55 protein-coding genes (1 of these 55 running past the window's edge) are annotated in these 55174 nt (G+C 65.9%); 37 read left to right on the forward strand and 18 right to left on the reverse strand.

Going from position 1 to position 55174, the window contains the following annotated elements:
* The first annotated feature begins 110 nt into the window (after positions 1-110).
* Positions 111-443: a phasin family protein gene (locus tag GGR25_RS00560; protein WP_183396791.1), complete on the forward strand. Its 333-nt coding sequence runs from the start codon at positions 111-113 to the stop codon at positions 441-443.
* A 103-nt stretch (positions 444-546) separates the two neighbouring features.
* On the opposite strand, the gene GGR25_RS00565 is transcribed toward GGR25_RS00560, so the two are convergent.
* A complete protein-coding gene (locus GGR25_RS00565; RefSeq protein ID WP_183396792.1) occupies positions 547-1473 on the reverse strand; it encodes a carbohydrate kinase family protein in 927 nt (308 codons plus the stop codon).
* Positions 1474-1959: 486 nt separating this feature from the next.
* Here GGR25_RS00565 and GGR25_RS00570 point away from each other — a divergent pair, with 486 nt between their 5' ends.
* The 3 genes from GGR25_RS00570 (at position 1960) to glmS (ending at position 6047) form a co-directional block, all read left to right on the forward strand.
* Positions 1960-2697 (forward strand): cytochrome c biogenesis CcdA family protein, encoded by a 738-nt coding sequence (locus GGR25_RS00570; RefSeq protein WP_183396793.1) that lies wholly within the window; start codon positions 1960-1962, stop codon positions 2695-2697.
* A gap of 69 nt (positions 2698-2766) precedes the next feature.
* Positions 2767-4122 carry a bifunctional UDP-N-acetylglucosamine diphosphorylase/glucosamine-1-phosphate N-acetyltransferase GlmU gene (gene glmU / locus GGR25_RS00575; RefSeq protein ID WP_183396794.1) on the forward strand — a complete coding sequence of 452 codons (1356 nt, stop codon included), beginning with the start codon at positions 2767-2769 and terminating at the stop codon, positions 4120-4122.
* 104 nt (positions 4123-4226) lie between these two features.
* Positions 4227-6047 (forward strand): glutamine--fructose-6-phosphate transaminase (isomerizing), encoded by a 1821-nt coding sequence (gene glmS / locus GGR25_RS00580; RefSeq protein ID WP_183396795.1) that lies wholly within the window; start codon positions 4227-4229, stop codon positions 6045-6047.
* Between the two features lie 6 nt (positions 6048-6053).
* Here glmS and GGR25_RS00585 read toward each other — a convergent pair whose 3' ends face one another.
* Positions 6054-6416, reverse strand: a complete 363-nt coding sequence (locus tag GGR25_RS00585) for an HVO_A0114 family putative DNA-binding protein (RefSeq protein WP_183396796.1) — start codon at positions 6414-6416, stop codon at positions 6054-6056.
* Positions 6382-6696 carry a toxin-antitoxin system TumE family protein gene (locus tag GGR25_RS00590; RefSeq protein ID WP_183396797.1) on the reverse strand — a complete coding sequence of 105 codons (315 nt, stop codon included), beginning with the start codon at positions 6694-6696 and terminating at the stop codon, positions 6382-6384. Before GGR25_RS00590 ends, GGR25_RS00585 begins: the two co-directional genes overlap by 35 nt.
* A 139-nt stretch (positions 6697-6835) precedes the next feature.
* Here GGR25_RS00590 and GGR25_RS00595 point away from each other — a divergent pair, with 139 nt between their 5' ends.
* Positions 6836-7573 carry a DUF502 domain-containing protein gene (locus tag GGR25_RS00595; protein WP_183396798.1) on the forward strand — a complete coding sequence of 246 codons (738 nt, stop codon included), beginning with the start codon at positions 6836-6838 and terminating at the stop codon, positions 7571-7573.
* A gap of 225 nt (positions 7574-7798) precedes the next feature.
* On the opposite strand, the gene GGR25_RS00600 is transcribed toward GGR25_RS00595, so the two are convergent.
* Entirely contained in the window at positions 7799-8452 is a 654-nt protein-coding gene (locus GGR25_RS00600; RefSeq protein ID WP_183396799.1) for an alpha/beta hydrolase, read from the reverse strand.
* Between the two features lie 208 nt (positions 8453-8660).
* On the opposite strand from GGR25_RS00600, the gene GGR25_RS00605 reads away from it, so the two are divergent.
* From GGR25_RS00605 to sufA, 9 genes are all read left to right on the forward strand, one after another.
* The gene (locus GGR25_RS00605; protein WP_183396800.1) at positions 8661-9821 is read left to right on the forward strand and encodes a cysteine desulfurase family protein; all 1161 of its coding nucleotides are present in this window, start codon (positions 8661-8663) and stop codon (positions 9819-9821) included.
* Positions 9822-9865: 44 nt separating this feature from the next.
* Positions 9866-11344, forward strand: coding sequence for a Fe-S cluster assembly protein SufB (gene sufB, locus GGR25_RS00610; RefSeq protein ID WP_183396801.1), 1479 nt, complete (start codon positions 9866-9868; stop codon positions 11342-11344).
* A gap of 94 nt (positions 11345-11438) precedes the next feature.
* Positions 11439-12188: a Fe-S cluster assembly ATPase SufC gene (gene sufC / locus GGR25_RS00615; RefSeq protein WP_183396802.1), complete on the forward strand. Its 750-nt coding sequence runs from the start codon at positions 11439-11441 to the stop codon at positions 12186-12188.
* Between the two features lie 16 nt (positions 12189-12204).
* Positions 12205-13527 carry a Fe-S cluster assembly protein SufD gene (gene sufD, locus GGR25_RS00620; RefSeq protein WP_183396803.1) on the forward strand — a complete coding sequence of 441 codons (1323 nt, stop codon included), beginning with the start codon at positions 12205-12207 and terminating at the stop codon, positions 13525-13527.
* 2 nt (positions 13528-13529) lie between these two features.
* A complete protein-coding gene (locus GGR25_RS00625) occupies positions 13530-14168 on the forward strand; it encodes a hypothetical protein (protein ID WP_183396804.1) in 639 nt (212 codons plus the stop codon).
* A complete protein-coding gene (locus GGR25_RS00630; protein WP_183396805.1) occupies positions 14168-15409 on the forward strand; it encodes a cysteine desulfurase in 1242 nt (413 codons plus the stop codon). The genes GGR25_RS00625 and GGR25_RS00630 overlap by 1 nt, the downstream gene beginning before the upstream one ends.
* A 9-nt stretch (positions 15410-15418) precedes the next feature.
* Positions 15419-15841, forward strand: coding sequence for an SUF system Fe-S cluster assembly protein (locus GGR25_RS00635; RefSeq protein ID WP_183396806.1), 423 nt, complete (start codon positions 15419-15421; stop codon positions 15839-15841).
* Positions 15842-15848: 7 nt separating this feature from the next.
* Positions 15849-16277: a VOC family protein gene (locus tag GGR25_RS00640; protein ID WP_183396807.1), complete on the forward strand. Its 429-nt coding sequence runs from the start codon at positions 15849-15851 to the stop codon at positions 16275-16277.
* Positions 16278-16549: 272 nt separating this feature from the next.
* The gene (gene sufA, locus GGR25_RS00645; RefSeq protein ID WP_183396808.1) at positions 16550-16936 is read left to right on the forward strand and encodes a Fe-S cluster assembly scaffold SufA; all 387 of its coding nucleotides are present in this window, start codon (positions 16550-16552) and stop codon (positions 16934-16936) included.
* A gap of 30 nt (positions 16937-16966) precedes the next feature.
* Here the strand turns inward: sufA and GGR25_RS00650 are convergent, their stop codons facing one another.
* Positions 16967-17881, reverse strand: a complete 915-nt coding sequence (locus GGR25_RS00650) for an NAD(P)/FAD-dependent oxidoreductase (RefSeq protein ID WP_183396809.1) — start codon at positions 17879-17881, stop codon at positions 16967-16969.
* 162 nt (positions 17882-18043) lie between these two features.
* Here GGR25_RS00650 and GGR25_RS00655 point away from each other — a divergent pair, with 162 nt between their 5' ends.
* The 3 genes from GGR25_RS00655 to GGR25_RS00665 are packed head-to-tail and all read left to right on the forward strand — an operon-like array spanning position 18044 to position 19635.
* Positions 18044-18505, forward strand: coding sequence for an Rrf2 family transcriptional regulator (locus GGR25_RS00655; protein WP_183396810.1), 462 nt, complete (start codon positions 18044-18046; stop codon positions 18503-18505).
* Between the two features lie 60 nt (positions 18506-18565).
* Complete coding sequence (gene tenA, locus GGR25_RS00660) at positions 18566-19234, forward strand: thiaminase II (protein ID WP_183396811.1); 669 nt, start codon at positions 18566-18568, stop codon at positions 19232-19234.
* Between the two features lie 8 nt (positions 19235-19242).
* On the forward strand, positions 19243-19635 hold the full coding sequence (locus GGR25_RS00665; RefSeq protein ID WP_183396812.1) for a TfoX/Sxy family protein: 393 nt from the start codon (positions 19243-19245) through the stop codon (positions 19633-19635).
* A gap of 16 nt (positions 19636-19651) precedes the next feature.
* On the opposite strand, the gene GGR25_RS24870 is transcribed toward GGR25_RS00665, so the two are convergent.
* Together GGR25_RS24870 and GGR25_RS00670 are read right to left on the reverse strand one after the other, a co-directional pair.
* On the reverse strand, positions 19652-19786 hold the full coding sequence (locus GGR25_RS24870) for a hypothetical protein (RefSeq protein ID WP_281378525.1): 135 nt from the start codon (positions 19784-19786) through the stop codon (positions 19652-19654).
* A 75-nt stretch (positions 19787-19861) separates the two neighbouring features.
* Positions 19862-23323: an acyl-[ACP]--phospholipid O-acyltransferase gene (locus GGR25_RS00670; protein WP_183396813.1), complete on the reverse strand. Its 3462-nt coding sequence runs from the start codon at positions 23321-23323 to the stop codon at positions 19862-19864.
* A gap of 157 nt (positions 23324-23480) precedes the next feature.
* Here GGR25_RS00670 and GGR25_RS00675 point away from each other — a divergent pair, with 157 nt between their 5' ends.
* Together GGR25_RS00675 and GGR25_RS00680 are read left to right on the forward strand one after the other, a co-directional pair.
* Positions 23481-24089 (forward strand): TetR/AcrR family transcriptional regulator, encoded by a 609-nt coding sequence (locus GGR25_RS00675; RefSeq protein WP_183396814.1) that lies wholly within the window; start codon positions 23481-23483, stop codon positions 24087-24089.
* Positions 24090-24223: 134 nt separating this feature from the next.
* Entirely contained in the window at positions 24224-24823 is a 600-nt protein-coding gene (locus GGR25_RS00680) for a Crp/Fnr family transcriptional regulator (RefSeq protein ID WP_183396815.1), read from the forward strand.
* A 26-nt stretch (positions 24824-24849) separates the two neighbouring features.
* On the opposite strand, the gene GGR25_RS00685 is transcribed toward GGR25_RS00680, so the two are convergent.
* Together GGR25_RS00685 and pgi are read right to left on the reverse strand one after the other, a co-directional pair.
* A complete protein-coding gene (locus GGR25_RS00685) occupies positions 24850-25407 on the reverse strand; it encodes a GNAT family N-acetyltransferase (RefSeq protein WP_183396816.1) in 558 nt (185 codons plus the stop codon).
* Positions 25408-25519: 112 nt separating this feature from the next.
* Positions 25520-27175 carry a glucose-6-phosphate isomerase gene (gene pgi / locus GGR25_RS00690; protein WP_183396817.1) on the reverse strand — a complete coding sequence of 552 codons (1656 nt, stop codon included), beginning with the start codon at positions 27173-27175 and terminating at the stop codon, positions 25520-25522.
* A gap of 179 nt (positions 27176-27354) precedes the next feature.
* Here pgi and GGR25_RS00695 point away from each other — a divergent pair, with 179 nt between their 5' ends.
* Positions 27355-28641 (forward strand): ROK family protein, encoded by a 1287-nt coding sequence (locus GGR25_RS00695; protein ID WP_183396818.1) that lies wholly within the window; start codon positions 27355-27357, stop codon positions 28639-28641.
* A 10-nt stretch (positions 28642-28651) separates the two neighbouring features.
* On the opposite strand, the gene GGR25_RS00700 is transcribed toward GGR25_RS00695, so the two are convergent.
* Complete coding sequence (locus GGR25_RS00700) at positions 28652-29815, reverse strand: pyridoxal phosphate-dependent aminotransferase (RefSeq protein ID WP_183396819.1); 1164 nt, start codon at positions 29813-29815, stop codon at positions 28652-28654.
* 140 nt (positions 29816-29955) lie between these two features.
* On the opposite strand from GGR25_RS00700, the gene GGR25_RS00705 reads away from it, so the two are divergent.
* From GGR25_RS00705 to aat, 6 genes are all read left to right on the forward strand, one after another.
* The gene (locus GGR25_RS00705) at positions 29956-31341 is read left to right on the forward strand and encodes a M48 family metalloprotease (protein WP_246409125.1); all 1386 of its coding nucleotides are present in this window, start codon (positions 29956-29958) and stop codon (positions 31339-31341) included.
* A gap of 119 nt (positions 31342-31460) precedes the next feature.
* A complete protein-coding gene (locus tag GGR25_RS00710; RefSeq protein ID WP_183396820.1) occupies positions 31461-32234 on the forward strand; it encodes a DsbA family protein in 774 nt (257 codons plus the stop codon).
* Positions 32235-32365: 131 nt separating this feature from the next.
* Entirely contained in the window at positions 32366-32803 is a 438-nt protein-coding gene (aroQ, locus tag GGR25_RS00715; RefSeq protein ID WP_183396821.1) for a type II 3-dehydroquinate dehydratase, read from the forward strand.
* Between the two features lie 35 nt (positions 32804-32838).
* Entirely contained in the window at positions 32839-33300 is a 462-nt protein-coding gene (gene accB / locus GGR25_RS00720; RefSeq protein WP_183397603.1) for an acetyl-CoA carboxylase biotin carboxyl carrier protein, read from the forward strand.
* 14 nt (positions 33301-33314) lie between these two features.
* Positions 33315-34658, forward strand: a complete 1344-nt coding sequence (accC, locus tag GGR25_RS00725) for an acetyl-CoA carboxylase biotin carboxylase subunit (protein ID WP_183397604.1) — start codon at positions 33315-33317, stop codon at positions 34656-34658.
* Between the two features lie 112 nt (positions 34659-34770).
* A complete protein-coding gene (gene aat, locus GGR25_RS00730) occupies positions 34771-35448 on the forward strand; it encodes a leucyl/phenylalanyl-tRNA--protein transferase (protein WP_183396822.1) in 678 nt (225 codons plus the stop codon).
* Here aat and GGR25_RS00735 read toward each other — a convergent pair.
* The gene (locus tag GGR25_RS00735; RefSeq protein WP_380147654.1) at positions 35385-35807 is read right to left on the reverse strand and encodes a DUF2155 domain-containing protein; all 423 of its coding nucleotides are present in this window, start codon (positions 35805-35807) and stop codon (positions 35385-35387) included. The genes aat and GGR25_RS00735 overlap by 64 nt on opposite strands.
* 304 nt (positions 35808-36111) lie before the next feature.
* Between GGR25_RS00735 and GGR25_RS00740 the strand changes: the two genes are divergently transcribed.
* Positions 36112-37050: a DMT family transporter gene (locus GGR25_RS00740; RefSeq protein WP_183396823.1), complete on the forward strand. Its 939-nt coding sequence runs from the start codon at positions 36112-36114 to the stop codon at positions 37048-37050.
* Positions 37051-37131: 81 nt separating this feature from the next.
* Positions 37132-37932, forward strand: a complete 801-nt coding sequence (gene thiD / locus GGR25_RS00745) for a bifunctional hydroxymethylpyrimidine kinase/phosphomethylpyrimidine kinase (RefSeq protein WP_183396824.1) — start codon at positions 37132-37134, stop codon at positions 37930-37932.
* Positions 37933-38001: 69 nt separating this feature from the next.
* Here the strand turns inward: thiD and GGR25_RS00750 are convergent, their stop codons facing one another.
* Positions 38002-38850, reverse strand: coding sequence for a fumarylacetoacetate hydrolase family protein (locus tag GGR25_RS00750; protein ID WP_183396825.1), 849 nt, complete (start codon positions 38848-38850; stop codon positions 38002-38004).
* A 190-nt stretch (positions 38851-39040) separates the two neighbouring features.
* Here GGR25_RS00750 and GGR25_RS00755 point away from each other — a divergent pair, with 190 nt between their 5' ends.
* The 5 genes from GGR25_RS00755 to GGR25_RS00775 all read left to right on the forward strand — a co-directional run bounded on the left by GGR25_RS00755 (position 39041) and on the right by GGR25_RS00775 (position 43914).
* Positions 39041-39634 (forward strand): LysE family translocator, encoded by a 594-nt coding sequence (locus GGR25_RS00755; protein WP_183396826.1) that lies wholly within the window; start codon positions 39041-39043, stop codon positions 39632-39634.
* 90 nt (positions 39635-39724) lie between these two features.
* Positions 39725-40531, forward strand: a complete 807-nt coding sequence (locus GGR25_RS00760; protein ID WP_183396827.1) for a UDP-2,3-diacylglucosamine diphosphatase — start codon at positions 39725-39727, stop codon at positions 40529-40531.
* Complete coding sequence (locus GGR25_RS00765) at positions 40528-41616, forward strand: glycosyltransferase family 4 protein (RefSeq protein ID WP_183396828.1); 1089 nt, start codon at positions 40528-40530, stop codon at positions 41614-41616. The genes GGR25_RS00760 and GGR25_RS00765 overlap by 4 nt, the downstream gene beginning before the upstream one ends.
* A 53-nt stretch (positions 41617-41669) precedes the next feature.
* Positions 41670-42611: a threonine ammonia-lyase gene (locus GGR25_RS00770; protein WP_246409127.1), complete on the forward strand. Its 942-nt coding sequence runs from the start codon at positions 41670-41672 to the stop codon at positions 42609-42611.
* A 115-nt stretch (positions 42612-42726) separates the two neighbouring features.
* Positions 42727-43914: an MFS transporter gene (locus GGR25_RS00775; RefSeq protein ID WP_183396830.1), complete on the forward strand. Its 1188-nt coding sequence runs from the start codon at positions 42727-42729 to the stop codon at positions 43912-43914.
* On the opposite strand, the gene dgcA is transcribed toward GGR25_RS00775, so the two are convergent.
* Together dgcA and dgcN are read right to left on the reverse strand one after the other, a co-directional pair.
* Positions 43883-44863, reverse strand: coding sequence for an N-acetyl-D-Glu racemase DgcA (dgcA, locus tag GGR25_RS00780; protein WP_183396831.1), 981 nt, complete (start codon positions 44861-44863; stop codon positions 43883-43885). The two genes, GGR25_RS00775 and dgcA, sit on opposite strands and share 32 nt — an antisense overlap.
* Before the next feature lie 2 nt (positions 44864-44865).
* Positions 44866-45882: an N-acetyltransferase DgcN gene (gene dgcN, locus GGR25_RS00785; RefSeq protein ID WP_183396832.1), complete on the reverse strand. Its 1017-nt coding sequence runs from the start codon at positions 45880-45882 to the stop codon at positions 44866-44868.
* Between the two features lie 149 nt (positions 45883-46031).
* Here dgcN and GGR25_RS00790 point away from each other — a divergent pair, with 149 nt between their 5' ends.
* From GGR25_RS00790 to GGR25_RS00805, 4 genes are read left to right on the forward strand one after another with little or no spacing between them, the layout of a single operon-like run.
* Positions 46032-47168: an MlaE family lipid ABC transporter permease subunit gene (locus GGR25_RS00790; RefSeq protein WP_246409129.1), complete on the forward strand. Its 1137-nt coding sequence runs from the start codon at positions 46032-46034 to the stop codon at positions 47166-47168.
* A 2-nt stretch (positions 47169-47170) separates the two neighbouring features.
* Complete coding sequence (locus tag GGR25_RS00795; RefSeq protein ID WP_183396833.1) at positions 47171-47959, forward strand: ABC transporter ATP-binding protein; 789 nt, start codon at positions 47171-47173, stop codon at positions 47957-47959.
* Between the two features lie 11 nt (positions 47960-47970).
* Complete coding sequence (locus tag GGR25_RS00800; protein WP_183396834.1) at positions 47971-49341, forward strand: MlaD family protein; 1371 nt, start codon at positions 47971-47973, stop codon at positions 49339-49341.
* A gap of 1 nt (position 49342) precedes the next feature.
* Positions 49343-49990 (forward strand): ABC-type transport auxiliary lipoprotein family protein, encoded by a 648-nt coding sequence (locus GGR25_RS00805; protein ID WP_183396835.1) that lies wholly within the window; start codon positions 49343-49345, stop codon positions 49988-49990.
* A 23-nt stretch (positions 49991-50013) separates the two neighbouring features.
* On the opposite strand, the gene GGR25_RS00810 is transcribed toward GGR25_RS00805, so the two are convergent.
* The 4 genes from GGR25_RS00810 to GGR25_RS00825 form a co-directional block, all read right to left on the reverse strand.
* On the reverse strand, positions 50014-51072 hold the full coding sequence (locus GGR25_RS00810) for a GGDEF domain-containing protein (protein WP_183396836.1): 1059 nt from the start codon (positions 51070-51072) through the stop codon (positions 50014-50016).
* Positions 51073-51353: 281 nt separating this feature from the next.
* Positions 51354-52847 carry a DEAD/DEAH box helicase gene (locus GGR25_RS00815; RefSeq protein ID WP_183396837.1) on the reverse strand — a complete coding sequence of 498 codons (1494 nt, stop codon included), beginning with the start codon at positions 52845-52847 and terminating at the stop codon, positions 51354-51356.
* Between the two features lie 150 nt (positions 52848-52997).
* On the reverse strand, positions 52998-53438 hold the full coding sequence (locus tag GGR25_RS00820) for a hypothetical protein (protein ID WP_183396838.1): 441 nt from the start codon (positions 53436-53438) through the stop codon (positions 52998-53000).
* A gap of 88 nt (positions 53439-53526) precedes the next feature.
* On the reverse strand, positions 53527-55174 hold the 3' portion of the coding sequence (locus GGR25_RS00825) for an alpha/beta hydrolase fold domain-containing protein (RefSeq protein WP_183396839.1). 233 nt of this gene lie beyond the right edge of the window; only the last 1648 of its 1881 coding nucleotides appear in the window; its start codon lies beyond the right edge, outside the window; its stop codon occupies positions 53527-53529.

Raw genomic sequence — 55174 nt, forward strand, 5'->3', positions numbered from 1 at the left:
TTCCGCCGATTGTGCAACGCAGCAATTTTTGTTGACTTTTATGCTGCGATGCCTAAATATCATTCACGAACGGACCCGCGATCGGGCAGTGTCCGTCTGCGGAGGTTGAGATGATCAACGGTTTCGAAAGCGTGCAGAAGGCGTCGAAGGACAATCTCGATCTGACCATGAAGAGCGTGGACGCGCTCGGCAAGGGCATGCAGGCGATGGCCGTCGAGGCAGCGGACTATTCGAAGAAGAGCTTCGAGTCGGGCACGGCCGCGCTCGAGAAGCTGATGGCCGCGAAGAGCATCGAGGCGGCGGTCGAGGTGCAGAGCGCCTATGTGAAGTCCGCTTACGAGGGCTATGTCGGCGAGATGACGAAGCTCGGCGCGATGATGACCGAGTTCGCCAAGGACGCCTACAAGCCGTTCGAAGGCATGTTCGGCAAGTTCCCGAAGTAACATTTTTCGGCGAGGCAGCGCCTGGCGCTGCCCCCCGAAGATCGCAAAGCCCGGCAAAGCCGGGCTTTTTTGTTGCCTACGCGCCGTGTTCCGGGGCCGCAGCTCAGAGGGCGAGCTCGCGGCGCCAGGGCGGGTCGGCGCCCGGACGCGAGCAGGTGATCGCGGCGACGCGGTTGGCGAAATCCAGCGCGTCCTTCAGCGCATCATGGCCGATCGTGCGCAGCGCGCTGCTCTTGAGCAGGCCCTTTTCGGCAAGGCGCGCCAGCAGGCCGCCGGTGAAGCTGTCGCCTGCGCCGACCGTATCGGCGATCTTGACCGGCACGACCGGGCTGAACACGGAGCCGCTGCGCGAATAGGCCGTAACGCCGGCGCCGCCGCGCGTGACCACGACCAGCCCGGCGCCGCCGGCGAGCCAGCCGGCCGCGATCTCTTCCGTCGCTTCGCCGGGATGCAGCCAGTCGAGATCCGCGCCGGAGATCTTCACGATGTCGGCCGAATGGGCAAAGCGCTTGACGCGCGCCTCGAAGGCCGGCCGGTCGGTGATCAGCGTCGGGCGGACATTGGGATCGTAGCAGATGACCCGCTTGCCGCGGTTCTGCATCATCACGGCCTCGAGCCGGCTGGCGAAAGGCTCGGTCGCCAGCGTGAACGAGCCGAAATGCAGCGCCTGCACCTCGTCGCCGATCGGCGCGTGCTGCGCCGGATCATGCAGGCGTCCGGCCGTGTTCTCGTCGAAGAAGGCGTATTGCGGCTCGTCATGCGCGAGGCTGACGAAGGCGAGCGTCGTCGGACGCGCCGAGCGCCCGGCATATTTGAGGCTGACGCCGCTGCGTTCGAGCTCGGCTGCCAGCATCTCGCCGAAGAAGTCGGTCGAGATGCCGCCGAGGAAGCCCGACGGCGCGCCGAGGCGCCCGGTCGTCAGCGCGACATTATAGGGCGAGCCGCCCACCTTGGGGTGGTAGCTGTCGCGACCCTCGACATCCTTGACCGGCAGGAAATCGATCAATGCCTCGCCGCAGCTCACGATCATGGAGAAGGTCCTTTCGACGCACCTTCAAGCCATCTATCGGAACGCCATGCCGCCGCCAAGGGGCAATGGTTGCGGGTTGCGGAGGGATCGCTGGGTCGGCATTCTCACCGCGCCGATGTGACTTCCTGTGAGTGGAGTTCTGAACCTCAGGTCCTGAACCCGCCGCGGATCCAATCCGCCGTCATCCCGGCGGACGCCGGGATCCATTCAGCCTGAGGCGGCTCATTGTCTGGCGTCTCGGCTGCATGGATCCCGGGTCAAGCCCGGGATGACGCCGGAGTATGGGGCCGGTCCTTGAACTGACGCCAGCAGAGGCGTTCTCTAGGAGAGGCGAAGAGAAGCCTCCGGGCCGCTCGAACGCGCTCCGACCTTTCCCGCCTGCCACCTCGCGTCGCACTCGCAGATCCGTTACTCCCTTCGGCGCGCCTTTCGCCTATAAAGGCGCGGCCGGCGCCCTGCCGGCTGCAAGGGACCGATCCGGCAGCAATGACATCCGACGTGACGCTCTGGGGCGCGCTGATCGCGGGCCTGCTCTCCTTCGTTTCGCCCTGCGTCCTGCCGCTGGTTCCGCCCTATCTTTGCTATGTCACGGGCTTGACGCTCGAAGAGGTGACGGACGGCCTCGCCGAGCGGCGGGTGCGCCGGATCGTGATCAGCTCCTCGGCCGCCTTCGTGCTCGGCTTCACCACGGTGTTCGTGCTGCTCGGCGCGACGGCCTCGGTCTTCGGCCGGCTCGTGGCGCGCTATCAGGACATCTTCGCGATCGTCGCCGGCCTCGTGATCATCGTCATGGGGCTGCATTTCCTCGGGTTGTTCCGCTTCGGCTTCCTGCAGCGCGAGGCGCGCATCCGCGTCGACAACCAGCCGGCCGGCCTCCTCGGCGCCTATGTGCTCGGCCTCGCCTTCGCCTTTGGCTGGACGCCCTGTATCGGCCCGGTACTGGCCGCGATCCTCGCGGTCGCCGGTTCGACCGAGACGGTGGGCCGCGGCGCCGGCTTGCTCGCGATCTATTCGCTCGGCCTCGGCATCCCGTTCATGATCGCCGCCGCCTTCGCCGAGACCTTCATCACCCATATGCGCCGCTTCCGCCGCCATATGCCGAAGGTCGAGAAGGTGATGGGCGGCTTCCTGGTCCTGACCGGCGTTCTGTTCCTCACCGGCCAGATGACGCGGATCTCCTTCTTCCTGCTCGAGATGTTCCCGGCGCTGCAGCAGATCGGCTGAGCCGTCTTGACCGGGCTGCCTCCGATCGCGCAATCCTTCAGCCCGATCGAAGGCCGGAGGGATGGCGCCATGGCAAATCGAAGCTCGCTCGCGGTCGTGCTCGCCGCCGGGGAGGGGACGCGCATGCGCTCTTCCCTGCCCAAGGTCATGCATCCCGTCGCCGGCCTGCCGATGATCGGCCATGTGCTCGCCTCGGCGCGCGCCGCCGGGATCGAGCGCTTCGCGGCCGTGGTCGGGCCGGGCGCCGACGCGGTGGCGAGCTTCGTCGCCAAGCGGGCGCCGGGCACAGCGCTGTTCGAGCAGACCGAGCGGCGCGGGACCGCCCATGCGGTGCTCGCCGCGCGCGCCGCGCTCGACGAGGGCGCCGACGATGTCCTCGTGCTCTATGGCGACACGCCGCTGGTCCGCGCCGAAACGTTGGCCCGGCTGCGCGCGGAACTCGCCAAGGGCGCGGCCATCGTCGTGCTCGGCTTCCGTCCGGCCGATCCGACCGGCTATGGCCGCCTGATCGAGCGGGACGGCCGTCTTGTCGCGATCCGCGAGGAGAAGGATGCGAGCACGGACGAGAAGGCGATCGGCTTCTGCAATGCCGGGCTGATGGCGTTCGCGGGCGCGGGCCTGGTCGACCTTCTCACGGCGATCGGCAACGACAATGCCAAGGGCGAATTCTACCTGACCGACGCCGTGGAGATCGCCAACGCGCGCGGCCTGCCGGTCATCGCCATCGAGGCGGATGCGGAGGAGGTGGCGGGGGTCAATACGCGCATCGAGCTCGCCGCCGTCGAGGCGGTCTGGCAGAAGCGCGCGCGCCGGGCGGCGATGCTCGCCGGCGTCAGCCTGATTGCGCCGGAAACGGTGTTCTTCTCGCATGACACGGCGTTGGAGGCCGATGTGACGATCGAGCCGAATGTCGTGTTCGGGCCCGGCGTCACCGTGGAGCGCGGCGCGGTGATCCACGCTTTTTCGCATCTTGAAGGCGCGCGCGTCGCCTCGGGCGCCAATGTCGGCCCGTTCGCGCGGCTCCGGCCGGGAACGGCGCTTGCCGAAGGAGCGAAGGTCGGCAATTTCGTCGAGGTGAAGAACGCCGCGATCGGCGCCGGCGCCAAGGTCAGCCATCTGACTTATATCGGCGACGCCAAGGTCGGCGCGGACGCCAATATCGGCGCTGGCACGATCACCTGCAATTATGACGGCTTCGACAAGGCGCTGACCGTCATCGGCGCCGGCGCCTTCATCGGCTCGAACAGCGCGCTCGTCGCCCCCGTCACGATCGGCGACGGGGCCTTCGTCGGCTCGGGCAGCGTCATCACCGACGATGTCGCCCCGGACGCCCTCGCGCTCGGCCGCGCCCGCCAGGTGGAAAAGCCCGGCTGGGCCACGAACTTCCGCGCCCTGAAGGCGACGATGAAACGGACGCGGGTTTGATGCGGCGCGTAACCAATCGAAACGCGACGTGATTTCCGCGTCTTGCGGCGGGGCGTTAAGCATCGTCGCGTAGAATCGGGGTGCGGAACGGGGAACGGATCGGCATGTGCGGCATCATCGGCATTCTCGGCCTGACACCGGTGGCGCCGCTGCTCGTCGATGCGCTGAAGCGGCTCGAATATCGCGGTTACGATTCGGCGGGCATCGCGACGCTGGAGCGGGGCTCGCTCGAGCGGCTGCGCGCCGAGGGCAAGCTGCGCAATCTGGAAGCAAAGCTCGCCGCCGCGCCGCGTCTCGGCATTTCAGGCATCGGGCATACGCGCTGGGCGACGCATGGCGCGCCGTCGGAGCGCAATGCGCATCCGCACGCGACCGAGCGCCTCGCCGTCGTCCATAACGGCATCATCGAGAATTTCCGCGAGCTACGCACCGAGCTGGAAGCGGCCGGCCGGCGCTTTTCGTCCGACACCGACACCGAGGTCGTGGCGCATCTCGTCACGGTCCTGATGGAGGCCGGCGCCACGCCGCACGAGGCGGTCGCCGCGACGCTGCCGCGCCTCACGGGAGCCTTCGCGCTCGCCTTCCTGTTCGAGGGCGAAGACGATCTCATCATCGGCGCGCGCCGCGGCAGCCCGCTCGCGGTCGGTTATGGCGCGGGCGAGATGTTCCTCGGGTCGGACGCGATCGCGCTCGGGCCGTTCACGGACGAGATCGCCTATCTCGACGATGGCGACCATGTCGTGCTGACGCGGTCCGGCGCCCAGGTGTTCGACGAGGCCGGCAAGGCCGTCGAGCGCACCGTGACGCGCTCGCAGGGCACGACCTATGTCGTCGACAAGGGCAATCACCGCCATTTCATGGTGAAGGAGATCCACGAGCAGCCGGAAGTGGTCGGCCATGCGCTGGCGCATTATCTGGATCTCGCCAGGGGCGAGGCGCGCCTTCCCGAAGGCCTCGATTTCGCGAAAGCGGACCGCCTCGCGATCACCGCCTGCGGCACGGCCTATTATGCCGGCTTCGTCGCGAAATACTGGTTCGAGCGGCTGGCGCGGCTCCCGGTCGACATCGATATCGCCTCCGAGTTCCGCTATCGCGAGCAGCCGCTGTCGAAGGACGGGATCACCATGGTGATCTCGCAATCCGGCGAGACGGCCGACACGCTCGCCTCGCTGCGCTATGCCCGCTCCGAGGGCCAGAGAATCGCCGCCGTGGTCAATGTGCGGGAATCGACGATCGCTCGCGAGGCGGATGTCGTGCTGCCGCTGCTCGCCGGGCCGGAGATCGGCGTCGCCTCGACCAAGGCCTTCACAGCGCAGCTCGCCGTTCTGGCCGCGACGGCGATCGGCGCCGGCAAGGCGCGGGGCGTGCTGTCGGGGACCGAGGAAGCGAGTCTCGTCCGGGCCTTCTCCGAGGTTCCTCGCCTGATGCACGAGGCGCTGAAGCTCGAGCCGCAGATCGAGGCGCTGGCGCGCGAGCTCTCCAAGGTGCGGCACTGCCTGTATCTCGGCCGCGGCACCTCCTATCCGATCGCGCTCGAAGGCGCGCTGAAGCTCAAGGAGATTTCCTATATCCACGCCGAGGGTTATGCGGCGGGCGAACTGAAACACGGGCCGATCGCGCTCATCGACGAGGAGATGCCCGTCGTCGTCATCGCGCCGCATGACCGCCTGTTCGAGAAGACCGTCTCCAACATGCAGGAAGTCGCGGCGCGCGGCGGGCGCATCATCCTGATCACCGATCCGGCCGGCCGCGACGCCGCCGCGATCGATACGGTCGAGACGATCGTGCTGCCCGCCATGCCGGCCGCCGTCACGCCGCTCGTCTACGCGATCCCCGTCCAGCTGCTCGCCTACCACACGGCCGTGATCATGGGCACGGATGTCGACCAGCCGCGCAACCTCGCCAAGTCCGTGACGGTGGAGTAGGGCGGTTCAGGCCGCGCTTTCGAGATCGAATTCGGCCGAAATCCGCGTCCAGGGCACGAAGATCCGCCCATCGGCGTCGCGCTCGATCAGGGCGGCGCCGAGCAAGGCCGTCACGTCGGCATGCACGGCGCGGTAGTCGCGGCCCAGCGCCTGCGACAGCGCCCGGATCGAACTCGGTCCTCTTTGCCGAAGGGTGCGCAGGACAGCCCAGCGATTGGACGTCAGCGTGCTGAGCAGGCCCTCGACGCTCTCGAACGCAAACACAGGCCCGTGCTCGCTCCGCTCGCCCCGATCGAGCGCCCGTGCCATGTCGAGCGTGTCGGCCGCGAACCGGTCAAGGCTCTCGATCGTCAGCTTCATCTCGCTCATGTCCAAGCTCCCGTCTCACATCGCGCCAGAAATCGGCGAGAAGTGTCTCGAAGTCGCGGAAGGCATAGGGCTCCTCGACATTGCGATAGTGCCGATGGTCGCCTTTGCCGGCCTCGTTGTCATAGCCCACGATCCGCTCGCCGGGCCTGCCATAGAAGAGCGAATATTTGAGCCCGTGGGGACGCTCCGCCGTCGCCAGCGGCAGGCGCCAGATCTTGATCTCCACGATCGCGCCGCCATCGAGGAACAGCTTGCGATGCTCGATGCGGACCGCTCTCATATGGCGATCCTGACATATGTCGGCAAGAGCATCAATCCTGCCTCCTATTCGGGCGATTCGTTTCCGGTCAAGCGCTGGTCATCCTTCCTCGACGCGTCATAATGCGGTGCGATCATCGCTGGATGACGAGGGAGGCGGCATGAGTCTCGACGGCCCCGAGTTTCCTCCGGTATTCGAGTCGCGGCGCGGTCGCTTCGCGAAGAGGTTGCGCAACTATTTCCTGACCGGCCTCGTGATCGCGGCGCCGATCTCGATCACGATTTATTTGACCTGGGCGCTGATCAAGTGGATCGACGGCTGGGTGAAGCCGGTGATCCCGCGCGAATATACGCCCGATTCCTATCTGCCCTTCTCAGTGCCCGGCTTTGGCGTTCTGGTCGCGGTCATCGGGCTGACGCTGCTCGGCTTCCTGACGGCGAATTTCGTCGGCCGCAGCATTGTCGGCCTCTCGGAGCAGCTGGTCGGCCGCACGCCGCTGGTGCGCAATCTCTACAGCGCGCTGAAGCAGCTGTTCGAGACGGTGCTCTCCAGCAAGGGCAAGTCGTTCCACAAGACCGCGCTCATGGAATTCCCGCGCAAGGGCGTGTGGTGCATCGTCTTCGTCGCGACGGAGACCAAGGGCGAGATCCGCCAGCGCCTCGGCGAGGATGGCGAGGAATGGGTCACGGTGTTCCTGCCGCCGAGCCCCGCGCCGACGGCCGGCTTCATGATGTTCGTGAAGCGCAGCGAGCTGATCGAGCTCGACATGTCGATCGAGGACGGCGCCAAGCTCGTCATCTCGGCCGGCCTCGTCGCGCCGGAGTATCCGCCGGTTCCGAAGATCAAGGGCACGGGGCACGAGGCCGCCGTGCCGGACGAGCATCCTCAGGCCGGGTAGCCGAAACGGACCGGCGTTCTGGCTCGTTGGCCGCGAACGAATCCGCAGCCACTGTCATTGCCGGGCTCGACCCGGCAATCCAGCCTTCCTTCGGGACGGGCGGCAACGCTGGATCGCCGGGTCAAGCCCGGCGATGACAACGGAGGGCGTGTCGGAGGGCGCGACGCTTCTGGCGCGGCTGAAGAGATACCCGCCTCCGCCGGCTGACGCCTTCCCGATTGAGCCTTACGCCGCCTCGATCATGGCGAGGCGCTTGTCGACATAGGCACCGCAATTCTCGATCAGCGGCTCGACCTGGCCTTCGAAGAAATGGTTGGCGCCGGGCATGATCTGCTGCTCGACGATGATGCCCTTCTGCGTCTTCAGCTTGTCGACCAGCGTCTGGACATCCTTCGGCGGCGCGACCTTGTCCTGGTCGCCATGGATGATCAGGCCGGAGGAGGGGCAGGGCGCGAGGAACGAGAAGTCGTAGAGGTTCGCCTGCGGCGCGATCGAGATGAAGCCCTCGATCTCCGGGCGGCGCATCAGAAGCTGCATGCCGATCCAGGCGCCGAAGGAGAAGCCCGCGACCCAGCAGGCGCGCGCGTCGGGATGAACGGTCTGCGCCCAGTCGAGCGCCGAGGCGGCATCGGACAATTCGCCCTCGCCATGGTCGAACTCGCCCTGACTGCGGCCGACGCCGCGGAAATTGAAGCGCAGCACGGCGAAGCCGCGCTTCGCGAACATGTAGAAGAGCTGGTAGGTGATCGCGTTATTCATCGTTCCGCCAAATTGCGGATGCGGATGAAGGATGATCGCGATCGGTCCGTTCTTCGCTTTGGCAGGCTGGAAGCGGCCCTCGATGCGGCCCGCGGGACCGGTGAAAATGATTTCGGGCATGAACGGCTACCAACCTCTCGACAGCTGCCGAAACCCGCCTTATGGCCAGCCAGAGCCGAACTTGACTCTGAACCTCAGGGTTTCTAGAACAGTTTAGAATAGTTCGAAATCGACGGATGCTTCCGCCGGGAAGCCGGCCTTTTAGCATGAGGCGGGGTGCCGATTTCAAGCATAATGCGATGGCGGCGCCTCGCGATGGAGTTCGTGATTGGCGAGCGAGCGGATCTATCTCGACTATAATGCGGGCGCGCCGCTCCGGATGGAGGCGCGCGACGCATTGATCGAGGCGCTCTCCGCCCGTGGCAATGCGTCTTCCGTGCATGCCGAGGGACGCGCGCAGCGGGCCCGGATCGAGCGGGCGCGGCGGCAGGTGGGCGCCCTTGTCGGCGCGAGCGCCGAGAATGTCGTCTTCACCAGCGGCGGGACCGAGGCCAACGCCACCGTGCTTTCGCCGCGGATGCGTCTCGGGGCCACCGAGATCGCGATCGACCGGCTGCTGGTCGGCGCGAGCGAGCATCCCTCCGTGCTGGCGGGCGGGCGGTTTGCCGAGGACCAGATCATCCGCATTCCGGTCGATGGCGACGGCGTCATTGATCTGGAGGCGCTAGGCGCCGAACTTTCGGCAATTGCCAAGGCCGGCGAGCGGGCGCTCGTCTCGCTCATGCTGGCCAATAACGAGACTGGCACAATCCAGCCCGTCGCGGCGGTCGCGGCGCTCGCGCGCTCCTTCGGCGCGCTGGTGCATACCGATGCGATCCAGGCGGCGGGCCGCATTCCGATCGATATCGGCGCGCTCGGCGTCGATCTGCTCACGCTCTCGGCGCACAAGATTGGCGGGCCGCAGGGCGCCGGCGCGATCGTGTTCGGCGGCGATCTCGTGCGTCCGCTGCCGCTCGTCACGGGCGGCGGCCAGGAGAAGCGTCACCGCGCGGGAACCGAGAATGTCGCGGCCATCGTGGCCTTCGGGGCTGCGGCGGAAGCGGCGGTCGCGGATCTCGCCCGGGCCGAGGAATGGCGCGGCTGGCGCGATCGCATTGCGGCTTCGGCTGCGCCGGCGATCGTGGTGGGCGCAGGCGCCGAGCGGCTGCCGCAGACGCTGTGCCTCGCGGCCGAGGGCTTCTCGGCCGAGACGCTGGTGATCGCGCTCGACCTCGAAGGCGTGGCGATTTCGGCCGGTTCCGCCTGTTCGTCGGGCAAGGTCGGCGTCTCGCATGTCATGAAGGCCATGAATCTGGCGGATTCGGTCGCGAAATCGGCGGTGCGTGTCTCATTCGGCTGGGAAACGGGCGAAAAAGACATACTTAAGTTTACCGAAGCGTGGAGACGTGTCATGGAGCGGCGCGCGCCGGCCGTGACACGGGCTGCGTGATGCTCAACCCGCGGTCCTTGAAACCGCTGTGGATGGAGTAGGAAATGGCTGCGGTTCAGGAGACGGTCGATCAGGTTCGCCGGATCGACGTCGACCAGTATAAATATGGCTTCGTGACGGATATCGAGTCCGACCGGGCGCCCAAGGGGCTCTCGGAGGACATTGTCCGTTACATCTCGGCTCGCAAGAACGAGCCCGAATGGATGCTGGAGTGGCGGCTCGACGCCTATCGTCGCTGGCTGACCATGAACGAGCCCACCTGGGCCCGCGTCCATTACCCGAAGATCGATTTCGACGATCTCTATTATTATTCGGCGCCGAAGAGCACCAAGGGACCGAAGTCGCTCGACGAGGTCGATCCGGAGTTGCTGGCGACCTATGAGAAGCTCGGCATTCCGCTGCGCGAGCGCGAGATCCTGGCCGGCGTCGAAGGCGCCTCGGATCGCCGCGTCGCCGTCGATGCCGTGTTCGACAGCGTCTCCGTGGTCACCACCTTCAAGGAAGAGCTGAAGAAGGCCGGCGTCATCTTCTGTTCGATGTCCGAGGCGGTGCGCGAATATCCCGAGCTCGTGCGGAAATATCTCGGCTCCGTCGTCCCGGTGACCGACAATTTCTACGCGACGCTGAATTCGGCCGTCTTCTCGGATGGGTCCTTCGTCTACGTGCCGGAGGGCGTCCGCTGCCCGATGGAGCTCTCGACCTATTTCCGCATCAACGAGAAGAACACGGGCCAGTTCGAGCGCACGCTGATCATCGCGGAGAAGGGCGCTTATGTGTCCTATCTCGAAGGCTGCACGGCGCCGATGCGCGACGAGAACCAGCTGCATGCAGCGGTCGTCGAGCTGGTCGCGCTGGAGGACGCCGAGATCAAGTACTCGACGGTCCAGAACTGGTATCCGGGCGACAAGGACGGCAAGGGCGGCATCTACAACTTCGTGACCAAGCGTGGCGATTGCCGCGGCGCGCGCTCGAAGATCTCGTGGACGCAGGTCGAGACCGGCTCGGCGATCACCTGGAAGTACCCGTCCTGCATCCTGCGCGGCGACGACAGTCAGGGCGAATTCTATTCGATCGCGGTCTCGAACGGCTATCAGCAGGTCGATAGCGGCACCAAGATGATCCATCTCGGCAAGCGTACGAAGAGCCGGATCATTTCGAAGGGCATCGCTGCCGGCCGCTCGGACAACACCTATCGCGGCCTCGTCTCGGCGCATCGCAAGGCCAGCGGCGCGCGGAACTTCACGAACTGCGACTCGCTGCTCATCGGCGATAAATGCGGCGCGCACACCGTGCCGTATATCGAATCGAAGAATGCGAGCGCGGTGTTCGAGCACGAGGCGACGACGTCCAAGATCGCCGACGACCAGCTCTTCTACTGCATGCAGCGCGGCCTCTCCTCGGAGGAAGCCGTGGCGCTGATCGTGAACGGCTTCGTCAAGGACGTCATCCAGCAATTGCCGATGGAGTTCGCCGTCGAGGCCCAGAAGCTGATCTCGATCAGCCTCGAGGGTTCGGTCGGCTAATTCGTCCAAGACGCACAGCGCACACTAGCGGCACCGGGACGACGGCGCGGGAAACGAGCGACGGACCGGCGCGCAAGATACGGAAAAGAAGAAGATGCTGAAGATCAAGAACCTCCATGCTTCGGTCGGTGATCGCCAGATCCTGCGCGGCGTCGACCTCGAAGTGCCGACCGGCGAGGTGCACGCGATCATGGGGCCGAACGGCTCCGGCAAGTCGACGCTGTCCTATGTCCTCGCCGGCCGCGACGGCTATGACATCACCGAAGGCGAGATCCTGTTCGACGGCGAGGAGATCCTCGACAAGCCGGCCGAGGAGCGCGCCGCGCTCGGCATCTTCCTCGCCTTCCAGTATCCGCTGGAGATCCCCGGCGTCGCGACCATGACCTTCCTCAAGGCCGCGCTCAATGCGCAGCGCAAGGCGCGCGGCGAGGCCGAGCTGACGACGCCCGATTTCATGCGCCGCGTGAAGGGCGCCGCCGAGAAGCTGAACGTCACGCAGGAAATGCTGCGCCGGCCGCTCAATGTCGGCTTCTCGGGCGGCGAGAAGAAGCGTAACGAGATCCTGCAGATGGCGTTGCTGGAGCCCAAGCTTGCCATCCTCGACGAGACGGATTCCGGCCTCGACATCGATGCGCTGCGCGTCGTCTCGGACGGCGTCAATGCGCTGCGCTCGCCCAAGCGCTCCATGCTGGTCATCACGCACTACCAGCGCCTGCTCGACCATATCGTGCCGGATGTCGTGCATGTCATGTCGGCCGGCCGCATCGTGCGCTCCGGCGGGCCGGAGCTGGCGCTCGAACTCGAGGCCAAGGGCTATGCCGACTATGTCGGCGCGGCGGCCTGAGGCGGGAGTGGCAGCCATGAACGCCGAGCCGCGCATCCTGCGCACCCAGGCCGAAGACACCTTCGCCGCGGAATATCAGGCCGCGCGCGCCCGCCTGCCGGGCGGGCCGGGCATGGCCGCCGCGCGCGACGCCGCCTTTGCAGCCTTCCAGGCGGCGGGCCTGCCGCATCGCCGCGTCGAGACCTGGCGCTATACGGACCTCCGCGCGCTCGTCCGCGCCGTGCCGCCGCTCGCCGGCGAGGCGCCGTCCGATGGAGCCGAATTCGCCGATCCGCTGCCCGGCCTCGACCGCGCGCGCCTCGTTATCGTCGATGGCGTCTACCGGCCGGAGCTGTCGGATCTTTCCGGCCTCGACGGCGTCGCGGTGCAGCCGATGGCCGCGCTGATGGAGGCCGACGATCCGCGCATCGGCACCGCGTTCGCCAGGATCGACGACCCGATGGTGTCGCTCAATGCGGCGCTGATGTCCGGCGGCGTCGCGATCGACGTGCCGGCGGGCGTCGCGATCGCGCGGGCGATCGAGATCGCGCATGTGACGACCTCCGCCGTCGGCGCCTATGTCCGCAACGCCGTGCGCGTCGGCGAGGGCGCCTCGGTGCGGATCATCGAGAGCCATGTCGGCCGCGCCGGCAGCGCGTACCAGGCCAATATCGTCACCGAGGCGAGCGTCGCCGACCGCGCCAAGGTCGTCTGGGCCAAGCTGCAGGCCGAGGGCGACGCCGCACTCCATATCGGCTCGCTCGCCGTCACGATCGGCCGCGAGGCGAATTTCGATCATCTCGTGCTGATGACCGGCGCCGCGATCGCGCGCGCACAGAGCTTCGTCACCTTCGCCGGCGAGCAGGCCCGCGCGGGCCTCTTCGGCGCGACCATGATCGGCGGCAAGCAGCATGCCGACATCCTGCTCAGCGTCGATCACGCCGTGCCGAACGGCTCCAGCCGCGAGCGCTTCAAGGCGGTGATGGACGGGCGTGCCGACGGCATCTTCCAGGGCCGCATCATCGTGCGCCCCGGCGCGCAGAAGACCGACGCCCGCATGATGACGCAGGGCCTGCTCCTCTCCGAGGAGGCGACCTTCGCCGCCAAGCCGGAACTCGAGATCTTCGCGGACGACGTGCAATGCGCCCATGGCGCGACGTCGGGCGAGGTCGACGAGGACCTGCTGTTCTATCTCATCTCGCGCGGCATCCCGAAGGCCGAGGCCGAAACGCTGCTCGTCACCGCCTTCCTCGCCGAAGCCATCGAAGGCTTGGGCGACGAGGCGATCGGCGAAGCGTTCGAGAAGGTGGCCGTGGATTGGCTCGCGCGGCGGGGTAATTCCGCGAATGGGACTGTTTGACGATGTCCATCCGGCGCGTTGTCATTTCGGGACTTAGGGGATTTTTGTCTCCTCGGCGCGCCGTCACCACGTCGACCCTAAGTCGCAATGACTTGGGTATTCTGTTTGCTTTCAGCGTCGCGTTGGTCGCTGTTGCGGCCGTCATTTCTCGCTGGAGTGTAGCTCGTATCGGCCCCGTCTACTCGTTCGAGTCATCGGGAGAACCATTAGCGACAATTGTCTATTTTATCATCTATGGACTGGCGTATGCCGTATTCGTTTTTGTCATGGCATCGTTTTTGTTGGCATTCCTGAAGATCGTGAAGATAAATCCTAATATATACGAATATATTGCGTCACTTTCATTTTCATCTTTAATATTCGCCATTCTTACATCGCTAAGCGTTTTAGGAATATTTGTATTATCGAGAATCGATGAAGGATTCGTCGATGGATACAAGAACTTTGCAATGAATATTTCTGGTGTTGCTCCACTTGGGTTTTTGACAAACTCTATCATTGATCTCAGTTTTTCTAAATTTTATATTGTTGGATTTCTCGTAATTGGCTCCCTGGCAGCGACGGCCTTCACGATGTATTGGGCTAACAAGGTAATCGAATTGATCATTTCTGGAGCGCGTCTCTTGATTGGAGGTGCTTGATGATCTCGATCGACGGATCAAGTGCCCCCTACGACGTCCACGCCATCCGCCGGGATTTTCCGATCCTGGCGCGGACCGTCTATGGCAAGCCGCTGGTCTATCTCGACAATGGCGCCTCGGCGCAGAAGCCGCGGGCGATGCTCGATGCGGTGATGAAGGCCTATACGGAGGAGTATGCCAACGTCCATCGCGGGCTGCATTTCCTCTCGAACGCTGCGACCGAGGCCTATGAGGATGCGCGCGAGGCCGTGCGCGCCTTTCTGAATGCCGGCTCGGTCGACGAGGTGATCTTCACCAAATCCTCGACCGAGGCGATCAACCTCGTCGCGTCCTCGCTCGGCCAGGACATCGGGGAAGGGGACGAGATCATCGTCTCGATCCTCGAGCATCATTCCAACATCGTGCCGTGGAATTTCCTGCGCGAGCGCAAGGGCGCGGTGATCAGATGGGCGCCGATCGCCGAGGACGGCACGTTCCTGCTCGATGAATTCGAGAAGCTGATCACGCCGCGCACCAAGATCGTCGCGATCACGCATATGTCCAACGTCACGGGCACGGTCGTGCCGGTCAAGGACGTGATCCGCATCGCGCATGCGCATGGCATCAAGGTTCTGGTCGATGGCAGCCAGGCGGCCGTGCATATGCCCGTCGATGTCCGTGACCTCGATGCCGATTTCTACGCGATCACCGGTCACAAGCTCTATGGCCCGACCGGCATCGGCGTGCTCTACGGCAAGAAGGCGCTCCTCTCGGCAATGCCGCCGTTTCTGGGCGGCGGCGAGATGATCCGCGACGTGACGGAGGATTTCGTCACCTATGCCGAGCCGCCGCACCGCTTCGAGGCCGGCACGCCGCCGATCGTCGAGGCGATCGGCCTCGGCGCGTCGCTGCGCTATGTGGAGGCGATCGGCCGCGAGAAGATCGCCGCGCATGAGGCGAGCCTGCTCGCTCATGCCACGGAGCGGCTTTCGGCGATCAACAGCCTCCGGATCTTCGGGACGACGAAGGACAAGGGGGCTATCATCGCCTTCGAGATGGAGGGCGCCCATGCGCATGACGTCTCGACCATCATCGATCGCGAAGGCGTTGCCGTGCGCGCCGGGACCCATTGCGCGCAGCCCCTGCTGACGCGCTTCGGCGTCACGTCGACCTGCCGCGCCTCCTTCGGTCTCTACAACACGCATGAAGAGGTCGACCGCCTCGCCGATGCGCTGATCAAAGCGCGCGCCTTCTTTGCCTGAGGAAAGACCATGTCCGACGACACGCTGATCGGGGACGACGCCGCCAAGCCCGCCGAAGACGCGGCCCATCCGGCGGATGGCGCGGAGCTGCCGCTGGCCGCCCCCTCGACGATTCCGCCGGAGGAACTCGAGCAGCTGACGGCCGACATCATCGCGGCTCTCAAGACGGTCTATGACCCGGAAATCCCGGCCGACATCTATGAGCTCGGCCTGATCTACAAGGTCGACATCGACGACGGCCGCAATGTCGCGATCGACATGACGCTGACGGCGCCGGGCTGTCCCGTTGCCGGCGAAATGCCGGGCTGGGTCGAGAACGCCGTCGGCGCCATCCCCGGCATCGGCCGCGTCGACGTCAACATGACCTTCGATCCGCCCTGGTCGCAGGACCGCATGTCGGACGAGGCGCGCGTCGCGCTCGACTGGTACTGAGGCTTCGATGGGGCGCTCGGTTCCGCCGATCACCGGCGTGCTCGAAACGGCGATCTATGTCGCGGATGTGCCGCGCGCGGCCGCCTTCTACGAGGACGTTCTCGGCCTGTCGCGCCTCCTCGGCGACGATCGCCTCGTGGCGCTCAATGCCGGGCCGGCGAGCGTGCTGCTGATCTTTCTCCAGGGCGGCACGCCGAACGACATCGTGCTTCCCGGCGGCAGGATCCCGGCGCATGACGGCTCCGGTCCCTATCATTTCGCGCTCCGCATTCCGGCCAGCGCGCTCGACGACTGGCGCAACCATCTGAAGCAGCGGCGCGTCGCGATCACCGCTGAAATGGCCTGGCCGCAAGGCGGGCACAGCCTCTACCTCAATGACCCGGACGGCCATGTCGTGGAACTGGCGACGCCGGGGATTTGGTCGAACGATTCCTAAGTAGGCGTCATGCCTTGCCGAAGGGCCGGGGATGCACGATCTTAGGGTGAAGATGCGTCGTTCGGCGCGTGCATAGGTCTGGTCCTTCACCTCTCCCACAGGGAGAGGTCGACACACGCAGTGTGGCGGGTGAGGGGTTGGGGAATTCTCCGGAGAGGGCCGTAACCCCTCACCCGGACCTGCGGTCCGACCTCTCCCTCTGGGAGAGGTGAAAGGGCCGCTTGGCCGAGGGACTAGCCGACGGCGCTTGCGCCGAACCAGGAGACACTGCCATGGGCGCTCGTCCGCGCTTTGCCGTCATGTCGCTCACCGAGGCCGCCGCCGAGCGGATCCGGGAGATCGTCGAGGATTCCGATCGGCCGGTGCTGGGCCTGCGCATCGGCGTCAAGAAGGGCGGCTGCGCCGGCATGGAATACACCATGAAGCCGGTCGAGGAGGCCGATCCCAAGGACGAGCGCATCGAGGCGAATGGCGCGGCGGTGTTCGTCGACCCCTCGGCCGTGCTGTTCCTGCTCGGTACCGTCATGGATTTCGAGACGACCAAGCTGCGCTCCGGCTTCGTGTTCAAGAACCCGAACGAGGTCTCGGCCTGCGGCTGCGGCGAATCCGTGATGCTGAAGCCGGCCGACATGGCCGCCGCGTCAAACGCGGCGGGGTAATCGCGCCCCCGCCGCTTGGGCGCATGCGCCTCAGCGCCGCGCGACTGCCTCCATGATCAGCGAGCGGTGCGCGCCAACGCCGGCCATGACGCCGGCGGCCGAGGCGAGGGTCGCATTGTGCATCGGGCTCGAAGCGTCGCCGGCCGCGAAGACGCCGGGAACGCTGGTCTCCTTCATCGGATCGACCTTGATCATCAGCCCCATCGGGCCGTCTTCGAACGCGCAGCCGAGCTGATCGGCGAGCGGGCTCGCCATATGGATCGTCGGCGCCGTGAACAGCGCATCGACGCGAACCACCCTTCCATCCGCGAGGCGCACCGCCTCGAGATTGGGCGCGTCCCCGACAAGCGCTGTGACGGGGCTGCGCTCGATCGCGACGCCGCGCGCCTCCAGAAGGGTTCGCTGCTCGGCGTCCGGCTCGAAGATGGACTGGGTGAACAGCGTCACGGCGCCCCAATCGACGACGAGGGCGGCTTGGTGCGCCGCATGCGGGCCATTCGCGAGAACGCCGAGGCTGCGACCCTCGCCGATCTCATAGCCGTGACAATAGGGGCAGTGTAGCACCGTGCGGCCCCAGCGCTCGGCAAGCCCGGGAATAGGTGGCAACTCGTCGCGCAGGCCCGTTGCCAGCACGAGCAGGCGCCCCTTCTCCTGTCCGCCGCCGCGCAGCGTGAGGAGAAAGCCGCCCTCCACGCGCTCCGCCTTGATCGCCTCGTCGTCGATGAACGTCACGGTCGAGTAGGCGGCCAGCTGGCGCCGCGCCTCGTCGCGGATCGCGGCGGGGGTGCGGCCGTCCTGGCCGAGAAAGCCATGGGACGCCACGGCGAAGCGGTTGCGCGGCAGGCCGGAGTCGATGACCAGGACCTTGCGCCGCGCGCGGGCCAGCTGCATCGCCGCGGACAGGCCGGCGAAGCTGCCGCCGACGATAATGACGTCATGTTGCATGAGGGCATTCTCCTTATCCGGCGCGCCGGGACGCAATGTCCCGCGTGCCATGTCATGTATCTTCATAAGTTCCATATTGCGGTGACGGTCGCTGATATGCAACTCGTATTGTTGCGAGATAGGGCGCGGTGCCCGTCTTGGGGCATTGGAAGGCAGGGCATCATGCGCAGCGACAGTCGGCTTTCCCGGATGCTGCATGTGCTGATCCACATGGCGGATCACGAAGGGCCGATGACCTCCGAAGGCATCGCTCTGATGCTCGGCACCAATCCGGTCGTCGTGCGGCGAACCATGGGCGGCCTGCGCGAAAGCGGCTATGTGCGCTCGGAGAAGGGGCATGGCGGGGGCTGGACGCTGGCGCGGCCGCTGGACCAGATCACGCTGCTCGACGTTTACCGCGCCGTCGGCGAGCCCTCGCTCTTCGCCATCGGTCCTTCCGACGACGATCCGCGCTGCCTGGTCGAGCAGGCGGTGAATGCGGCGCTGGACGAGGCGCTGCAGGCGGCGCGGTCGCTCCTGCTCGCGCGCTTCGGCGCGATCTCGATCGCCGATGTTGCCGACGACTTCCGCGAAAGGGCGGCGCGGCTGATCGGCGGGGTTGGTCCTGCCAGCCAAACGGGGTAGGAGCGGGGCTTCACCATCGACTCGCGCAGGAGGGCCGGCTCGGCGGGCCGGTTTGGAGCCATGACGTCACTGTTCGATCGCCTGAAGCGCGATGCCGCGCCGGAATGGGCCGCCTATGTCGAGCATCCCTTCGTGCGCGGCCTCGGCGACGGCTCGCTGCCGGCCGAGAGCTTCCGGCACTATCTGGTGCAGGACTATCTGTTCCTGATCGAATTCGCCCGCGCCTATGCGATCGGCGTCTACAAGGCGCCGAACCTGATGGAGATGCGGAAGGCCGCCGCCGGTGTCGAGGCCATCCTTGCCGAGACCAATCTCCATCTGACGCTCTGCGCCGGCTGGGGGCTCGACGCCGCCGCCATCGAAGCGGCACCGGCTGCCCGCGCGACGATCGCCTATACGCGCTTCGTGCAAGAGGCGGGCCTCCGCGGTGATCTGCTCGACCTCGTGGTCGGCCTCTCGCCCTGCGTGGTCGGCTATGCGGAGATCGGGACGGCGCTGGCTTCGCGCGCACCGCGCCTCGCCGATGACAACCATCCCTATGCGGCATGGATCCGCGAATATGCCGGCGAAGCCTATCAGGCGATCGCCGCGGAAAGCCTCGACCAGATCGAGCGGCTGGCGCGCGACTATCTGACCGAGGCGCGCTATCCTCGCCTTCTGGAGATCTTCCGTCAGGCCGTGCGGCTGGAAGCGGAGTTCTGGCAGATGGGACTGACGCTGGCGGATTGAGGCGGACGATGAGCGCGGACCGGGAATTCCTCGAGGAACTGTTCGAGCCGGTCGGCCGCGTCGGCTTCCGCCGCATGTTCGGCGGGCTCGGCATTTTTCGCGACGGGCTGATGTTCGGCCTCGTCGCCGGGGAGGTCCTGCACTTCAAGGCAGACGAGGCGGGCCGGTCGGCGTTCGAGGCGGAGGGCTGCGCGCCCTTCAGCTACGACACCAAGGATGGTCGGCGCACGCTGACCAGCTATTGGCGCGTGCCGGAGCGGCTGTTCGACGAGCCAGACGAATTCCGCGTCTGGGCGCTACGGGCGGTGGATGTCGCGATTCGTGCCGATGCCGGCAAATCCAGCCGCGCGGGCAAGAAAAAGCCCGCCGGAACCGCGTCCGGCGGGCTCATTCAGGATTGAACGAGGCCGTGGGGCCTCAGTTGTTGCAGATGACGGGGCCGCCAACAGTGGTGCTGGCCTGCTGGCAGGAGCCCGTCTGGCCCTGCTGATAGACCGACTGACAGCCGGCCAGCCCCAGCAGCGAGACCAACAAGACGACAGCGACGCGCATTTCCAACCCCCGGGGCCTGATAATCGATGTGCGGACTCTAGTCGGTCGACCGTGCAGTGTCGAGCCGCAACGCGCTCACACCGCCGCCGTCGTCGGTTGAGGTGAAGCGAAGGTGACGATCGCCGGATAGTCCGGCTTGCCGGAGCCGAGCAGCGGCAGGCGCTCGATCGCGACGATCCGCTTCGGCATGGCGAGCTCGGAGAAGCCGCGCTGGCGGGCGGCCTGCTGGAAATCGGCCAGCACCGCGCCGGGGCGCTCGCTCACCAGCACGATCTCCTCGCCGCGCCGTTCGCTCGGCACCGCCACCGCCGCAGAGGCATGGTTCGGCCACAGTGTCGCCGCGACATCCTCGATCGCGCCGAGCGAGACCATCTCGCCGCCGACCTTGGCGAAGCGTTTCGCGCGGCCGGCGATGGTCACGAAGCCGGATGGGTCGATCGTCACGATGTCGCCGGTGTCGTACCAACCCTCCGGCGGGGGCTCGAGCACCCCCGGCGCGGCGGCGCGGTAATAGCCGCGCATGACGTTCGGGCCGCGCACGACGAGACGTCCGCCTTCGGTGATTCCCTCGACCGGTTCGAGGCGATGGTCGATGCCCGGCAGCAATTTCCCGACCGAGCCCGGACGGTTCGCCATTGGCGTGTTGATGGCGAGAACGGGCGACGTCTCCGTCGCGCCATATCCCTCCAGGATACGAATACCGAACTTCTCCGCATAGATGCGCCGCGTCTCCGGCTTCAGACGTTCGGCACCGGCGAAGATGTAGCGGATCGAATAGAAGTCATAGGGATGCGCCATCCGGGCGTAGCCCGAGAGAAACGTGTCGGTGCCGAACAAGATCGTGGCGTTCACGTCATAGGCGATCTCCGGCACGATGCGGTAATGCAGCGGGGAGGGGTAGAGCATCTGCCGGACGCCGGACATCAGCGGCAACAGGCAGCCGGCCGTCAGTCCGAATGCATGGAACAGGGGGAGGGCGTTCAGCACGACATCTTCGCGCGAGAAGTCGATCACGCTGGAGATCTGCTGCCGGTTGGCCTGGATCGCGCGATGGCTGAGCGAGACGCCCTTGGGCAGGCCCTCGGAGCCGGAGGTGAACAGCACGGCCGCCTCGTCCTCGGCGTCCTGCCGGCGGGAAAAGAGCAGCCGGCTCATGAAGAGCGGCGCCAGTCCGCCGAGCATGGCGAGCAGCTTGCGCCCCGTCCCGATCTCGCCGCGAATGTCCTCAAGGAAGACGATTTCGCTGTTCTGCGAGAGGGTTGCAATGATTGGTTGAAGTCGTGCCTGATCGACGAAGCGACGCGATGTCAGCACGAGACGCACCTCGGCGGCCGCCTGCGCGGCCTGGATCGACGCTGCGCCGGCAGAGAAATTGAGCATGGCCGGGATGCGGCCGGTCACCTGAAGGGCGAAGAAGGTGACGACCGAGACATTGGCGTTCGGCAGCAGCAGCCCGATCCGCTCGCCCTTGCGGCTCCGCCGCGCAATCGACACCCCCAGCGCAAAGGCGCCGCGCAAAATGGCGGTATAGCCGATCGGCGTGCGCGTGATGTCTTCGAGAACCGGCAGCGATCCATGCATATGCCGCGCATGGACCAGCGAATCGAAGAGGGGTTCCACGGGCGGGCTGGTCTCGAACACCATGTCGGTCATGATGTCCTGCAGATGCGCTCCGGCCTCGGCCCGCCGCTTCCGGCCGACAAGGCCCGGCGTCAGCCCGATCGAGCGTTTCGGCAGCACCGCCAAGTGCATCTCCGGGAACAGACGGCGATGCACCTTGCCCTTGAGGCGCGAGAAGATCGAATACTGCGCGCCGGCCACCCGCACCGGGATGACGGGAACGTCGGCGAGCGCCGCGATCATGGCCGGGCCGTCATAGACCTTCATCAGCGCGCCGGTGACGGTGATGCGTCCTTCCGGGAAAATGACGAGGCGACGACCCTCTTTCACCAGCTTGACCATGCGCCGCACGGTGAAGGGGCTGGTCGGGTCCACCGGAACGAGGTCGAAGAACAGGAAAGCAGGCTTCACCCACCAGCGCTCGGCAATGAAGGTGTTGATCGCAAAGACCGGCCGGCCCGGCAGCAGGCAGCCGATCAGGATGGCGTCGATGAACGAGGTGTGGTTGACGACGACGACCGCGGCGTCATCGCCCTCGCCATAGTTCTCGATATCCTTCACACGGGCGCGAAACAGCAGGCGGAGAATGACGCCGCCGAGCGACTTGATCGCCTCGTCGGGGACGAACTTCAGGCAGACGAATGCCGCGCCGATATTGGCGATGCCGATCACGACGAGCAATTGCAGCGTCGTGACGCCGGCCGCCAGCAGCGCGGCGGCGAGCACCGTTCCCGCCACCATGGTGCCGGCATTCATGATGTTGTTGCCGGCGATCGCCGACGAGCGTTCCTGCGGCTCGGCCCGCGACTGGAGCATCGCGTAGAGCGGCACGGTGAAGATGCCGCCGCCGAACGCCACGCCGATCAGGTCGATCACGACCCGCCATCCCGCGACGCTGCCCAGGAAGTCCGTCAGGCCGATCGCGACGCCTTCGTTCGCGGCGCCAAGCAGGACCGAGGCATGCGAGAGGTCGAACAGGAAGGCGGCCATGATCAGCGCGCCAATCGGCGTATGGCGTGCGGAAATGTGGCCGGCCAGGACCTTGGACGCAGCAGCGGAGCCGAGCGCGATACCGACGACGAAGGCACCGACGAGCAGATTGGCGACGATCTCGTCGACCTTCAGCGTCGATTTGGCGAAATCCGGGAAGACCGACATCACGATGAGCCCGATCATCCAGAACCAGGAGATGCCGAGCACGGCGAGGAAGACGGATTTCCGGCGGCGCACGGCCGCGAAGGCAAGCTTGTTGGCGCCGATGAAATCGAAGCGGAAGGGCGGGGCGCCCGGCGCGGGCGGCGCGGAGGGGACCAGGAACGCGGCGCCGGCGCCGATCAGCGCAGCCGCGAACAGGCCGGCGACGGTCAGCCAGCTGCCGCCCAGGCTGACGGTCAGTCCGCCGAACAGAGTTCCGGCCAGGATCGCGACGAAGGTCGAGCCCTCGAACAGCGCATTGGCGGCGACGAGACGTTCACGCGCCACGAATTGCGGCAGGATCGAATATTTCGCCGGGCCGAAGATCGTCGACTGGACCGAATAGAGGAACATGCCGAGCAGGGCGAGCGGGGCGGAGTGGGTGAGGATCGCCGCCGAAGAGAGGAAGGCGAGCACGATCTCGAGCAGCCGCGTCCAGCGCACGACCAGCTTCTTGTCGACCGCGTCACAGAGACGGCCGGAAATGCCCGACAGCAGGAAGGAGGGCAGCATGAACACGGCGCCGCCGAGCGTGATCGCCACCTGAGGCGACAGGCCGAACAGGCCGGCACCGCCATAGGCGACCATGAAGCCGAAGGCGCTTTTCAGCGCATTGTCGGCAAAGGCGCCGAACCATTGCACGACGAAGAGCGGCAGGAAGCCGGGCGTTGCGAGAAGCGACGGAGCGTCATCGGGCTTTCCGGCTTGATCGATGGCATGCATGGCTGTTCCCCGTTCGACCAGCTGTCATTCGACTCTTATCTGAACGACGTTCAATTGGCTATATCCGTTTTGAACATCGTTCAATATATGTTATTGCACACGCAGACGTTGATGAGCGACGAGCGTGGCCAGACGAAACGATCATTCCGCGGCAGAGTTGAAGCAGCTTGCGCTGGCGGCTGCCCGGACCATCGCGTCGGAGGAGGGGCTGCGCGGCGTGACGGTCCGCCGCGTCGCGGAGCGCATCGGCTATGCGCCTGGCACGATCTACAATCTCTTCGCCAATCTCGACGATCTCATCGTTCAGGTGAATGGCGAGACCCTGCGGGGGCTCGGTGCCGCGCTGGCGCAGGTCGGAGGCGGCGATCCTTCGACGCGGGCGCGCCGGATGACGGATGCCTATTTCGACTACGTCGAGCTCGCGCCGCGGCTCTGGGCGATGCTGTTTGATCACCGTCTGCCGGACGGTGTCGGCTTGCCCGACTGGTACCGGCAGGAATTGGATCGGCTGATCGGCGATGCTGCAAGACGTCTTGGTCCGGCGCTCGGCGATCGTTCTCCCGCGGATGCCCGCCGAGCGGTGGTCGCAATATGGGCCTCGCTGCATGGTATCGCGACGCTCTCCGTATCGAAGAAGCTTGGCCTCGTGGCTGATGTGCCTGCCCGGGAACTCGGGCATTTCATCGTCGCCAGCATAGTATCCGGGGCCGCGACAGATGGACGTCTCAATTCATCTGATATTGTGCAATCATATAGTAAAATCTAACGTCGTATGAAGCGGGCGGCAGTGGTCCGGATTGGCGTTCCGGTGAGGAGGCATGGGTGCAGACTTCGGAGATTGTTTCTTGGCTTAGCCGGACCAGTTTCTTTAATGGATTGGACGCTGACGAACTGACACGCTTGGCGCAGATTTCGCGCGTATCCACGCTTCCGCCCGAGTCGCTCCTGTTTTCCCAGGGCGACGATTCCGACGGCCTCTATTGTGTGACCGCCGGCATCGTCCGCATCTTCCTGACGGCGGAGGACAGCCGGGAGCTGACCATCCAGCTGTTCGAGGAGGGCGAGGTGATCGGCGAGATCGCGCTGATCGACGGCCTGCCGCGAAGCGCCGGCGCAGCCACGCTGACCGAAACGAAGCTCATCTTCGTGCCGCGGCAGCCCTTCCTCAATCTGCTCGACATTTCCTCGCGCCTGCAGCGCCAGATCCTGCTCAGCCTTTGCGAACGGCTCCGGCAGACCAATGACCAGGTCAACCGCGCCGTCTTCCATGACCTCCGCCATCGCCTCCTGGTGCTGCTGCGGCAACTGGCGCTGATCCATGGTCGCATCGAGCGGGATGTCGCGGTCGTCGAACTCGATCTGACGCAGGGTTCCTTGGCGCAGATGCTCGGCGCGAGCCGCGAGGCCGTGAACAAGCAGATCCGGGCGCTCACCAAGGAAGGGCGGCTTTCGATCGAAGGCCACCACATCATCATCCACCGCTCAGCCAAGGAGCCGTAGGCCGCGTCCTGAGGCGGGCGCCGCCGCTAGGCCGTGAGGCGCTTGCGCATGACCAGCAGATCCATGCTGTAATCGTCGCCGAGGTCGAGCGGGAGGATGTCGCTCGCCGAATAGCCGGAGCTACGGAAGAGATCCGCCCCGTGCAGCGGCGCGAAGGCCGACAGGATTCCGACACGGCTCTTGCGGGCGCTCGTCTCGGTGATCGCGAGGAGGCTTCGCCCCACGCCGCGCCGGGCGAAGCGCGGATCGACATAGAAGCAAACGGCGCAAGGCAGTTCGCGTCCCTGCGCGGTCGGGATGCGGCTCCAGCCGCCCGAGCCGATCACCTCATTGCCCTTGGTCGCGACGAAGAAGGTGGGCAGCGAGCAGAGATGGAGCGTCTGCCGGAGATGGCGCTCCACGTAACGCTTGATCTTGCCGGCGCCGTAGATGTCACGGCCGGTGGCGCAGAGCGCGCCAACCTGCATCTCGGCGAGACGCGGAAAGTCGGCCTTGGTGGCGTTGCGGATCGCGATGCCGGACAGGCCGTAATAGGCCGCGACCGTGCGCGCATAGTGGTCGAAATCTGAGAACTCTATTTCCATGGGATCTAAAGAAATCCAGACGAATCAAAGAACATCCGGATTCTAATCCGACCGGGCCGTCCTGTTGAGTGAACTCGTTCACAGGGCGGCCCGTGGAAACGTGTCTTGCCCGCTATCCCCTGATGCGCGGGACCGCGCGGATGAGGCCAGCCGTCGAAGCGTCGCGGGTATCGGGCGACGTCTTGCCCTCAACCATGGGCAGAAGCTGGGTCGCGAGCTGCTTGCCGAGCTCGACGCCCCACTGGTCGAAGGAATCGATGCCCCAGATCGCGCCCTGCACGAAGACGGTGTGCTCATAGAGCGCGATGAGGCGTCCGAGCGTGAAGGGATCGAGCAGGCGGTAGAGGATCGTGTTGGTCGGCCGGTTGCCGGGGAAGGTCTTGTGCGGGGCGAGCCGCTCGACTTCGGCCGGGGCCTTGCCTTCGGCCGCGAGTTCGGCCCGCGCCTCGTCGGTCGTGCGGCCGCGCATTAGCGCCTCGGTCTGAGCGAAGCAGTTCGCCAGCAGCAGATGATGATGCACGTCGTCGGCCTCGTGCGGCGTCGCCGCGACGAGGAAATCCGCCGGGATCACGTCGGTGCCCTGATGCAGCAGCTGGTAGAAGGCATGCTGCCCGTTGGTGCCGGGTTCGCCCCAGACCAGCGGACCCGTCTGCTGGGTCACGGCGGAGCCGTCGAGCGTGACGCGCTTGCCGTTCGATTCCATGTCGAGCTGCTGGAGATAGGCGGCGAAGCGCAGGAGGCGCTGGTCATAGGGCAGCACGGCCTTGGCCGGGAAGCCGAGGACGTTGCGGTTCCAGATGCCGACGAGGCCGAGGATGACCGGCAGGTTGCGGTCGAGCGGCGTGTCGCGGAAATGCACGTCCATGGCGTGGCCGCCGGCTAGGAAGGAGCGGAAATCCTTGGCGCCGATCGCGATCATCACGGGCAGGCCGATGGCCGACCAGACGGAATAGCGCCCGCCGACCCAGTCCCAGAAGCCGAAGGCGCGCTTCACGTCGATGCCGAAGGCCGCGACCTTGTCGAGTGCCGTCGACATGGCGGCGAAATGCGCGCCGACTGCGGCCTCGCCGAGAGCATCGACGATCCAGCGGCGGGCTGTCGCCGCGTTCGTCATGGTCTCGATGGTCGTGAACGTCTTGGACGCCACGAGGAAGAGCGTCGTCGCCGGGTTGAGGCCCGCGATGGTGTCGTGAATATGCGCGCCATCGACATTCGAGACGAAATGGAGGCGCGGGCCGTCGTGATAGGGGCTGAGTGCGCGCGTCACCATGGCCGGACCGAGATCCGAGCCGCCAATGCCGATATTGACGACGTCGGTGAAGGCGCCGCCGGTGCCGGCGATCGCGCCGCTGCGGATCCCTTCCGCGAAATCGGTCATCGCTTCGAGGACGGACTGAACCTCGTCGACGACGTTGACGCCGTCGAGCATGAAGGTGGCGTCCTTTGGCGCGCGGAGCGCCACATGGAGAACGGCGCGGTTCTCGGTGACGTTGATTCGCTCGCAGGCGAACATGCTGTCGCGATGCGACTCCACCTCGGCTGCCCGTGCGAGGCCGAGAAGCGCGACGAGCGTCTGCGCGTCGAGGCGGTTCTTGGAATAGTCGAGCAGCAGGCCGTCGACTTCGAGCGACAGCCGCGAGAAGCGCGACGGGTCCGCCGCGAACATCTCCCGCATCGTCCGTGATTCGACACGATCGCGCTCGACCTTCAGAGCAGCGAACGCGCGCGCAACTTCGGCCGCCGCTGCGGCGGTTCGGACGATTGTCATAGCGGTCATCCTTCGAAACGGGAGAGGCCCTCGAAGGAAATACGCTGCCTGTCCCGTGGCGGCAAGGCACCAGCGGCGGCGGCGCCAAGGTGTTCGTAGTGGCCTGGTTGACGCGGACTGTCGAAATCCCTTGGAAAGGCGAGGGCGTTCGACCATTGTCCGGGCGGAGGAGACGAACGTTGCAGAATAAAGCCGACACAGAACTCGTCCGACGGCAAAACCGTGGACTGGTCCTCCAGACGCTTCGCCGCGTCGGACCGCTGGCGCGGGTGGAACTGGGACGAACGACCGGTCTCAGCCCGGCGACGATCTCCGCCATTACCGCCGATCTGATCTCCGAACACCTGATCGTCACCGCCTCGATCGACGAGAAGGCCGAGCGGCCGACGGGGAGGGGGCGGCCACGCGTGGCGCTGGCGCTGAACGCCGATGCGGCCTTCGTCCTCGGCGTGAAGGTGTCGCTCAATTCGGTGACGCTGATTCTCTGCGACTATGGTGGACATCTGCGCGATCGCACGCGCCTCGCCATTCCGACGACGGGCCCGGAGGCGAAGGAGTTCGTGCCGCGCCTTGCCGAAGCGATCCGCGGCTATCTCGATGAGCGCGGCGTCCCGCACCGCAAGCTGCCGGAGATTCCGATCGCCGTGCCGGGCGTGGTCGACGAGACTACCGGACGCCTGATCTGGAGCCCGACCGTCTCGGTCGAGGTCGGCGCGATCCCCGGACCGCTCTCCGAGGCGCTGGGCATACCCGTCTCGGTGACCAACGACGTCAACATGATGGGCCAGGCTCTCAATTCGCGCGATCCGCGGCGCTATGGCGGCACGTTCGCCGTGATCTTCATCGCCTATGGCGTCGGCATGGGCCTCTATATCGGCGGTCGGCTGTTCTCCGGCGCCTTCGGCTCCGGCGCCGAGTTCGGCCATACCAATCATATTCCCGGCGGCGCGCTCTGCCGCTGCGGCCGGCGCGGCTGCGTCGAGGCCTATGTCGCCGATTATGCGATCTACCGGGCCGTCACCAATCTGCCGCCGGATGCCCCGCCCGCCGATATCGATCCGGACGCCGCCACCATGCGGGCGCTGGAGGAGCGGGCCCGCGGCGGCGATGGGCGGATTGCGGCGGCCTATCACCAGGCCGGCCTCGCCCTTGGCTATGGCCTCTCACGCCTGCTCGCTCTGATCAATCCGGAACGCGTCGCCTTCACGGGGCGTGGCCTCGCGGCGTTCGACCTGATGGAGAAGGGCTTCCACACCGGCCTGGAGGAAGGGCTGGTGGCGGAGATCGGACGCATGACGGAGATCGAGGTGCTTTCGCCGGAAGACGATCTCGTCGACGTCGGCATTCTGGCCGGCGCGTTGCAGCGCCTCGATCGCGACATCTTCGCGAGCGCCGATCACGAGCCAGTGCCGGGCCTTCGCCGTCCGGTCGCCCGCCCCACGTCGCGGCTCGGCGCGGACGTCTGACGGAAGCGCCTCAGCGCAGCCAGTCCGCGAGGCGGCGGCTGGCCTCGTCGATGTCCTTGGTCGAACCGGCGAACGAGAAGCGGATATAGGCGTCGCCTCCGGTCGGGTCGAAATCCATGCCCGGCGTCGCCGCCACGCCTGCTTCGTTCAGCATGCGCCGGGCGAATTCGCCGGAATCATTGGTGAAGCGGCGGACCGAGGCATAGACGTAGAAGGCGCCGTCGACGGGAAAGAACTCGTCGAAGCCGATCGCGGGCAGACGGTCGAGCAGCAGCCGGCGGTTCGCGGCATAGCCGTCCTTGATGCGCTCCAACTCGTCGGTCGTCTCGAAGGCGGCGAGCGCAGCCTTCTGCGACAGGTCGGGCGCGGAGATGTAGAGGTTCTGTCCCAGCCGTTCGACGGCGCGGACCATCGTCTCCGGCACGACCATCCAGCCGATCCGCCAGCCGGTCATGCAGTAATATTTCGAGAACGAGTTGATGACGAACGCTTCCTGCGACGTGGCGAGCGCCGTCGCCGCGACGCCGTCATAGACGAGGCCATGATAGATCTCGTCGGAGATGAAGCGGATGCCCAGTTCCTCGGTGGCGGCGATGAGCGTGGCCAGCGCATTCGGCGTCATCATGGTGCCCGTGGGATTGGCCGGGCTCGCGACGATCAGGCCGGCGAGCGGCTTCTCGCTATGCGCTGCCTCGACGAGCTCCGGCGTGATCGCGTGGCGATCCTCGGCGCGGGTCCGCAGTTCGACCACTTCGAGATCCAGCGCCCGCAGGATGTTGGCATAGGCCGGATATCCCGGCGCGGCGATCGCGACGCGGTCGCCAGCATCGAAGGCGGCCAGGAAGGTGAGGTTGAAGCCGCCGGAGGATCCCGTCGTCACCGCGACCCGCGCCGGATCGACCTCGATGCCGTGACGCTCGCCATAGTGACGGGCGATCCGCTCGCGCAGCGGCCGCCAGCCCAGCGCCTCGGTATAGGCGATGCGCCCGCCCTGGAGCGAGGCGATCGCCGCTTCGCGGATCGCGCGGGGCGTCGGCGCGCCGGGCTCGCCGACTTCCATATGGAGGATGCGCCGACCGGCGGCCTCCAGCGCATTCGCCGCCGAGAGGACATCCATCGCCAGAAACGGTGCAACGGCGCTGCGACGGGACGGGGGCCGGAGGCTGATGGGCATGGCTTCGCGCGATCCTCGGACTGGTCTTGCTGCGTGTACGACTTGCAATCGCCCGAATTGACGGGCATCGCTGCGTTTCCACGTTTCCTGGCGCCGTTCCTTACAGGTCGGATGCGACGGACGAAAGGAAGGAATGCACCATGACGAACGTGCGAGGGCACACGCGTCGCATGGCGAAGGGCCTCGCGCTCGCAACGATGTTTGCCGCCAGCCTGCTGGCGACCGGCGGCGCGCATGCGCAGGGAAAGGTCCTGATTCGCGACGCGGAGACGGAAGCGCTCCTGCAGGACTATGTGCTGCCGATCTTCAAGGTCGCCGGCGTCCGGTCCTCGGCGGTCGAGCTCTATATTCTTCAGGATCCGTCCTTCAACGCCTTCGTCGCGAGCGGGCAGAAGATCGTCGTCAACACCGGTGCGGTCATCGATTCCAAGACACCGAACGAGCTCATCGGTGTCCTCGCGCATGAGACCGGGCATCTCGCGGGTGGCCATCAGGTCCAGTTGCGGCAGCAGGCCGAGACGGCGCAGCGTCTCGCAATGCTGGGCGGCATTGCGGGCATCGGTGCTGCCGTGGCCGGTGCGGCGGCTGGCTCGCCGGATGCGGCGCGTGCCGGCGGAGGGATTGCGGCAGGCGTCGGCGAGGCGGCGCGGCGATCGCTGCTTGCCTACAAGCGCTCCGAGGAAATGGCTGCCGATCAGTCCGCGCTCAACTATCTGCAGCAGACCGGCCAATCGGCGAAGGGGATGATGCGCACCTTCCAGCGCTTCGCCGACAACACGCTGTTCGCCGAGAGCCGCGCCAATCCCTATCTGCAGAGCCATCCCTTGCCGACCGAGCGCCTCAACCTGATCGAGCGCTCGGCCAAGGCCAGCCCCTATTACGACAAGAAGGACCCGGCAGCGCTGCAGGCTCGGCACGACATGGTCCGCGCGAAGCTCGTCGCCTTCACCGGCGGCGCGTCCGACGTCATGCGCCGCTATCCGCCGAGCGACGCCTCCATGCCGGCGCGCTATGCGCGCGCCATTTCAGCCTATCGCAATGGCGACGAGCGCACGGCGCTGAAGCTGCTTGATCAGATGCTCGCGGATCAGCCCAAGAACCCGTATTTCTGGGAGCTCAAGGGGCAGATCCTGCTGGAGGGCGGACGTGGACGCGAGGCGGCGGAGCCGCTGCGCAAGGCCGTCTCCTTGGCGCCGAAATCGGGGCTGCTCCGCATCATGCTCGGCCAGACCCTGGTCGAAGCCGGCGATCCGAAATCGGTGGCGGAGGCGATCAAGAACCTCAAGATCGGCCTGCAGGCCGATCCCGATGTCGGCATCGGCTATCGCAGCCTTGCCCGTGCCTATGCGATGAGCGGCGACATTCCGATGGCGGATCTGGCCACGGCGCAAGGCGAATTCATCGAAGGCGAATATAAGGCCGCGAAGATGCATGCCGCGCGTGCGCAGGCGGCCATGAAGCGCGGCTCACCCGGCTGGCTGAAGGCCGATGATATACTTTCCTTCAGTCCGCCCACGCCGAAGTGATCGGCCCGGGCGGGCAATTCCCTGCCGGCGGGCTTGATCGCACGCCGGTTTGACGTACCAACATCCCAGCGGATCAACTGAACGACGGACCCTTGGCGCCCATGAAAGCAATCCCAGCAATGATCCGATCGAAGGCCGGCCTGCGGGCCGCCGTCCTTGGTGTCCTGGCGCTCGTCGTCGCCCTGCCGGCTTTTGCGGCGTCGGCGTCGTTCGATCAGGGACAGAAGGACGAGATCGGCACGATCGTCAAAGACTACCTCATGGAGCACCCCGAGGTGATCCGTGACGCGATGCAGGAGCTCGATCGTCGCGACCGCGCGGCGGAGGCCGATGCGCGCAAGTCGAACATCACCAAGAACGCCGACCTCCTGTTCAATTCGAAGCGCCAGGTCGTGCTCGGCAATCCGCAGGGCGACGTCACGCTGGTCGAGTTCTTCGACTACAATTGCGGCTACTGCAAACGCGCCCATGCCGACCTGACCCGCCTTCTCGACGAGGACAAGAACCTCAAGGTGGTGCTCAAGGAGTTCCCGGTGCTCGGACCCGGCTCCGAAGAGGCGGCCCAGGTTGCCGTCGTCGTGCATGAGATGGCGCCGGACAAATATCGCGCCTTCCACGACGAGCTGCTGATGAGCCGCGGCGAGGTCAATGGCGCCCGGGCCATCGCGGTCGCCGGCGATCTCGGCCTCGACACGGCGGCCATCAAGGCGCGGCTCAAGGAGCCGGAAATCGCGGCAACGATCAACGAATCGTACGCCTTGGCCCAGTCTCTGGGGATCAACGGCACGCCGACTTATGTCGTCCAGAACGAGCTCGTCGTGGGCGCGGTCGGCTACGATACGCTGAAGAGCAAGATCCAGTCGGTGCGCGACTGCGGCGCCACCTCCTGCTGATCGCAGCCCGGCAGTTGTGAAGGAGCCCTGCAGCTTGCGCTGCGGGGCTTTTCCTTTATCCGCCGAGACCCTATAACCGGCCAGCTCCGGCTCAGGGCCGGGGCGCACGCGAGGCCCGCAATCGGTCATCGATGACGATATCCATTCTCGTTCTGAACGGCCCCAACCTCAACATGCTCGGCAAGCGCGAGCCGGGGATCTATGGGGCCAAGACCCTCGCGCAGATCGGCGACGAGACGACGGCCTTCGGCGAGAGCCTCGGGCTCTCCGTCGATTTCCGTCAGTCCAATCACGAGGGCGTGCTGGTCGACTGGATCCACGAGGCGCTCGGGCGTCATCGCGGCATCATCATCAATCCGGGCGCCTACACCCACACCTCCGTGGCGTTGCAGGACGCGATCCGGGCCGTCGGCCTGCCGACGATCGAAGTGCATCTGTCGAACGTCTTCGCCCGTGAAGCGTTTCGGCATCATTCCTATATTTCACCGGTGGCAGTGGGCGTCATCTGCGGGTTCGGACCGCAGGGATACACGCTTGCCCTCGAGGCGCTGAAGCCGCACGTCGCCTGATCGTGGCCGCGCCTTTGAAAGAGAGACAGAACGCAATGACCGACAAGACTTCGAGCATCGACCAGGAACTGATCCGCCAGTTGGCCATGCTGCTGACGGAAACGGACCTCACCGAAATCGAAGTCGAGCATGCCGACCTCCGCATCCGCGTGGCGCGCAACCTGACGGTCGCGCCCACGGCCGTGCAGGTCGCCGCCGCTCCGGCTACTGTAATTGCCGCGCCGGCCGTGGCTGTGTCGGCCGAGGCGAGTGCCGCGGGTCATCCGGGCGTCGTGAATTCGCCGATGGTCGGCACGGCCTATCGATCCCCAGAACCTGGGACCAAAGCGTTCATCGAGGTCGGCCAGACAGTCCGCGAGGGCCAGACGCTGCTGATCGTCGAGGCGATGAAGACCATGAACCAGATCCCGTCGCCGCGCGCCGGCACGGTCAAGGCGATCATGGTGACGGATGGGCAGCCGGTCGAATACGGCGAACCGCTGCTGATCATCGAATGAGCGCGGCAAAGCCGATGTTCAACAAGATCCTCATCGCCAATCGCGGCGAAATCGCCCTGCGCATCCTGCGCGCCTGCAAGGAGCTCGGCATCGAGACCGTTGCGGTCCATTCGACCGCCGATGCCGACGCCATGCATGTGCGCCTCGCCGATGAGAGCGTGTGCATCGGTCCGCCGCCGGCCCGGGACAGCTATCTCAACATTCCCTCGCTGCTCGCGGCCTGCGAGATCACCGGTGCCGACGCGATCCATCCGGGCTACGGCTTCCTGTCGGAGAATGCGCGCTTCGCCGAGATTCTCGAGGCGCACAACATCACCTTCATCGGGCCGAGCTCCGAGCACATCCGCATCATGGGCGACAAGATCGAGGCGAAGCGCACCGCGCAGCGGCTTGGCATTCCGGTCGTGCCCGGTTCGGAGGGCGCGCTCAAGGATGAGGCCGACGCGCTCCGCCAGGCGGCCGCGATCGGCTATCCGGTGCTGATCAAGGCGTCGTCCGGCGGCGGTGGTCGGGGCATGAAGGTCGCCCGCTCGGCGGCTGAGCTGCCGATTGCCTATGGAACCGCCCGTTCCGAGGCGAAGGCCGCCTTCGGCGACGACGCGGTCTATATGGAGAAGTATCTCGAGAAGCCGCGGCACATCGAGATCCAGGTTCTCGGCGATGGCAAGGGCTATGCCGTGCATCTCGGCGAGCGCGACTGCTCGCTGCAGCGACGGCACCAGAAGGTCTGGGAGGAGGCGGGTTCGCCCGCGCTCAACGAGGCCGATCGCAACCGGATCGGCGCCGTTTGCGCCAAGGCCGTTGCCGATCTCGGCTATTCCGGCGCGGGAACGATCGAGTTCCTCTACGAGAATGGCGAGTTCTATTTCATCGAGATGAACACGCGTCTCCAGGTCGAGCATCCGGTGACGGAGGCCATCACGGGCATCGACCTCGTGAACGAGCAGATCCGCGTCGCCTCGGGCAGCGGCCTGTCGTTCCGCCAGGAGGACGTGAAGTTCGAGGGGCACGCGATCGAGTGCCGCATCAACGCCGAGGACCCGCACACTTTCGCGCCGTCGCCCGGCACGATCACCTATTTCCATCCGCCGGGCGGTCTTGGGGTGCGCGTCGATTCGGGCGTCTATCAGGGCTATCGGATCCCGCCCTATTACGACAGCCTGATCGGCAAGCTGATCGTCCACGGCCGCACGCGTGTCGAATGCATGATGCGCCTTCGCCGCGCGCTGGACGAGTTTGTCGTCGACGGCATCAAGACGACGATTCCGCTGTTCCGCGAACTGGTCGACGACAAGGACATCGCCGACGGCGCTTACGACATCCACTGGCTCGAAAAGAAGCTGGCGGTTTCGCACTGATCTCTACCCGGGCGGCTTTCGCCCGGCACGAAGTCATGGCAGATTTTGCAGGTCCAGTGGGGGCTGGGCGAGCAGGAACAGCCATGGCTGGTTGCCGGCAAGCGTTGGGTCGATGACGAGCAAGTACGATTTCGCGTCCCAGATCACGCCGCAGGTGCTGCTGAAAGCCTATGCCTGCGGCATTTTTCCGATGTCCGATTCGGCGAACGATCCGGGCCTCTACTGGATCGAGCCGGAGAAGCGGGGGATCTTCCCGCTCGACGCATTTCACGTTCCAAGACGCCTCGCGCGGGCCATGCGCCACATGCCCTTCGAAATCCGGATCGATACGGATTTCGACGGCGTGATCGCGGGTTGCGCCGGTCATTTCACATCGGCCTATCGCGACAAGACGTGGATCAACGACCGCATCCGCCAGCTCTACCGCCAGCTTTTCGCGCTCGGGCACTGCCACACCGTTGAGGCCTGGCAGGACGGTCGCCTCGTCGGCGGGCTCTATGGCGTGCGCCTCAAGGGGGCGTTTTTCGGCGAAAGCATGTTCAGCCACGCGACCGACGCGTCCAAGGTGGCGCTGGTCTATCTCGTCGCGCGGCTGAAGGCGGGCGGCTTCCGCCTTCTGGATGCGCAGTTCACGACCGAGCATCTGGCCCAGTTCGGCGTGGCCGAGATCGACCGCGCCGATTATCACCGGCGTCTCGAGGACGCGCTGACCGTGGACGGCGACTTTTACTTGCTGGACGGTTTGCTGACGGTCGACGAGGTCTTGCAGCTGGCGAGCCAGACGTCATAGACGGCGTGGTCGACGGCGTGCAGGCCGGGGCTGTCCGCGAACATCCAGCCCGTGAAGATCCGGCGAACCTTCCGCTGCAGCGTGATCTCGTCCACCTCGACGAAGGCGTCGGTGCGCGGCGGATCGGTCGGGGGCCGCGAATAGCACACGCGCGGCGTCACCTGAAGGGCGCCGAACTGCACCGTCTCGTCCATATAGACGTCGAAGGTGATGATGCGGCCGGTGATCTTGTCGAGACCGGCGAACTCGGCCACGGGATTGGTGATCCGCTCGGCGCTCGCCTGCTGGATGCCGGCGGCGGCGAAGAGCGCCGCAACCGCCATCGTCCGGAGGAAGGGCCGCAGATACGAGCTTTTCATGGATCGAAACCGATGGTGGCTGGTCAGCGTGGACGGGCTGCTTAACACGGGATTCCGGCGACGAAAAGGCGCGTGGCGCGTACCATTTCCGTCTGCGCGATTGCCGCGCATGCCGCCTCTCCCTATCATCGCCCGATCTGCCGCCGGATTCCGGAACGCCGCGTCATCGCGACCGCGGATGGATCGGTGTCAGGCACCGTTGCTGCTTCGCGCTGCGGTGCCACGCGGCGGATTCCGGCCCCACGCGGTGCGCCAGACCGAGCGTCACCCATCAGAACGGATCCGTCCGCGATCCGAAGGAAAAATGGAAACGTCCTCATATGGGCGACCGCTGTTCGGCGTGATGCTCAAGGTGCTGTCGACCCTCGCCTTCACGGCGATGGCGACGCAGATCAAATTCGTCTCCGACCGGTATCCGGCGGGCGAGGTCGCGTTTTTCCGCTCGGCCTTCGCGCTCATTCCCGTGCTCGGATGGGTCGCCTGGCGCGGCTTCCTGCCCGATGTCTTCGTGACGCCGCGCATCGGCGGGCATCTGCTGCGCTCCATCGCCGGCGCCACGTCGATGTTCTTCGGCTTCTCGGCACTGGCGCGCCTGCCGCTGTCGGATGCGACGGCGATCGGCTATGCGGCGCCGTTGATGACGGTGGTGCTCGCGGCCGTGCTGCTCAGCGAGCCGGTGCGCGCCTATCGCTGGACGGCCGTGGTGATCGGTTTCGTTGGCGTCCTGGTCATTCTTTCCGATTATGTCGGTCCTGACGCAGGCCCGCATCGCAGCACCCTCGGCGCGATCTTTTCGCTGCTCGGCGCGTTTTTCGGCGCGCTCGCCGCGACGCAGACCCGGCGCCTGACCTGGTCCGAGCAGCCGGCGACGATCGTCGTCTATTTCTCGATCTTCACCGCGCTGTTCATGCTGGCGACGATGCCGTTCGGATGGATCATGCCGCGCCTCGAGGACATGCCGCTGCTTGTGGGCTGCGGCGTCGCCGGCGGGATCGGGCAGGTCCTGCTGACGCAGAGCTATCGCTATGGCGAGGCCTCTCTGGTGGCGCCGTTCGAATATGTCTCGATGCTGTGGGCGATCGTCGTCGGCTATTTCCTGTTCTCGAACCTGCCGACGGCGACGATGCTGCTCGGCTCGCTGATCGTGATCGGTTCGGGCATGTTCGTGATCTTCCGCGAGCATCGTCTCGGCCTCAAGCGCAGCCGGGAAGAGGCGGCGAAAATTCCAGCGGCGGATATCTAACGAACGCGTGTCCGGTCGCATTGTCTCCACGCGGACCGGTCCCCACTTCGCTCCACGACCATTCAGTTTGGAAGGACGCGCATGACGGCGATTGCAGTGACCATAGCGGGCTCCGATTCGGGCGGCGGCGCCGGCATCCAGGCCGATCTGAAGACGTTCTCGGCGCTCGGCGTCTATGGCGCCTCGGTCATCGCTGCGCTGACGGCGCAGAACACGCTCGGCGTCACGGGGATCCATGATGTCCCGGCTGCGTTCGTCACGGCGCAGATCGATGCCGTCTTCTCCGATCTCCCCGTCAATGCCGTGAAGATCGGCATGCTCGCCAATCCGGAGGTGATCCGCGCCGTGGCGGCGGGGCTCGACCGCTTCGAGCAGAAGGCGGTGGTGCTCGATCCCGTCATGGTCGCGACCAGCGGCGACGTATTGCTGCGCGAGGAAGCCATCGCGACGCTGATCGGGGATCTCTTTCCCCGCGCGCTGCTGGTGACGCCGAACCTTCGGGAAGCCGCCCGCATTCTGGACGGCGAGCCGGCAGTGAGCGAGGCCGAGATGGAGCGTCAGGGCGAGGCCATCGTCGCGCTCGGCGCGGCTGCCGTGCTGATCAAGGGCGGGCACGGCTCAGGGTCCGAGGCGTCGGATGTGCTGGTCACCCGCGCGGGCGAGCGGCGCTGGTTCCGGTCGCGGCGCATCGACACGGTCAACACGCACGGCACGGGCTGCACGCTGTCGTCGGCGATCGCGGCGGGGCTGGCGCTCGGGCGACCGTTGGACGAGGCGGTGGGGGAGGCGAAGGCCTATCTCTCGGCCGCCATCGCCGCATCCGACCGGTTAAGGATCGGCCGCGGGCACGGACCGGTGCACCATTTCCACGCCTGGTGGTAGTTTCCAACGAAAACGGGCCGAACCTTGCGGTCCGGCCCGTAATCTTGCGGCGATGACCCTGAGGGTCGATCAGCCCTTATAGGCGTGGAAGGTCTGCTGCTGCTCGCCGAGGCCGGCGATGCCGAGACGGACCACGTCGCCGTCCTTGAGATAGGTCGGCGGCTTCATGCCCATGCCGACGCCGGGCGGCGTGCCGGTGGTGATGACGTCGCCGGGATCGAGCTGCAGGAACTGGCTGATATAGCTCACCAGATGGGCGACACCGAAGATCATCGTCTTGGTGTTGCCGGTCTGGCAGCGCTTGCCGTTCACGTCGAGGAACATGTCGAGGTTCTGGACGTCGGCGATCTCGTCGGGCGTGACCAGCCACGGGCCGAGCGGACCGAAGGTCGGCGAACCCTTGCCCTTCATCCACTGGCCGCCGCGCTCCGTCTGGAAGGCGCGCTCGGACACGTCGTGGCAGACCGCGAAGCCCGCGACATAGGACAGCGCGTCCGCCTCGGAGACATAGAGGGCTGTCTTGCCGATGACGATCGCGAGCTCGACTTCCCAGTCGGTCTTCGTCGAGGCCTTCGGGATCGTGACCGGATCGTTCGGCCCGATCATCGAGTTCGGCGTCTTGTTGAAGAGGATCGGCTCCGACGGGATCGGCGAATTGGTCTCATGCGCATGGTCGACATAGTTGAGGCCGACGGCGATGAAGTTGCCGGTGCGGCTCACGACCGGACCGATGCGCCCGCCGGGCGCGACAGCCGGCAGCGTGGCCGGGTCGACCTTGGCGATCTTCTCGATCGCGCCGGCCTTGAGCGTTTCCGGGGTAATATCCGAAACGACGCTCGAGAGGTCGCGGATCGTGCCGTCCTTGTCGAGGAGGCCCGGCTTCTCCGCGCCCGCAGCGCCGAAGCGAAGGAGTTTCATTGCTTTTTCTCCGTGTTGGCGGCCGGGATAATCGTCGAGCGTATCCATCGATGCAAGGGGCGATAGGCCTTGTTCGCGCACAGCTTTCTCGCCGTGGAGGAAAGGCTGGAGCGTATTAGGTCAGTACTATTGACCTATCAGGCGACAAGTGGCATGGCTTGGCGGTCATGGAGCGGGAGGAGGTCCGAGCATGAACCAGATCCTGGCACTGCTCGGCTTTGCGCTCGTGACGGCGTTCACGCCCGGCCCCAACAATACGATGGTGATGGCGTCGGGGGCGAACTGGGGCTTCATGCGCAGCGCTCCGCATGTCCTTGGAATCGGCATCGGTTTCCCGGCGATGCTGCTTGCCGTGGGTTTCGGCCTCGGTGCGGTGTTCGAGGCGTTCCCGATCGTGCATATCGTTCTGCGGTATGTCGCCTTCGCCTATCTTGTCTTCCTCGCCTGGAAGCTGGCCCGTTCCGGCCGGCCTGATGCAGCGGGCGTGCGGACCGGCAAGCCGCTGACCTTTTTCCAGGCCGCTCTGTTTCAATGGGTCAATCCGAAGGCCTGGGTGATGGCGGTCGGGGCGCTTGCGCTCTTCGGAGAACCGAGCGCCGTCGGTGCCGCGCCCATGCTGATGCTGGCGCTGATCTTCGTCCTGGCGGGCTGGTCGTCGGCTGCGACATGGTGTCTGTTCGGGACGGCCATCGCGCGCTTCATCGATACCGGCCGACGGGCGGCGATCTTCAACGGTGCAATGGCGATCCTGCTCGTCGTGTCGATGCTGCCGTCGCTCCTGTAGCGCCAGCACGCACGGGGCATGTCACAAATCTGTTGTTCGGCTGGGCTAAGCGAATTCTAATCATAGCGCAGCCGAGGACGAATCAAGATCATGTCGGGCGCCGACGCTCCACGTCACCTGAGAGCGCTATTTCTCTCGGACATCCATCTCGGGACCCGAGGCAGCCAGGCTGAACTTCTGCTGGACTTCCTCAAGTGGCATGACGCCGAGACGATATACCTTGTGGGGGATATCGTCGACGGATGGCGCCTGAAGAAGAGCTGGTATTGGCCGCAGACGCATAACGACGTTGTGCAGAAACTTCTGCGCAAGGGCCGCAAGGGCGCCCGCCTGATCTATCTTCCGGGCAATCACGACGAATTCCTGCGCGACTATCTCGGCACGCATCTTGGCGGCGTCGAGGTGGTCGACCGGATCGTGCACGAGACGGCCGATGGGAAGCGTCTGCTCGTCATCCATGGCGACCAGTTCGATGTCGTCGTCCGCCACGCCAAATGGCTCGCGCTGCTCGGCGACAATGCCTATGAGCTCGCCTTGGCGCTCAACACGGTCGTCAGCCGCATTCGCCGCAAGCTCGGCTTCGACTATTGGTCGCTCTCGGCCTGGGCCAAGCTCAAGGTGAAGAACGCCGTCAACTTCATCGGTGCCTTCGAGCAGGCGCTGGTGACCGAGGCCCGCCGGGTCGGCGCCGATGGCGTCGTCTGCGGCCATATCCACCACGCCGCCATCCATGACGAGTTCGGGCTGCGCTACGTCAACACGGGCGACTGGGTCGAGAGCTGCACCGCTATTGCGGAGCATCATGACGGGCGGATGGAGATCGTCCGCTGGTCGACGATCCAGCGTCAGCCTGAGCTTGCCATTGACGATACGGAAATCGACCAGGTTGCCGCATGAAGCGCATTCTGATCGCGAGTGACGCCTGGCATCCCCAGATCAACGGCGTCGTGCGCACGCTGGAACGGCTGGACCGGCATCTGCCGGAACTCGGCTGGGCCACCATCATGCTCACACCGGACGGTTTTCTGACCTTTCCGTGCCCGACCTATCCCGAGATTCGGCTTGCGGTCACGACGCCTGGCGACATCGCGCGGCGCCTGGACGCGATCAACCCGGACCACGTGCATATCGCGACGGAAGGCCCGCTTGGCTTCGCCGTGCGGCGCTGGTGCATCAAAAGGCGGCGGATCTTCACGACGAGCTATCACACGCGCTTCCCCGAGTATCTCGCGGCGCGGCTGCCGATCCCCGTCGGCTGGACCTACGCCCTTCTGCGTGCGTTCCACAATGCCGGTGCGGGCTGCATGGTCGCGACGCCGTCGATCGAGGACGAACTCAAGGCGCGCGGCTTCCATAATTTGATGCGCTGGTCGCGCGGGGTCGACGCCGACATGTTCCGTCCCGGCCGCAATCGCAATGCGCTCGATCTGCCCAGGCCGATCTGGCTCTATGTCGGGCGTGTTTCGGTCGAGAAGAATATCGGGGCCTTCCTCGACCTCGATCTGCCGGGCAGCAAGGTCGTGGTCGGCGACGGGCCGGCGCTCGAGGGCCTGAGGCGCGCGCATCCCGACGTGACGTTCCTGGGCGCCAAGATCGACGATGAACTCGCGGATATCTATTCGGCCAGCGATTGCTTCGTCTTCCCGAGCCGCACCGATACATTCGGAGTCGTGATGCTGGAGGCCATGGCGTCTGGGCTTCCGGTGGCCGCCTATCCGGTCGCCGGGCCGCAGGACGTGGTCGGCGGGACGGGCGCCGGCGTGCTCGACGAAGACCTTCGCGCCGCCGCGCTCAAGGCGCTGGAAATCCCGCGCGAGACCTGCCGCGACGTCGCATTACGCAGTTCCTGGCAGGCGGCGACGCGGCAGTTTCTGGACAATGTCACGGGTATCCATGGCTGGGGGCCGGCGCAGCCATCGGCCTCATGCGGTCTGCCGAGCGGGCGGGACTTGTCTCTCATCGGTACGACTGATAGCCGGTAAGCATGGCTCCGGATTTTGCAGATGTTGAAGCGGCGGCGCGCCGCCTCGAGGGGATGGCGTTTCGCACGCCGATCCTGACCAGCCCCGTTCTCGATGCGGCGACGGGCGGGCGCATCCTGCTCAAATGCGAGAATCTGCAGCGGACGGGGTCGTTCAAGTTTCGCGGCGCCTTCAATGCCGTATCGGCAATCTCGGCAGAAAAGCTGGCCAACGGCGTCGTCGCCTGCTCCTCCGGCAATCACGCCCAGGGTGTTGCGGCGGCGGCAACGCTGCTCGGCGCGCCCTCGACGATCGTCATGCCGGCGGATGCGCCGCAATTGAAGATCGAGGGGACACGCCGCTTGGGCGGACGCGTCGTCCTCTACGATCGCGCTCGCGAGGATCGCGACGCGATCGCAGCGGAGATCGTGGCGGAGACCGGCGGAACCTTCGTTCATCCCTTCGATGACCCGCGCGTGATCGCCGGGCAGGGGACCGTCGGACTGGAAATCGCCGATCATTGCGATCGGGTCGGCCTTCGGCCCGATGCCGTGTTGGTGCCTTGCAGCGGTGGCGGCTTCTCGTCCGGCGTCAATCTGGCGGTCAGCACGCGCCTCCCCGGTGCCCGTGTTTATGTCGCCGAGCCGGAGGGCTTCGACGACTATGCCCGCTCCCTCAGCGCCGGCTCCCGGCAGCGGAACGAACGTCTTTCCGGCTCGCTCTGCGACGCGCTGCAGGCGCCGACGCCCGGCGCAATTACCTTCGCCATCAATCAGCGGCTCGACGCCGGCGCCGTCGCGGCGTCCGATGCGGAAGCGCTTTCGGCGATGGCCTTCGCCTTCATCCATCTGAAGCTGGTGGTCGAGCCGGGCGGCGCCGTCGGGCTTGCGGCGCTGCTGTCGGGCCGGTTCGACGCCCGCGGGAAATGCGTCGTGGTGGTGCTTTCCGGCGGCAATGTCGATCCGGCCGTCATGACGCAGGCACTGGCTTTCCCTGCCGCAGCGGAGCGCGTATAGGGAAGTCTCGTCTCGGCGGCTCCACGTTCGCGTGTTCCGGGTTTTTGCCGCGGCCGGCCCTTCGTCTCGCATCTCCCCGCTCCAGCCGTTCCCACGGCCTCGCCGCGTTGCCAAAATGTCCGCCGCCCCACGCCATTTCGCATCCCGACTCTCGTTCTTCTACGCGGCGTCGTTCGTGGTGGGCGGCATCATCACGCCCTATCTGCCGGTCTGGCTGAAGCTGCGGGGGTTCACGCCCGAGCTGATCTCCGCCTGTCTCGCCTTTCCGTTGCTGGCGCGCCTGGTCTTTACGCCGATCGGCAGCTGGATGGCGGATCGGGCGCCGAATCGACGCTTTGCCATCATCCTGTTCGCGTTCGGCGCGCTGGTCCTGTTCGTTCCGGCCGCCTTCCTCGACGCCCGTCTCGGCATTCTGGTGCTCACGGGCCTGGCCGTAACGGTCGCCTCGCTGGTGCAGCCGACGACGGATGCGCTGGCGCTCACCGGCTATCGCCGCTTCGGCCTCGATTATGGTCGCATGCGGGTCTGGGGCTCGATCAGCTTCGTGGTGGTCAGCCTCGGGGCTGGCGCCATTATCGGCCATTTCGGCGAACCGATCCTGACGGAACTGCTGGTCGGTGCCTTCATGATCGCGGCCGTTTCGGCGTTTGCCTTGCCGGTCACGCCGCCAATGGAACGGGCGCTGGACGACGCGTCCAAGGTCAAGACGGTTTCAAAGTCGGCCTGGCGGATCCTGACCAAACGGAGCTTCATCGCGATCGCGCTCTCCACCAGCCTCATCCAGGCGAGCCACGGCGTCTTCTACGGTTTCGGCTCGATCCATTGGGCGAGCCTCGGCTTTTCCGGCGACCAGCTCGGCATTTTGTGGGCGACGGGCGTTGTCGCCGAGATCCTGATGCTGCGCTTCTCCGGGCGCTTCCGCCGGATCGGTGCGGAGGGGTTCATCATCCTCGGGGCCGTCGGCGCCGTTGTGCGCTGGTCGCTGTTCCCGGTGATCACCGATTTCGCGCCGTCGCTGGCGCTCCAGGTGCTGCACGGCCTGACCTTCGCGGCGACCTTTGTCGGGATGCAGATGGGCATCGCGCGTGACGTGGACGAAGAGCGGACGGCATCGGCGCAAGGCGTGTGTCAGGTCGTCAGCGGCGTCCTGCTGGCGGTCACCACGCTGATGGCCGGACCGCTCTACGCGCGGATCGGAATCGATTCGGCCTGGACCATGGTCGTGCCGGCCGTTCTGGGCTTGCTCGTCGTCTGGCTGCTCAGCCGGCGCGTCAGCCCCAAAGGGCAGAGGTCGGCGGGCTGACCAGGCTGCCCGGGTAGGCGAGGGCGTCGTCGCGATCACGCGCCAGCAGCAGCGGGCCGTCCAGATCGACGAAGTCGGCATCCTGCGCCAGCAGCACGGCAGGCGCCATGGCGAGCGACGTGCCGACCATGCAGCCGACCATCACGCCCATCCCCGCCTGCTTCGCCGCCTTGACGAGCAGCAGCGCCTCGGTCAGCCCACCCGCCTTGTCGAGCTTCACATTCACCGCGTCATAGCGCCCGGCGAGGTCGGCGAGATCCGTGGCGACATGCAGGCTCTCGTCGGCGCAGATGGCGATCGGGCGATCGACGGTTGTGAGCAATTGGTCGTGCCCGGCTGGCAGCGGCTGCTCGATCAGCTCGACGCCCGCGGCGACGCAGGCGCGCATCGCGTTGTCGAAGCTCGCTTCCGTCCAGGCCTCGTTGGCGTCGACGACGAGCCGTGCCTGCGGCGCGCCGCGGCGAACGGCGGCGATCCGCTCAGCGTCGCCTTCGCCGCCGAGCTTGACCTTGAGCAGCAGCCGATCTCTCGCCTTGGCAGCAGCCGCCTCCATCTCGGCGGGCGTGCCAAGGCTCAGCGTATAGGCGGTGACAAGCGGCTTCGGATCGAGCCCGAGTCTTGCAGCGACCGATATTCCGGAACGCTTGGCCTCGAGGTCCCAGAGGGCACAGTCGATCGCGTTGCGGGCCGCTCCGGCCGGCATGGCCGCGCAAAGCGCCTCGCGGTCCATTCCGGCAGCGATGGCGGCGCCCATCGCCTCGATCGCGGCGACGACACCCTCGACCGTCTCGCCATAGCGCGGATAGGGAACGCATTCGCCGCGCCCCCGCAGGACGCCTTCGGTGATCGTCGCGACGACCACCGTGGCCTCCGTGCGGGCGCCCCGCGAAATCACGAAGCGTCCGGCAATCGGCCAACGCTCGACGGTGACGGTCAGGGCAGGGGCCATGTTCAGCCCGAACTGCCGAACAGGCTGGAGATTTTGGCGACGATCGGCGCGACGCCAGTCCGGATCGGATCGACCGCGGGCAGATCATATTCCGCCGTGGTGCGCGCGAGCACGTCCCGGGCTTCGTCGTTGCCGAGGCTCGCCGTGTTGATGGCGATTCCGACGCAGCGAATGGCCGGGTTCGTCAGCTTGCCGCAGGCGACCGTCAGGTCGATCACCTCACGGATCGACGGGAGCGGATGCTTGACGCCGCGCATATGGGTTCGCGTCGGCTCGTGACAGACCACGAAGGCATCCGGCTGTGCGCCATGCAGCAGCCCGAGCGAGACGCCGGCGAACGACGGATGAAAGAGTGAACCCTGACCCTCGACCAGATCCCAATGGGACGGGTCGGCCGCCGGCGCGATCCATTCCACGGCACCGGAGATGAAATCGGCGACGACGGCATCGATTGCGACGCCGCGCCCGGAAATGAAGACGCCCGTCTGGCCAGTCGCGCGGAAATCCGCGTCGAAGCCTGCGGCGCGCATCTCCTTTTCGAGCGCGAGCGCTGTGTACTTCTTGCCGACCGAGCAATCCGTGCCGACGGTGAGCAGGCGCATGCCCGGGCGCTTGGTGCCCTTGCCCGTGGCGAAACGCTCCGAGCTGTGGCGGACATCGTGCAGCGCGGCTCCGGTGCGCCGCGCCGCGTCGCGGATGGCGGGGTTGTCGGCCAGGCGCGAATGCAGGCCGCTCGCGACGTCGAGACCGGCATCGAGCGCCTCGACGATCGTCGCGACCCAATGATCCGGCAGAACGCCGCCGGCGTTCACCGCGCCGACAATCATCGTGCGCACCCCGGCGGCCTTCGCCTCCGCGATCGACATGTCGGGGATTCCGGCATCGGCCTTGCAGCCCGGAAGCCGCAATTGCCCCAGGCACCACTCCGGACGCCAGTCAACGATACCCAATGCCGTCTTCGCTGCGAGCGAATCCGGAACGTCACCCAAAAACAACAGATAGGGCCTGACGATCTCCACAGTGGCTGTTCCTTCGGCGAGAGGCTTGCCCGGCCGTTCGGGCTCATGCACTAACAAGTGTGAACCGGGAGATTAGGAGGCCCCCGACGGCGCCGCAAGGTCTGCCGCTAATTGCCTCCCGAGGGGTGGAACAGGACCGAGGTCAGTCTTTGTCGGCGACGGAAGCGGCCAGCCTTGATCTCGTTGAAGACGGCGGCGCGCTCCGGCTCATTCCGCGCGGCCGCTGGATGCTGCACGAGGCCGACAGGCTGGAGCAGGTGATCGACGAAGCGGTCGCCAGCATTACGAGCCCCGTCACCATTGATCTCGAAGAGCTCGACCAGGTCGACACCTCCGGCGCCTGGCTGATCACGCGCTTCAGCCGTGACCTCGACGCCAAGGGTGTCCATGTCGAACTGTCCGGCGGCAGCCCGAATGTTCATCGCCTGCTCGACGCGGTGCATTCCGCCGAGCAGGAAAAGGCGCCGAAGCGGCAGCATGTGAGCGTCGGGCGCGATCTCGTCGAGGGCATCGGCCGCTCGATGTATGATTCCGCGGGCGATCTCGAGGCCGGCCTCAGCATTCTCGGCAGCGTCACGCGGGGGTTTCTGCGCGCCGTCGTGAAGCCCGCGCGTTTCCGCATCACGTCGATCGTCTTTCACGTCGACCGGGCCGGCCTCAGGGCCGTGCCGATCATTTCGCTGATGTCGCTTCTCATCGGGGCGATCATCGCGCAGCAGAGCGCGTTCCAACTCCGCCCCTTCGGCGCCGAGGTCTATGTGGTGGACCTCGTCGGCGTGCTGGTGCTGCGCGAGCTCGGCGTGTTGCTGACGGCGATCATGATCGCCGGCCGTTCGGGCAGCGCGTTCACCGCCGAAATCGGTTCGATGAAGATGCGCGAGGAAATAGACGCGCTCAAAGTGATCGGACTCGACCCGAACGAGGTGCTGGTGCTGCCGCGCATCCTGGCCCTCATCATCGCCCTGCCGCTGCTGACCTTCATCGCCGATCTCTCGGCGCTGATCGGCGGCGGGCTGGTGTCCTGGATCTATGTCGGCCTGCCGCCATCGGCCTTCATCATGCGCCTCCGCGATGCCGTGGCGCTCAACACGCTGTTCGTCGGCCTGATCAAGGCGCCGTTCATGGCGCTGATCATCGGCATCATCGCGGCCAATGAGGGCTTCCGCGTCCAGGGCAGCGCCGAGTCGCTCGGCGCTCGCACGACGTCGTCGGTGGTCAAGGCGATCTTCATGGTGATCGTCGTCGACGGCATCTTCGCCATCTATTTCAGCGCAGTGAGTTACTGATCATGGCGGTGCGCGGCAGCAAGACGGCGGCAGAGCGGGATGTGGTGATCCGCGGACGCGGCATCACCGTCGGCTTCGAGGACCGCCTGATTCTCGAAAATCTCGATATCGACGTCTATCGCGGCGAGATTCTGGGGATCGTGGGCGCGTCCGGCACGGGCAAGTCGGTCCTGCTGCGCACCATCCTCGGCCTGCAGGCGAAGCAGAGCGGTTCGGTCGAGATCCTCGGCACGCCCTATGACGATGCGGATGAACGCACCCGGCGCCTGATCGACCAGCGCCTCGGGGTCCTGTTCCAGCAGGGCGCTCTCTTCTCCTCGCTGACGGTGCTCCAGAACGTCGAACTGCCGATGCGCGAGCATCTGAAGCTGTCGCCGCGGCTGATGGAGGAACTGGCCCGGCTGAAGATCGATCTCGTCGGTCTGGCGACCGAGGCTGCCGAGAGGCTGCCGTCCGAACTCTCCGGCGGCATGATCAAGCGCGCGAGTCTCGCGCGGGCCCTCGCGCTCGATCCGGACATTGTTTTTCTCGACGAGCCGACCTCGGGGCTGGATCCCATCGGCGCGGCCGAGTTCGATCAGCTCATCGCGACTCTGCGCGACACTTTGGGGCTGACGGTGTTCATGGTAACCCATGATCTCGACAGTCTTTATACCGTTTGCGATCGAATCGCGGTGTTGGGCGACCGCCATGTCCTGATCGAGGGCACGGTGGCCGATATGCTGGCTTTCGATCATCCCTGGGTTCAGAAATATTTCCATGGCGTTCGGGCGCGCCGATTGGAAGCTTAGTCGGGACGGGCATGGAAACGCGTGCAAACTACGCGACGATCGGCATCTTCACCCTCGGGGTGATCATTGCCTGCTTCGCTTTCGTCTACTGGCTCGCGCGCTATGACGAGAGCGGCGCGCGCAAGCCGATGCGCATCCTCATTCCCGGGTCCGTCACCGGTCTCGCCACCGGCAGCCAGGTGCTCTTCAACGGCATCCGGATCGGCGACGTCACGCGCCTTCGGATCAACGACCAGGATCCGAACGAGGTCGAGGCGATGGTCTCCGTCGACCCGAGCCAGCCGATCAAGAAGGACACCAAGGTTTCCATCGGAATCCAGGGCCTGACCGGCATCGCGTCGATCGAATTCATCGGTGGTTCTGCTTCCGCGCCCAATATCTTCACGCAGGAAGACGTGCCGACGCTCACCGCGCAGCCCGGTGGCCTGCAGGACCTGATGGCCAGCGCGCAGAACCTGCTCAACAAGGTCAATACGGCCGTCGATCGGGTCAACAGCGTGCTCGATACGGCCGAGCCGACGATCAAGACGTCGCTCACCAATGTCCAGAACTTCACGGACGCACTCGCCGCCAATTCGGCCGGCGTGAACGACTTCATGAGCAATGTCGGCGATCTCTCGAAAAAGGTCGGCGCTCTCTCGGGCGATCTTCAGGGGCTCGTCGCCAAGGCCGACAAGATCGTCGCGGCGGTCGACCCGCAGAAGGTCTCCGATACGCTCGCCCATATCGATCAGATCTCGGGCAAGATCGCCGAGACTTCCGACCAGTTCCCCGCGATCGTCACCAATGTGAAGCAGGTCTCGGAACAGCTCGGCACGGCGCTCACCTCGGCACAGAAGGTCATCGACGCTGTGCCGACCGACAAGCTGCAGAGCGCGATGGAGAATATCGCGACGGTCGCGACGCGCGTCCAGGAAGCGACGGTGGACATCGACAAGATGGTCGCGACGGCGCGCACGGCGCTGGACGACGCGCGCGATTTCACGAACTTCATCCATAGCAAGCAGCCCGAGTTCAACACGATCGTCGCGAACACGGATTCGCTGATGGGGCGGCTCAATACCGCCTCGGCGCGGCTCGACGGGCTGCTGGGCAGCGCGCAGAACATGCTCGAGAGCCCGGATGGCAAGGGTTTCTTCCAGGAAGCGACCGCCGCCGCCCACTCGATCCGCGTGATCGCCGAGGCGTTCCAGGGCAGGGCAGGCCAGATCGCCGACAACCTTGCCAATTTCACGGGCAATGGCCTGCGCAATGTCGACGGTCTGGTGAACCAGCTGCAGCGGACCACGTCGAAGTTTGACCAGACGTTGAATTCCATCCAGAACAATCCGCAGGGCTTCGTATTCGGAAACTCGACCGTCAGGGAATACAATCGGAAGTGAGATGATGGGACAGGTCCGCACGATGATCGCCACGAATGCACGATCCGCCCGTCGCCTTGGCCCGGTGGCCTTGGCGCTCTGCGGGCTTCTGCTCCTGTCCGGATGCGTCGGCTCGCTGTTCACCAGTCCGCCGCCGGCCACCTATGATCTGACCGGCCCGGCGGATCTGAGGGGTATCAAGGGTGGCAGCACCGCGCAGATTCTCGTTCCTGCGCCCTCCGCCCTCAAGGTTCTCGACAGCCAGCGCATCGTCGTGCGGCGCGGGTCGCTGGTCGCCTACTATCCGAACGCCCAGTACGCCGACACGCTGCCGCGCGTCGTCCAGGCCCGCATCATCGAGGCGTTCGAGCGCACCAAGCAGGCGCGCGCCGTCGGACGCCCGGGCGAGGGGCTCTCGATCGATTATCAGTTGCTGAGCGACATCCGCATCTTCGGCTATGAGGTCGATGCGTCGGGCAGCGGCACTGCCGTGGTCGAGATCTCCGCGCGCATGATGAACGACCGCAATGGCCGTGTCGTCGCCTTCCGCGTGTTCCGCGGCGAGGCCCCGGTGGCGGCTGATGACGCCAGCGCCGTCGTCGCCGGACTGAATGCGGCGCTCGACGATGTGCTGCGTCAGATGGTGGCCTGGTCGCTCGGCAAGACCTGAACCCCGCCCGTGCTTTCGCCTGATCAGGCGACGTCGCGCGCGACGCCTGCGATTGGCATCGATTCCGAGACCACGCAGTTGCGGCCGGCGCGCTTGGCCGCATAGAGGCACGCATCGGCCCGCTCGATCATCGATTGCGGCGTATCCCCGGCCCGATGGGTCGCGATCCCGACCGAGATCGTGATGTGCCCAAGCGGCTCATCCGTCGAACGCTTGACCAGTTCGCGCGTCATCACGGCCTGTCTTATGCGCTCGCCGACTTTGACGGCCTGTGTCTCGGTGGTGTCGCGCAGGATGATCGCAAACTCCTCGCCGCCATAGCGGCAGGCGATGTCGAGGCTCTTGATGCTCTGCTTGGCGGATTGCGCGACGAGCCGGAGCACCTGATCGCCGGTCTGGTGGCCGTAGCGATCGTTGAACTGCTTGAAATGATCAATATCCGTCAGGATCAAGGAAAGCGGCACAACCTGCTCGCCGGCTTCATCGACCGCCCGCTGGATGGCGAGGTCGAAATGCCTTCGCACCGAAAGCGTCGTCAGCGGGTCGCAGATGGACTCGTAGCGGATCGATTCGATATTGGTGCGCAGCGCGCTGAACTGGGCGTTGGACCGTGCGAGCCGGGCTTCGAGGGCGCGTTTGCGATCCTCGATCCGCTGCGTGGCTTCGATGAGCTCATGCAAGGCGGCGGCCGAGCCGCCTTTCGACGCGCCGCTGCCGAGATAGGCGACGGTGTTGGCGAGCTGCGCGCCATATTGCGCCGTCTCGGCGAGAATCTGCTCGATTCCCTCGGACAGAGCCGCGATTTCGCGTGAGGCGGTGCCGCCGATTTCCTCGATACGATCGCCGATATGCTCGGAAGAGAGGAAGACCTCGTGCAGTCTCTGGACATCGTCGAGCGTAATGCGCCCTTTCGCCTCCAGAACCGCGTTCACAGCGCGATTGAGCGAGCGATTGAAGCCGGCCGAATAGGCATACCAAAACTCGAAATTGCGCGGCGTCGCCGGCAATTCGTGTGTCTTGAGATGGTCTAGTGCCGCTTCGGCAATGCCGATCGTCCTGCGATGCTCACGTCGCTTGGTCATCCCGCACCCCGGGCAGCCCCCGCTCCCGCCTGCTCGATCCCCGTCATGGTACAATCTATGCGCGATTAGTCTAAGCAGATGTTAAAGTCTTGCGGCGGATTCTGATCAAATCACCTCAGATTCGATCGCGGCGCCATCATGGACGCAATTCCGCCGAGCATGGCCGGGGGCAGCCATTGTTGAGACAACGAAGCGCTTTGCTCGAAGCGGAGGTGCTTTGCGGGCATGGAAGCGCAATCGCATCGAGGCGATCGGTTCCGATCCATGCCGGAAGGCGGGACTCAGCTGGACGGGGCGCGAACCGGTCGCAGCAGGAACTGCGGCACGTGATCGCCGAGTCCGACCACAGGCTCGTCATCGGAGTCACGGCGCGAGCCGCGCGCCGGCTTGGGCGGCCGCGCTGGAGCCTGTCGGGAGTCGGCTTCGCGGAGCGGAGGCTTCGCTTGCGGAGCCGGCTTGGCGCTCGCCGCGCGCGGGGCAGGTGCCCTCGGCTCGCGGGGGGCTTCTTCCGCCTTGGCTGTCTCAGGCTTGGCTTCCGACCGTGCACCCTCAGACCGGGCGCCCTCGGACCGAGCACCCTTGGCCGGCCGGCGGCGACGCGACGAACGATCCTCGTCGCCGGCGCTATCGGAAGCGGACTGAGCATCGACGCCGACGCCTTCGATCCATTTGACGCCGTCACCGGTCAGCTTGTCGATCGCCGAGAGGTACTTCTGGTCAGCCGGACCGACCAGCGTGATGGCGGTGCCGGAGCGGCCGGCGCGTCCCGTGCGGCCGATGCGATGCACATAGTCGTCGGCATGCGTCGGGATATCGAAATTATAGACGTGCGAGACGTCCGGAATATCGAGGCCGCGCGCCGCCACGTCGCTGGCGACGAGCAGGGTCAGGCGGTTGTTCTTGAAGGCATCCAGCGTCGCCATACGGGCGCGCTGGTCCATGTCGCCATGCAGCGCGCCGACGGAGAAGCCGTGCTTCTCGAGCGAGCGGGCGAGAACGGCAACCTCGCGCTTGCGATTGCAGAAGATGATCGCGTTCTTGAGATCGGTCGCGCTACGGATCAGCTCGCGCAGGACGACCCGCTTGTCGGCGGATTCGCGGCCCGTATGAACGAAGAGCTGCGTCACCGTCTTGGCGGTCGTCGCCGGGCGGGCGACTTCGACGCGGATCGGATTCGACAGGAACATGTCGGCGAGATGCTGGATCTCGGGCGGCATGGTGGCGGAGAAGAACAGGGTCTGCCGCGTGAAAGGCAGCAGCTTCACGATCCGCTCGATGTCGGGAATGAAGCCCATGTCGAGCATGCGGTCGGCTTCGTCGATGACGAGGATCTCGACGCCGCTGGTGAGCAGCTTGCCGCGTTCGCAATGATCGAGCAGGCGGCCGGGCGTCGCGATCAGGACGTCGACGCCGCGATCGAGCTTCTTCTCCTGGTCGCCGAACGAAACGCCACCGATGAGCAGGGCGACGTTGAGCTTGTGGTTCTGGCCGTATTTGTTGAAGTTCTCTTCAACCTGCGCCGCCAGTTCGCGCGTCGGCTCCAGGATCAGCGTTCGCGGCATGCGCGCCCGGGCCCGACCCTGCTCGAGCAGCGTGATCATCGGCAGGACAAAGCCCGCCGTCTTGCCCGTACCGGTCTGCGCGATGCCGAGAACATCACGGCGCTGCAGAACATGCGGGATCGCCCCCGCCTGGATCGGCGTGGGAACGGTATAGCCGCTTGCCTCAACGGCAGCGAGCACCTTGGGGCTAAGCCCTAGCGATGAGAAGGTCATATCCAAGAAGATCTGGGCCCGGGGGGCTGCGTGGGTCGCCGTGCGGGCGGGTCACCATCGATGAATGACAAGCGCAGATACGGGCATTCAGGCCGATTTGTCAAATCTTTCAAGCAATTTCGGTAAATGTCCGGGCGATTTTGGTGCCGACTAGTTGCTCGCGGGCCCGAAACGATAGCTGCCGTCGTCTTCGACGATGAGTTCGTAGCTCGCCGGATCGTCGCCGGAAGGGTGGGCGATGGCGACAAACACGGTCAGGCCGTTCTCGAGATCGGTGGTGAAATCGGAAACGGCGAGCTTCTGGGCCGCGACCTCGGCGATTTCGATGCTTCGTTCGAGGCTCGGCGTGCCGTCCGCGCCGAGGACGAGCCACTGCACGAAGAGATGCGATGTGCCATCGCCGCTTCGCGACAGGACCACACGGTAGAGCCCCTTCTTGCCATCCTTTTCCCAGCTGCCGGGCACGCGGATTTCGCGGATGGAGGGATCGATCGCGGCGACGTTGTCGGCGAGCGGATCGGCGAAGGCAGGGGCGGCGGCGAAGGCGAGCACGAGGGCGAGAAGGGCCGGCTTGGCGAAGGCGTGGGGCATGGCGCACTCCTGAAGGCGGGGCCGGCCGTTCGCCGGCCCAAAGCCTCTATCGCCCCGCCGGGCCGGCTGGCAAGGCCGGCGGCAGGCTTCAGGCACCGGCAGGCGCGGGCTGCGGTGTTGCTTCCGCGGCGGGGCCGGAATGCGCGACGCAGCTGATGAGAAGCAGCGTCTCGGAGAGGGCGCCGTCGATCAGATAGGCCATTTCCTGCAACGCGCCCTCGGCATCGCGCGCCACGATCCGCTCGAAAACCTTGGCGTGGTCGGCGACCGGATCGCCGCCGGGACGGGCCGGGGCCACCGCTTCCTGCAGCGCGAGCGACCATTGCAGCGTCACCTGGATCGCCGGCCACATCGCGGCCAGCACATCATTCTCGCTGCAGGCGATCATCCTCTCGTGGAAGTCGAGCACCGCCTGCTGCCAGCCGGCATCCGCCGGTCCGCGCGTTGCCATGTTCGACATCGCCTCGGCGAGACCGGCCAGTCCGGCGTCGTCGCGCCGCCGGGCCGCGAGTGCCGCGGCGCTGGGCTCGACGACCTTGCGCACCTCGAACAGGCTGCGGACAAAGGCGGGCGTACAATTGGATTCGAGGTGCCAGGCGAGCACGTCGGGATCCAGAAGCCGCCAGCTCGAGCGCTCATTGATGCGCGTGCCGACCTTGGGCAGCGAATTGACGAGGCCCTTCGCGGCCAGCGTCCGGACCGCCTCGCGATAGGCGCCGCGCGAGACGCCGAGGGCTGTGCTGGCCGCGTCCTCGGTCGGCAGGATCGATCCCGGCGGATAGGTGCCGCCGATGATCTCAGTTGCCAGCCGATGGGTGACGGCGCCGTGCGAGCGCGAGCGGCTGGTCAGGAACGGGCTGCGGATCGGTGCGATCCGCACGGTGCCGGCATCAGGCAGCCGGTCGTCGCCCATCATGACCGTCGCGGAGAGCCGTCCGGACGGCTCGCCCTGCAGCGCGCGGACGAGGCTCGCCGGGGCGGCGGGATGGAGATCGCCGAGCGATCGGCGCCGCTCGTCGACATAGTGCACGATCGACCCGGCGCTGGTGGTCACGCTGTCGACGATGCCGGCGAAGTGCAGCGCGCCATGCGTCATGCCGGACCAGAGCGAGAGCGCGACATCGACGCCGCAATGGGCGAGGCCGCTATAGAAGGCGAGCGTGTCGTCGAGCAGCAGGTCGCACTCGGCGCCGATGCAGAGCGTCGGCGGAAAGAAGCTGAGATCCGCGCCGACCGGTGTTAGCTTCTGTCGCTCAGTGGGCGGGACATGCGGCGCATAGAGGTTCCAGAACCACCGCATCTGCGTTTCGCCGAGCCCGAACCTCCCGTCGCCGTAGAGCTTGTGCGAGGAGAGGTTCATCTGCGGCGAATAGGCGCCGTAGATCGAGATGAAGCCGGCAAGACCGGCCGCGATCTCCGGGCCGGCGGAGAGGAGCGCCATGGCCATGACATTGGCGCCGGCCGAGTCTCCGGCGAGGAAGATCGTGCGGCCATCGCCCTGATGCTCGCGGACCACCGTGCTGACCACCGCGGCGGTCTGCTGGATCGCCGCCGGATAGGGATGCTCGGGCGCCAGCGCATAGTCGACCGAGATCACCTGGCTTCCCGTCGCGGCGGCCAGCCAGCGACAGATATGGTCATGCGTATCGACACTCCCGATCACCCAGCCACCGCCATGGGCGAACACCAGGACGGAGCGATAGGCGCGCGGGGTATAGACGCGGGTCCGCACCGGT

The organism is Kaistia hirudinis (assembly GCF_014196455.1).
Lineage (GTDB): Bacteria > Pseudomonadota > Alphaproteobacteria > Rhizobiales > Kaistiaceae > Kaistia > Kaistia hirudinis.

What these genes read in the sequence shown, in the direction of transcription:
- GGR25_RS00560 (WP_183396791.1), top strand. Translation starts at nt 111, where the DNA reads ATGATCAACGGTTTCGAAAGCGTGCAGAAGGCGTCGAAGGACAATCTC.
- GGR25_RS00565 (WP_183396792.1), bottom strand. Translation starts at nt 1,473, where the DNA reads ATGATCGTGAGCTGCGGCGAGGCATTGATCGATTTCCTGCCGGTCAAG.
- GGR25_RS00570 (WP_183396793.1), top strand. Translation starts at nt 1,960, where the DNA reads ATGACATCCGACGTGACGCTCTGGGGCGCGCTGATCGCGGGCCTGCTC.
- glmU (WP_183396794.1), top strand. Translation starts at nt 2,767, where the DNA reads ATGGCAAATCGAAGCTCGCTCGCGGTCGTGCTCGCCGCCGGGGAGGGG.
- glmS (WP_183396795.1), top strand. Translation starts at nt 4,227, where the DNA reads ATGTGCGGCATCATCGGCATTCTCGGCCTGACACCGGTGGCGCCGCTG.
- GGR25_RS00585 (WP_183396796.1), bottom strand. Translation starts at nt 6,416, where the DNA reads ATGAGCGAGATGAAGCTGACGATCGAGAGCCTTGACCGGTTCGCGGCC.
- GGR25_RS00590 (WP_183396797.1), bottom strand. Translation starts at nt 6,696, where the DNA reads ATGAGAGCGGTCCGCATCGAGCATCGCAAGCTGTTCCTCGATGGCGGC.
- GGR25_RS00595 (WP_183396798.1), top strand. Translation starts at nt 6,836, where the DNA reads ATGAGTCTCGACGGCCCCGAGTTTCCTCCGGTATTCGAGTCGCGGCGC.
- GGR25_RS00600 (WP_183396799.1), bottom strand. Translation starts at nt 8,452, where the DNA reads ATGCCCGAAATCATTTTCACCGGTCCCGCGGGCCGCATCGAGGGCCGC.
- sufB (WP_183396801.1), top strand. Translation starts at nt 9,866, where the DNA reads ATGGCTGCGGTTCAGGAGACGGTCGATCAGGTTCGCCGGATCGACGTC.
- sufC (WP_183396802.1), top strand. Translation starts at nt 11,439, where the DNA reads ATGCTGAAGATCAAGAACCTCCATGCTTCGGTCGGTGATCGCCAGATC.
- sufD (WP_183396803.1), top strand. Translation starts at nt 12,205, where the DNA reads ATGAACGCCGAGCCGCGCATCCTGCGCACCCAGGCCGAAGACACCTTC.
- GGR25_RS00625 (WP_183396804.1), top strand. Translation starts at nt 13,530, where the DNA reads ATGTCCATCCGGCGCGTTGTCATTTCGGGACTTAGGGGATTTTTGTCT.
- GGR25_RS00630 (WP_183396805.1), top strand. Translation starts at nt 14,168, where the DNA reads ATGATCTCGATCGACGGATCAAGTGCCCCCTACGACGTCCACGCCATC.
- GGR25_RS00635 (WP_183396806.1), top strand. Translation starts at nt 15,419, where the DNA reads ATGTCCGACGACACGCTGATCGGGGACGACGCCGCCAAGCCCGCCGAA.
- GGR25_RS00640 (WP_183396807.1), top strand. Translation starts at nt 15,849, where the DNA reads ATGGGGCGCTCGGTTCCGCCGATCACCGGCGTGCTCGAAACGGCGATC.
- sufA (WP_183396808.1), top strand. Translation starts at nt 16,550, where the DNA reads ATGGGCGCTCGTCCGCGCTTTGCCGTCATGTCGCTCACCGAGGCCGCC.
- GGR25_RS00650 (WP_183396809.1), bottom strand. Translation starts at nt 17,881, where the DNA reads ATGCAACATGACGTCATTATCGTCGGCGGCAGCTTCGCCGGCCTGTCC.
- GGR25_RS00655 (WP_183396810.1), top strand. Translation starts at nt 18,044, where the DNA reads ATGCGCAGCGACAGTCGGCTTTCCCGGATGCTGCATGTGCTGATCCAC.
- tenA (WP_183396811.1), top strand. Translation starts at nt 18,566, where the DNA reads ATGACGTCACTGTTCGATCGCCTGAAGCGCGATGCCGCGCCGGAATGG.
- GGR25_RS00665 (WP_183396812.1), top strand. Translation starts at nt 19,243, where the DNA reads ATGAGCGCGGACCGGGAATTCCTCGAGGAACTGTTCGAGCCGGTCGGC.
- GGR25_RS24870 (WP_281378525.1), bottom strand. Translation starts at nt 19,786, where the DNA reads ATGCGCGTCGCTGTCGTCTTGTTGGTCTCGCTGCTGGGGCTGGCCGGC.
- GGR25_RS00670 (WP_183396813.1), bottom strand. Translation starts at nt 23,323, where the DNA reads ATGCATGCCATCGATCAAGCCGGAAAGCCCGATGACGCTCCGTCGCTT.
- GGR25_RS00685 (WP_183396816.1), bottom strand. Translation starts at nt 25,407, where the DNA reads ATGGAAATAGAGTTCTCAGATTTCGACCACTATGCGCGCACGGTCGCG.
- pgi (WP_183396817.1), bottom strand. Translation starts at nt 27,175, where the DNA reads ATGACAATCGTCCGAACCGCCGCAGCGGCGGCCGAAGTTGCGCGCGCG.
- GGR25_RS00700 (WP_183396819.1), bottom strand. Translation starts at nt 29,815, where the DNA reads ATGCCCATCAGCCTCCGGCCCCCGTCCCGTCGCAGCGCCGTTGCACCG.
- GGR25_RS00705 (WP_246409125.1), top strand. Translation starts at nt 29,956, where the DNA reads ATGACGAACGTGCGAGGGCACACGCGTCGCATGGCGAAGGGCCTCGCG.
- GGR25_RS00710 (WP_183396820.1), top strand. Translation starts at nt 31,461, where the DNA reads ATGATCCGATCGAAGGCCGGCCTGCGGGCCGCCGTCCTTGGTGTCCTG.
- aroQ (WP_183396821.1), top strand. Translation starts at nt 32,366, where the DNA reads ATGACGATATCCATTCTCGTTCTGAACGGCCCCAACCTCAACATGCTC.
- accB (WP_183397603.1), top strand. Translation starts at nt 32,839, where the DNA reads ATGACCGACAAGACTTCGAGCATCGACCAGGAACTGATCCGCCAGTTG.
- accC (WP_183397604.1), top strand. Translation starts at nt 33,315, where the DNA reads ATGTTCAACAAGATCCTCATCGCCAATCGCGGCGAAATCGCCCTGCGC.
- aat (WP_183396822.1), top strand. Translation starts at nt 34,771, where the DNA reads ATGACGAGCAAGTACGATTTCGCGTCCCAGATCACGCCGCAGGTGCTG.
- GGR25_RS00735 (WP_380147654.1), bottom strand. Translation starts at nt 35,807, where the DNA reads ATGAAAAGCTCGTATCTGCGGCCCTTCCTCCGGACGATGGCGGTTGCG.
- GGR25_RS00740 (WP_183396823.1), top strand. Translation starts at nt 36,112, where the DNA reads ATGGAAACGTCCTCATATGGGCGACCGCTGTTCGGCGTGATGCTCAAG.
- thiD (WP_183396824.1), top strand. Translation starts at nt 37,132, where the DNA reads ATGACGGCGATTGCAGTGACCATAGCGGGCTCCGATTCGGGCGGCGGC.
- GGR25_RS00750 (WP_183396825.1), bottom strand. Translation starts at nt 38,850, where the DNA reads ATGAAACTCCTTCGCTTCGGCGCTGCGGGCGCGGAGAAGCCGGGCCTC.
- GGR25_RS00755 (WP_183396826.1), top strand. Translation starts at nt 39,041, where the DNA reads ATGAACCAGATCCTGGCACTGCTCGGCTTTGCGCTCGTGACGGCGTTC.
- GGR25_RS00760 (WP_183396827.1), top strand. Translation starts at nt 39,725, where the DNA reads ATGTCGGGCGCCGACGCTCCACGTCACCTGAGAGCGCTATTTCTCTCG.
- GGR25_RS00765 (WP_183396828.1), top strand. Translation starts at nt 40,528, where the DNA reads ATGAAGCGCATTCTGATCGCGAGTGACGCCTGGCATCCCCAGATCAAC.
- GGR25_RS00770 (WP_246409127.1), top strand. Translation starts at nt 41,670, where the DNA reads ATGGCGTTTCGCACGCCGATCCTGACCAGCCCCGTTCTCGATGCGGCG.
- GGR25_RS00775 (WP_183396830.1), top strand. Translation starts at nt 42,727, where the DNA reads ATGTCCGCCGCCCCACGCCATTTCGCATCCCGACTCTCGTTCTTCTAC.
- dgcA (WP_183396831.1), bottom strand. Translation starts at nt 44,863, where the DNA reads ATGGCCCCTGCCCTGACCGTCACCGTCGAGCGTTGGCCGATTGCCGGA.
- GGR25_RS00795 (WP_183396833.1), top strand. Translation starts at nt 47,171, where the DNA reads ATGGCGGTGCGCGGCAGCAAGACGGCGGCAGAGCGGGATGTGGTGATC.
- GGR25_RS00800 (WP_183396834.1), top strand. Translation starts at nt 47,971, where the DNA reads ATGGAAACGCGTGCAAACTACGCGACGATCGGCATCTTCACCCTCGGG.
- GGR25_RS00805 (WP_183396835.1), top strand. Translation starts at nt 49,343, where the DNA reads ATGATGGGACAGGTCCGCACGATGATCGCCACGAATGCACGATCCGCC.
- GGR25_RS00810 (WP_183396836.1), bottom strand. Translation starts at nt 51,072, where the DNA reads ATGACCAAGCGACGTGAGCATCGCAGGACGATCGGCATTGCCGAAGCG.
- GGR25_RS00815 (WP_183396837.1), bottom strand. Translation starts at nt 52,847, where the DNA reads ATGACCTTCTCATCGCTAGGGCTTAGCCCCAAGGTGCTCGCTGCCGTT.
- GGR25_RS00820 (WP_183396838.1), bottom strand. Translation starts at nt 53,438, where the DNA reads ATGCCCCACGCCTTCGCCAAGCCGGCCCTTCTCGCCCTCGTGCTCGCC.